Below are 57,671 nucleotides of genomic sequence, written 5' to 3' on the forward strand. Positions count from 1 at the left end.
TTCACCAATGATATGGCACTCTTAAAGCTGGTATACCTGACAACCCAAAGAATAGAAAAGAAATGGAACACTCCCCTGCAGAACTGGGGCTTGGTAGTTCAACAATTAGCCATTAAATTTGAAGGCCAACTGGAGTTGGATTTAGCAACCAATAAAACCAGCTAAAATTTTTCCTTCCGGGGGTACCCCCGGAAGGAAAGCCAGACAGAGTTGAGCTAACACTCCCGTTCTTTTATTTTAATACATCCAACTTGTTTATGAGAAATCAACCTAAAGTTTCCCTATTACCATATTATTTTAAAATTATCGCTTATGCGATCACGGGCTTGGCTATACTACTTACTTTGCTAAGCTTTAATGAACATTTAAACTTAGACCCGAACATATTCATTCCGCTTGGGAAATATATATTTCTCCTGGCCTTAGTATTCTTCTCCCTTTCAAAGGAGAAAAATGAAACAGCAGGTTATTTTCAGCTTAGGTTAAAATGCCTGCCATCAGCTATAATTTTCGCCAATGTATTCTTTCTTTTAGATTCAGTTTTGGAGTTATTCTACTCAGCGGAAAATCGTGAATTTATAACTGCCTTTGAAGTACTACTGATATTTCACATTTACTATCTGGCTTCTTTTTATTATTATAAAAACAAGTGAAGCAAGCTCAATTAGTGTAATAACCGCTTACCTTTTAAATCCTCACTGTTTAATTTAAGTAGCCTGTTTTCTAAATTTAGAAAACACTTTTTTAGATCGGTTTACGATAAACACCCCAATTAGAATAACAAAGGCTGAAAGCAATTGCCAGGCGCTAAAAACTTCCCCGTCTAAAATACCCCAACCTAAAGCCACCACTGGAATGGTATAGGTTACTGATGTAGTAAAAACCGGATCTGAGATTTGCACCAGTTTATTAAAGATGATCATCGCTACTCCGGTTCCTATCACTCCCAAAATAACAACATAACCTATAGATTGCTGAAGCACGATATTGGAAAGATCCTTTTCAAAAAATCCTGAAAAGAATAATATTACCAAGGTAGGAATTAATAAAACGGTGAAACTTCCGGCTGCAATCCCCAGCGGACTCATTCCACTCATGTGGGTCTTAAGTATATTCACATTCATGGCGTAACAGGAAGCCGCGATAATAACTAAAAACGAATAGAGATAATTCTGGTCTGGATTTATACTTGCCCCACTTAAAATAAGCCCTGCCGTACCCAATAAACCAATCACCACCCCAAGTATTTTATTCTGATTAAATGCCGCTTTAAAAAACATTGCGCCAAAAATAAGCGTCATTAAGGGTGTGGCTGCATTTAAAATGGAAGCTACAGCGCTGTCTATTTCGGTTTCAGCAAAAGAAAAGAGGTAAACAGGAAAGAAATTCCCCAAAAGCCCCACTAAAAGCATCCATTTCCAATGGCTTTTCTTAATCTTCATTATAGATTTAAACCCGATAAGAATTAGAAAAACCGCCGCAAAGATTATCCTGAAGGATCCAACTTCTACAGCCGTTAAACCTACAAGGCCTTTTTTAATAAGAATAAAGGAACTTCCCCAAACAATAGAAAGTATAACCAGGTAAACCCACTTTAATTTTTCTAAAGGCATATTTTCGCTTTTAAGCTGCAAAAATCGTTATTCCTTTAAAGCTGAAAAGAAAAGAAGGAATTATTTTTAAAATGATTTTTTCGATAAAATTTCCAATAGGTAAAATGGAACGAAATGCCATATTAAGCGCCGCCAAAAGTCGATAAAAGATGTGGTTTATTTAATTTTCCCAGCGGAAAGTTTCAATCATATGCTTCATATCTTTTTTGAGATAATCTGCAGCAGGAATAATAGAATCGTAATTCGGCCTTGTCCTAAAGTAAGCTGAAGCAGTCACAAAGTGCTTCACACTATCGGTAAGGTAAAATTGCGCCTGGGAAGCCGCATTTCCGGAAACTTCGTAAAACATGCCGTAAACGTCCTGAATATCATTGGTATAAACATCTCCTTCAATAGCATCAGCTTTTATGGTATGTTGCAAAGGGAGTTTCTGCGCATCAGCCAATAACGAATCCAGATTATTATCTATTTTCTGATAGGTGATAAAAATAGTCCCGTTTAGATCTTTATATTCCAGGTCCAGCCAACAGGGAATATTATTGCGTGAAGCTTTAACTTCGACCAGGGTATTCATTTCAAAATTATAAGCACAGTTGAAGTTGGTGGCTTCATATTTTGCTTCAGGATAATTAAGGGAAAGAAATGCACGAGGCTTGGGAGTTGTATCCTCTTCCCCACAGCTTATAAGCATTAAAACCATCAAAATCACCACGCATTTTTTCATACTAAATTTATCTTCATCTAAACCGGTGAGATATTCACTTTAATTTGTTTAAGACGTTTGTTGTCTAAAACTTCTACGGTAAAGCTATAATTCAAAAAATAGATCACATCGTTTTTCTTCGGGAAACCTCCTGAAATCTCCAAAAGAAATCCTGCCAGGGTATCGGCCTCGCCTTTCCGATCTTCAAAAGCAACCGGATCTTCAATTTTTACAATGCGATAGAAATCTTTTAGCGGGGTTTTTCCTTCAAAAACATAAGTACTATCATCCAATTTAGAGTAAACCAAATCTTCATCATCGAACTCGTCGCTAATATCACCTACAATTTCTTCAATTATATCTTCAAGTGAAATTAGCCCGCTAGTGCCACCATATTCATCTACCACAATTGCCAGATGATTCTTTTTGGTTTTGAAATCGTTCAGCAAATCGTCCAGCTTTTTATTTTCCGGAACAAAATAGGGCTCCCGCAATAAGCTGGTCCATTCAAAAGAATTTTCATCTATATATGGCAACAGATCTTTAACGTATAAAATACCTATTACATTATCTATGTTTTCCCGGTAAACCGGGATCCTGGAATAACCCCTGTCTATAATTTCAGGAATTATTTCTTTATATGTCTGACTTTCATTTAAGGCAAAAATATCCATTCTTGGGCGCATCACCTGCTTGGTATCGGTATTTCCAAAAGACACAATTCCCTGGAGAATTTTTTGCTCTTCCTGCGTGGTATCCTCCTCACTGGTAAGTTCCAAAGCTTGCGACAATTGATCTATGCTTATAAAAGATCGCTGCTTTCCAAGACGACTGTGCATAAAGATGGTCACCGCTCGCATTGGTCCGCTTAAAGGTGTAAAAATTGTATCGAGGAAATTTAAGGGCCGCGCCATAAAATTTGAAAACAACACGTTGTTCCGGCTGGCGTAAACTTTAGGCAGGATTTCACCAAAAAGCAGGATAATAAAAGTTATCACCCCAACCTCAATAAGGAATTTGAAATTAATGCCGTAAATAACCGTATTCATCTCGCCAAAAAGCCTATCGGCAAGGCTATCGAATAATAATACGATCGCTATGTTAATAAAATTATTCGCGACCAGAATAGTAGCTAGCAACTTTTTGGGCTTATCTAATAAATTGACCACAATTTGTTGCGCTTTACCGCGCTTCCCGTCTTCGGTAATAACATCGGCGGGAGTTAATGAAAAAAAAGCAACTTCAGCCCCAGAAATTAAAGCTGAACAAATTAAAAGCAGCAATAAAACTAAGTAGCTTAATAGCTGCGTAAAATCAAAAGCGGCCCAAAACAAAAATAAACTGGGAGGTTCTGAATCCAAATGAAGGTGTTTTAATTAAACTTAAAAAGGCAAATCGTCTTCCTCTTCTTCTTTTGCCATAGATTGATTGGCAAAATTATCATTTTTAGGCGTGTTATGCTGATTTTGAGCAGGGGAATTTTGCTGCTGCATATTTCCGCCGCCTTCACTCTCACCTTTTGGAGTTAAAAATGTAAACTCTGTACATTGAATTTCGGTAGTGTAACGGTCATTTCCCTGATCGTCCTGCCATTTACGGGTTTTAATCCTACCTTCTATAAAAACTTTATCGCCTTTCTTAAGGTACTTTTCGCAAATTTCGGCTGCTTTATTACGCACCACAATGTTGTGCCATTCAGTATTGGTAACACGCTCGTTGGTGGTGCGATTAGTATAAGATTCGTTGGTAGCCAACGGAAACCGCCCAATAGCGCCACCACCTTCAAAATAATGCATTTTCACGTCGTCTCCCGTATGCCCGATAAGCATTACTTTGTTTAATGTACCTGTCATCTCGATTAATTATTTTCCGCCAAAAAGGCTATTTATTTACACCCTAAAATACTGAAAAATTTATTGCTAAGTAAAGCTAAATTCCAGAAAACTTTAAACAATTTATAAGGAATAGGTTTCCAGTGCGGTTTCTTCAAGGAAATTAGCGATTAAAACCGGTACCGGATAATCTTTTACATTCTTTACGGGAATTCCCTCTTTCCCAATTTTTTCAGCTTTAACCCACCAAAAATGAGTGTAGATATGCTGATGAGAAAGTTTATGTACCACGGGTTTTTTATTGTGAAGTTGTAACGAAAGCTCCTGCTCGCCAAGAATTTCGTTTATTTTTTCTTCGGAAGGAAAAGCGCCTTCCCTTACCGGTTTTTTGGTTTCTATTAAAGGAAATTCATATAAACCATTCCAAATCCCCTTTCCCGTTCTTTGCTGAAGAAGGGTTTTATTTTCTTCAGAATAAACCACTAAATAATTAAAGTAGCGTTTCTTCACTTTCGCTTTCTTCATTTTTACAGGTAATCTCTGAATTTTATTCTTCTGTAAAGCCAAACAACCTGAACTTAAAGGACAACTTTCACAAAGCGGATTTCGCGGTTTGCATTGTAATGCTCCAAACTCCATTAAAGACTGGTTAAAACTGGAAGGATATTTTTCGTCTAACAATTCAGAAGCCAGGGCTTTAAATTCTTTGATCCCAGCCGTTGAATTTATAGGTGTTTCAACATCAAAAAAACGAGCCAAAACCCTGTAAACATTACCGTCTACCACCGCAACCGGTTCATCATAACAAATTGAAGCAATAGCAGCAGCGGTATAATCGCCTACACCTTTAAGTTTTTTAAGTTCTATATAAGATTTAGGAAAAACACCATTCAATTCTTCAGCCACGTATTTAGCGCTTTCATGCAGGTTTCTGGCACGAGAATAATAACCCAAACCCTGCCATAGTTTTAGCACTTTTTCCTGTGGTGCTTCAGCAAGATCAAAAACAGTAGGGAAAGCGGTTGTAAATCGTTGATAATAGGGCAAACCCTGCTCTATTCTGGTTTGCTGAAGCATAATTTCACTCAGCCAAATATGATAAGGATCACTGGTTTTACGCCAGGGTAATTCGCGCTTATTTTTTAAATACCAATCAATCAACACTTTAGAAAACACCATACACAAAATAGACTTGGTGCAATATTAAAAGTTTATTCCGTTATTATTTAATGAATTAGGCTTGAAATATTGTAGATTTAATTCTTATATTTGCGCCCTTGAAAAATATAGAAACCCCAATTTATAATATTAAATAGTACGAAAATGACGAAAGCAGATATTGTAGCAAACATTTCAGAAAAATTAGGAATGGAAAAAGGTGATGTCCAGGCTACTATTGAAACCTTCATGGATGAGGTTAAAACTTCATTAGAAAGTGGAGACAACGTATATTTAAGAGGGTTTGGAAGCTTTGTTGTAAAAACAAGAGCCGAAAAAACCGGAAGAAATATCTCTAAAAACACAACTATTAAAATTCCAGCACACAACATCCCGGCTTTTAAACCAGCCAAGATCTTTGTTGAAGGAGTTAAAACTAACGTAGAAGTTAAGTAATTAGAAACCGTAAAAAAGTTTCTTTAGAAAATAATTTATTAATTTAAAAGTAACACTATGCCAAGTGGTAAAAAAAGAAAAAGACATAAGGTAGCTACGCACAAGCGTAAAAAAAGAAACAGAGCTAACCGCCACAAGAAAAAGTAGTTTTCATACTACTTTTTTTATTTAAAACGTTCATTGAAATTGAAACCCTGCTTATTACCTAAAAGTATTAGGGTTTCTTCAGGATTAAAAAACCTGTGATAAAATAATGTTTAATCCATCCCGATGCAATCGGGACAAAAATCTAATAGAGTGGACAAAGAATTAATTATCCGGTCCGGAACCTCTGCTGTAGATTTTGCCTTACAAAAAGATGGAAAACTTATTGAACTCAACAAGGAAGAAGACAGTAACAAATTTAATGTTGGTGATATTTTTATCGCCAAAATTAGAAAAGCTGTACCCGGGTTAAATGCCGCATTTGTAAATGTTGGTTATGAGAAAGATGGTTTTTTACACTATCACGATCTCGGCCCCCAGGTTTCTTCAATGCTTAAGTTCATAAAACGTGTAAGCACAGGTAAATTAAAAGATTATTCTTTAAAGAATTTTACATTCGAAAAGGATATTGACAAAGACGGAGTTATTACAGATGTCTTAAAGTCAAATCAGTCGCTATTGGTTCAGGTTGTAAAAGAACCTATTTCTACCAAAGGCCCGAGAATAAGCTCAGAGCTTTCTATCGCGGGTCGTTATATTGTACTGGTACCTTTTTCCAATCGTATTTCAGTTTCACAAAAAATTGAAAGCAAAGAAGAAAAAGACCGGTTAAAAAGATTGGTAAAAAGCATTAAACCCAAAGGTTTTGGGATTATTGTAAGAACCGTAGCAGAAGGCAAAAAAGTAGCAGAACTGGATAGAGATCTTCAAAATTTGATGGATCGCTGGACAGGAATGTGCAAAAAAATGTATAAGCCACATCATCCCTCTAAAGTACTTGGAGAATTAAACAGGGCATCGTCCCTGTTAAGAGACATTTTTAATGACTCTTTCACTTCTATTACTGTAGACGACGAGACGCTTTATACACAAATTAAAGACTATGTGGGCGAAATCGCCCCGAGTAAAGAATCGATTGTTAAGTTATATCAATCTAATGTTCCAATTTTTGAAAAATACGGTATCGAAAGACAAATAAAAACTTCATTTGGGCGCACCGTCTCTATGAGCAAAGGCGCCTACCTAGTAATAGAACACACAGAAGCTATGCACGTTATAGATGTGAATAGTGGTAATCGTTCTAACAAATCCAGAAACCAGGAAGATACTGCATTAGAGGTGAATATGATTAGCGCCACAGAAATAGCCCGGCAATTAAGATTGCGTGATATGGGCGGCATAATCGTGGTAGACTTCATAGACATGGGTAAAGCCGAAAACCGGAAAACCCTGTTTGATCACCTTAGAAACGAAATGAGTGACGACCGCGCAAAACATAAGATTTTGCCACCGAGTAAATTCGGGTTGATACAAATTACAAGACAACGCGTAAGGCCGGAAATGAATATTAAAACCCGTGAGGACAACCCTAACGGAACTGGTGAGATTGAAGCACCAATACTTTTAATAAACAAAATGAAAACCGACCTGGAAAAGCTCATTAAGAAAGATCACAAAAAGATTACTTTGAGTGCGCACCCATTTATTGCAGCCTTTTTAACAAAAGGCTTTCCATCTCCCCGCTCACAATGGTTTTTAGACCATAAGCGCTGGGTTAAAATTTTACCAAGAGACGCTTACACGTACATGGAATATCATTTTCACGATAAAGAAGGAAATGAAATCCTTTAAAATCAACGCCTTTCGTTAATTCGGAAGGCGTTTTTTTATGCCTTTTACTCAAATCTCAATCTTGCTTACCCACCGATTAATCCCTACTTTTAAAGCTATTTTTGAACCCTGAAATCTTCAATGTTAAATTTTGAAAGAAACGCAAAAATCTTATACTGTTAAACAAGCCACCATCAAACTGATGCAGTTCTGCGCTTATCGCGACCGTTCCCATAAAGAAGTTGAAGAAAAATTAAGGGAGATGAATATGATCCCGGCCGCACAGGAGCAAATCATTATGCAGCTGATGCAGGAAGATTTTTTGAATGAAGAACGATTCGCAAGAAGTTTTGTTAGGGGGAAATTCAGAATAAAAAAATGGGGGAAAATAAAGATCAAACAGGAATTGAAGTTCAGGGAAATTTCTGCCCCAATAATTGAAATAGCACTTACCGAAATAGATCAGCAAAAATATATCGCCACCCTATACGAACTAGCCGAAAAGAAACTCAGGCTCCTCAAAGAACCCGATAATTTTAAAAAGAAGCGCAAATTAGCCGATTTCCTGCTTCGAAAGGGATACGAGAGTAGTTTGGTGTATGAGGTGACAAACGAGTTATTAGAGTAGGTCAGGTAGATTATTCGAACGCCTTTAGAGACGTCATCGCGAGCGAAGAAATGGAGCGCAGCGATTTATTCTATTAATGAAAGCTATTAAAATAAAATAATAAGAAAAGATTGCTGCGTCGGTTATCACCTCCTCAATGACGAAATCAGGAATTTTTTTGATTAAACCTTATTCCTTTTATGTGTTCGTCTAACAGCCTCTTCATTTTTATAATCTATCCACTTCTGGCCTTTTAGTTTCCGCATATAATTATCAAAATTACGCATCACCACCAGGTTATACACCGCTTTAGAAAAATTGGTGAGTGTTCTTGGTGTTGCCCTTAAACTCATAGAAAAACCGGGCGTTAGGTAAGTCATTTGATGCCAGTAACCTTCCGGCATATATAAAGCTTCGCCGTGGTTTAATTCAGCTACATAACCTTTGGCCTTTTTCAGCACAGGAAACTTTTCAAAGTCAGGATTATTAAAATCTATATCCTGCCGGGAAATCAATGCGTGAGGAACTTTATAAAGATATTTTGTTTCAGAAGGCGGGTAAATTATACAGCGTTTTTTTCCGTGGAAATGAAAATGCAGGATATTGGCAAAATCAATGTCGTAGTGCATAAACACTTTAGAATTCTCACCCCCAAAAAACAAAGTTGGCAGCTGCTTGAGAAAGCGAATTCCAAGATCCGGAAATTTAAAGTCTTTTTGTAAAACCGGCACTTCCTTTAATAAATGATAAAGAAAAATACGGTAATTGGTAGGTTTAGATTTCAGCAGATCTATATAATCTGCCATCTTCATCTCCGTGTGTGGTTCGTTAAATTTTAATTTTGAATTAATGGGGCGATCATCATAAAGCGGCACCACTTTATCTCCGGCAACCTCCTTAATATAATCTAAGTCCCATTTTTGAGTAGCTGGCCAATCATCTACCAGATGCTCCAGCACCACAGGTTTTTGCGGCCGTACATAATTTTCCAAAAATTCCTTTTTAGAAATATTCTTCAGCCTTGGTACAGGTTCTAAATGTAAGCTTTCTCCGTTCTCCATTATTCAATTCCAGCACTTCTGTGCGTGTTTTCAATCGCTTTTCTATTCTTGTAATCTATCCAATCCTGCCCCTTAATCTTACGCATTAAATTGTCATAATTTCGGGTAATAATCAAATTCTTAAGCACCTCGGCAATGCGTCCCGGTTTTTGAGGCAAAGATCTCAAGGTCATTGATAAACTGGCGGTCTCATATTTTATAAAATGCCACCATTTACTCGGAATATAAAGTGCCTCACCGTGTTTTAGCCGGGCTTGAAAACCCTTAGCTTTAGCTAGCACCGGATACTTTTCAAAATCTGGATCGTCCATATTTATTATCTCCATACTTACAATGGAATGTGGCACATGATACAAAAATTTTGTTTCTGAAGGAGGGTAAAGAATTACTCTTTTTTCGCCAACAAAATTAAAATGAAAATTATTGGCGAGATCCATATCATAATGCATTACAACACTACTCCCCTCACCACCTACAAACAACACAGGTAACTTTTTAAAGAATTTTACACCTAAATCGGGATACTGAAAATCATCAACTAATTCAGGGCAGTTCTGCAGTAGGTTAAAGAAAAACATTCTGAGATCTGTAGGGCCTTTTTCGAGGATATCTATGTATTCCCGCATAGGAATTTTCTTTGCGGGACCGTGGGAACTTTGCCTTCCTTTTGCCGGTTTCCCGTCATAAAGTGGCACTATAACATCCCCGGCTTTTTCCCTGAAATAATCGAAATCCCATTTTTTAGTCGCCGGCCAGTCGGCAGAAAGCTCTTCAAAAACAACCGGTTTTTCGGGAATAAAATAGTCTTTCAAAAAATCTTCCTTTGAAAGTGTTTTAACCCGCGGTATGTCTTGCAGATTCAGTCTCAATATTTTGATTTTTATGTCTTGGCTTTCGACTTCTGCTGAGCCTCTAAATTACGTTCAATCTTATGCCCTGGCCTGGACCATTTGGGTTTTTCGCCTAAGTTCTGGTATTTAGATTCCTCGGCTGAAACACTCTCAGGTTGCTCTTTTTTCTCAAAAGCTTTTTGAGGATTCAAGCCTAAAGATTTAAACAATTCCATATCCTCACTTACATCGGGATTAGGAGTCGTTAGTAATTTATCTCCGGCAAAGATTGAATTTGCTCCGGCAAAGAAGCACATTGCCTGTCCTTCCCTGCTCATTTGCGTTCTTCCGGCAGAAAGTCTTACCTGGGTTTCCGGCATTACAATTCTGGCAGTTGCCACCATTCTTACCATTTCCCAGATAGAAACAGGCTCCTGCTCTTCCATTGGTGTTCCTTCAACAGGAACTAAAGCGTTGATTGGCACAGATTCCGGCTGCGGACTTAAAGTAGACAAAGCAACCAGCATTCCTGCCCGGTCGTCTGTACTTTCTCCCATTCCTATAATTCCGCCGCTACAAACCGTTACATTAGTTTTTCTAACGTTCGCAATAGTATCTAATCTATCCTGGTAACCACGGGTAGAAATCACTTCTTTATAATATTCTTCTGAAGAATCTAGATTATGGTTATAGGCATACAAACCGGCTTCCGCAAGTCGTTGTGCCTGGTTTTCGGTAATCATCCCAAGGGTACAACAAACTTCCATATCCAGTTTATTTATGGTTCTCACCATTTCCAAAACCGAATCGAATTCTTGTCCGTCTTTTACATTTCTCCAGGCCGCACCCATACAAACACGTGAACTTCCCGATGCTTTTGCGCGCAAGGCCTGGGCTTTCACCTGGTTTACACTCATAAGATCGTTGCCTTCCACATCGGTATGATATCGTGCTGCCTGCGGGCAATACCCGCAATCTTCGGGGCAACCGCCGGTTTTTATAGAAAGTAAAGTTGAAACCTGTACCGTGTTAGGATCGTGATGTTCCCGGTGCACAGTGGCTGCTTCGTAAAGCAGTTCCATTAAAGGTTTGTTATATATTTCGAGGATTTCTTCTTTTGTCCAGTTATGTCTTGTAGCCATAAAAATAAATTTGAATTCAAAAATAAATAAAACTGCGCTTTAATAGGCCTTCAGCACAGAAAGTTTTCAAAGCTTTGTTAAAAGACTTATTTCTTGCTTATTAATATCGTGACAGCGTTGCCACCAAAGCCTACGGCATTCACTAAAATATTCTCCAGTCTTGCCGGAGCTTCACTAATCTCTGAAAAAGGAACTTCTATAAATTCCTGATGTTGCAGCATTAACACAGCCAGCTCTAAATTTAATATCCCTGAAGCAGCAAATGTATGCCCGAGCTTCCATTTGTTGCTCGTCATCGCCGGTGTGTTTTCACCAAAAACAGCTTTTATAGCATTAACTTCTGATAGGTCACCTTTTAAAGTTCCCGGTGCGTGCATAACGACAGCATCAATTTCTGACAGCTCTTTATCACCTATTGCCATTTTCATGGCTTTTTGTAGTGATTCCCCTTTTTCTGAAATGGAAACGCTGTGTTTTAAAGCTTCAGTAGCGTAGCCAATCCCCGAAATTCTAGCGATTGCTTCTTCTGAATTTTTATTCTGAAGTGCCAAAACCCCCGAAGCTTCTCCCAGGATCATAGAATTTTGCTTTTTTTCCATATCCAAAGCGCGACACGGAAAATCGAGATCTTCTGAAGCATAGATTTTCATCGCTTTCATTTGGGCAATAGTAAATGGGGTTAGTGCGGCTTCGCTTCCACCCGCCAGAAATTTTTCGGTAAAACCGGCCTGCATCCAGGCAATCGCGTTTACAACGGCGTGCAACCCGGTTGAACAGGTTACGCTGTGGGAGAATTCAGGACCTACAGTTTGAAGGTCTTGTGAAACCCAGGAAGAAATATTCCCTAAAGTGGTTGACGGAGAAGCCTGAGTTGCCGCTTTCCCGGTTTCTATAAATTCTTTGTAATACTTTTCAAATAAGCCTGTGGCGCCACGCGAACTACCAATATTGATTCCAATATTTTTCTCGTTTTTCCAACCCGCATCTTTAATAGCCTTTCTTGCTGAAAAAATTGCAAATAAAACCGAATCATCTAATTTTCTGTAATTAGAGTTCTCATTTCGAATGGCTTCAATAGGATTTCGCACTTCTTTTGGTAAAAAAGCCGCAAAAGTTTCCGTTTCACTAAATAGATGTTTGGTAATAAAGTGTCTCGGATTTTTATAATTGTTCCATATCTCTGTCGGGGATTGTCCCAGGGCAGAGATAGAACCAAGTGAACAAATAAAAACCGGTGATTTCAAAAGCGATTAATTTTTCAGCAAAAATACGGTCTGTAATATCAATCACTAAATATTCAGCTAAAAAATATTGATTGAAATTGAACAAGATTTCAGGAAGTTTAACGCTGATAGTATAGATTCAAAATAGAATCCATTTCTTTCTCTCCTAAAAGAATCTTTTGCAGTTCTAACTGAATTCCTTCTGAAACAAGTTCTATAAGTGGCTGATAGACTTTTTCGACTTTTCGAATAGAATTTTGCAAAATCCCGTCCCATTCCTGGTGATAATTAACTAAATCGTCGGGATAAACCTTTGTCCTGGAAGTGTTTTCCTTGTAAGGTTCAAAAGCTTCGTCGAGGTTAAGGTATCCATAATCATCAGTTAGCTCTTCGCCAACTTCAATATCCCTTACTGCAATCTCAAAACCATAGGCTGTAGAGAAGCAATTGGAATTAAAACTATGATTTACATATTTCGCCAAATCCCAGCAAAGCACCAAATCGCCAAAACGATTGCGAAAGGCATATTTTTCCAGCATTTGTAAACTTGTAGGATGAAGTTTTTCAATTTGGGAAGTATAAAAAACGTGATCTAAATCGTCCTGAACCCAGGTAATTGTGCCCTCAGGGATATTTTTGGTAGCCACCACGCCGTAACCCACTTGTTCACTTATAAAGCGCAACTCGGTATCTGGATGCATCATAATCGCAAAATTTTAATTCTAATGTAACCAATTAAAGCTTTGCTTTTAAGGCTCTTAAAAATTTTATTCCTAAAATTTATTCAGCAGGTCTTCAATAACAGTATAGATTTTATCCAATTCAGATTGGGATATAGTAAAAGGCGCGAGAATATAAATAGTATTACCAAGCGGTCTTAGAAAAATACCATTATCCATAAAATATTTAAAAAGCTGATTTCTAAGATTGCCGTAGCGCTCCATTCTTACGTTTAAGTCAAAAGCATAGATCACGCCCAGCTGTCTACGATTGGTGACTTTTGGATGATCTTTAATTTTTTCGTCAAAAGCCCGGTGCGATTTAATTACCGACTTTATTTTCTGCTGAATATCTTCGGAAACCAGTAATTCTATTCCGGCAATTGCCGCAACACAGGCCGGTGGGTTCGCAGAGTAAGTATGACCGTGAAACAATCCTTTTGAGATATCTTCGTCATAAAAAGCATCATAAATTTTTTGCGAACAGGTAGTCAATCCCATTGGCAGCAAGCCGGCAGTCAGGGCTTTGGAAAGACACATCACATCCGGTTTAATATCCATATAATCTGAAGCGAAATATTTCCCGGTTTTGCCGAAGCCGGTCATCACTTCATCGGCCACACATACAATATCATTTTCCTGGCAAATTTTAAGAATTTCGTTCAATCCGGCAGCATCGTGCATTTTCATTGCAGCAGCACCCTGCACTAATGGTTCGTAAATAAAACCGGCGATATTATTTTCTGAAATAAGGGTTTTTAAGTGCGAAATAACTTCTGAATTATTCTCCCCAAGTGGCACCGGAATTCTCACAACCTCTATAAAATGTTCTTCAAAAGCACCATTATAAACCGAAAGTCCGGAAACCGACATTGCGCCAAAGGTATCCCCGTGAAAACCTTCTTCAAAAGCCAGCATCACGTTCCGATTATTGCCCTGGTTATGGTGATACTGCAAAGCCATTTTTATTCCGATTTCGGTAGCCGTGGAACCATTGTCATTAAAAAACAATTTCTGCTGGTTTCCCGGCAGAATCTTTATCAGTTCTTCTGAGAGTTTTACCGCGGGTTCGTGGGTAAAACCGCTAAAAACCACCTGATCCAGGTTTTGCATTTGAGCGGCGACTTTCCCGGTAATAAACTCATTGCAATGACCGTACATAGCCGTGTACCAGGAGGCAATGCCGTCTATATATTCACTGCCATCTTCAGCGTAGAGAATGCTTCCTTTTGCTTTTACGATAGGTAAAGCTTCAGGGGACATTTTATGTTGGGTTAGCGGGTGCCAAAGGTGTTTTTGGTCGCGGGTGGTTAGATTCATTGTTTGTGTTATGAGGCTTTAAGCGTCATTGCGATCCCGATTAATATCGGGAGAAGCAATCTGCCAATTGGTGAAATTCGAGGTAGAGATTACTTCACTCCGTTCGTAATGACGTTAATATTTTATGCTTTAAAACCTCACAGGTTTTGAAAACCTGTGAGGTTTATTCTATTTCAATTTTTCTTTAAAAATTTCAGCGTATTCTTTGACAACGTTTTGATCAAAATAAGGCTCCTGTTCTATTCTTCCAAGAATGGGAACTCCGCTCATTTTTTCAATTATTGTTTCGGTAGATTTATTCTCTTCGCCGGAAAAAATTATTCCGAAACAATTCAATCCGCGGGCTTTTAATGCTTCAATAGTTAGCAATGTATGATTAATACTTCCTAAATAATGACGGGAAACCAGGATTATCCGGTCTTCCGGCTGTATTAAATCAGCTATGGTCTCTTTATCGCTAATGGGAACCAGTAAACCTCCGGCCCCTTCAATCACAAGATTGTTCTTCGTCTTAGGAGGTTTTATTTTTTTTGAAGTGATCTTTACACCATCAATTTCGGCAGCGGCGTGCGGGCTCATTGGTGTTTTAAGTGCAAAGCTGTTTTTATGAAAAACGGTTTTCTTATTGGAAACCAATCTTTCCACTTTATGGCTATCAGAATTATCCAGATCGCCAGCCTGAATAGGCTTCCAGTAATCGGCTTCCAGTGCTTCGGTTAGAATTGCTGAAACGATGGTTTTTCCAACTTCAGTTCCGATTCCGGTTACAAAATAAGTATGCTCCATTTTTTATAAATTCAACCCCATATTGGGAATTCTTCACAGGTTTAAAGTAATCTTCCTGGAATATTGCCATTTTTTTGCGTCAACATCCTGCTGGTCATTTTAAAATAAATTTCTCTTCACAATTTTCGCAATGATAATCGTATTTATAATGAATTGGCAGAGCGAAGGTGAGAAATGAAAATAGAAAAGCAAAGAAAGAACGCAAATCTTTAATATGAGTGTAAACTTTTACGCGACTACTACTGCAGCTGGGACACTCCACTCTATTCCCCTCATCATCCAGGGAATAATTATGAATTTCGTTTAAAATTGCCCGGGCCTGCTCTTCATCATCTGCACGAACATTAAGTTTTATACCGCCAATTGCCTGACTTACCAATGGATCTGTATCAATAAGTACCTGATCTGCCAGAAATACCTCGATACCCTCAGATTGTAATTTCCCTTTTACAATTTGAGCTTCAGAAGAATACTGAAACCTGGCAACATTTACAAAAGTGTTTTTCATGCCATTAATTTAGCGAGTTTTTTTAAAACCTCGCTGATTTCATTTTCTGAATTGAAAGAATGCAGGCAAAATCTTAATCGTTCGCTTCCTTTTGAAACAGTTGGAGAAAGAATTGGTTTCACCTCAAAACCCCCTTTTCTCAAACTTTCTGCTACGTTTTTAACCTTTTCGTTACCGGGAATAATACAACTTTGAATCGCTGAATTACTATCTATAAAATCTCTTTGCAACCTGTTTTTCGTAATCTCATTCTTAAAAATCTGGATGTTATTCTTTAATTGCTCAATTTCACGAATTCCGATTTTAAATTCCCGATAAACTGCTAAAATTGTAGCTACGGAATGTGGAGGTAAAGCGGTGGTATAAATAAGGCTCCGGGAAAAATTTACCAGGTAGTCTTTTAAACTTTTAGCTCCTAAAATTACCGCACCATGGCAGCCGGGCGCTTTTCCGAAGGTGTTTAGGCGGGCAAAAACTTTATTTTGCATCTCCAATTCCTGAACCAGGCCTTCTCCTTTTTCTCCGAAAATTCCGGTAGCGTGGGCTTCATCCACGATTAAAAAAGCGTCAAATTCTTCTGAAATTCCAGCCAACTCTTTTAACGGAGCCATATCGCCATCCATAGAAAAAACAGATTCGGTTACGATATAGACTTCGCTATTTTCAGGATTTAAAAGTTTTTTCAGTTTAATTTTAAGATCTTCAGCATTGTTATGATTAAACTTATAAGCTTTTGCGTTACTCATAGAAATCCCATCCCGTATTGAGGCGTGGACGAGTTCATCATAGAAAATGAGATCCCCGCGTTTAGGAACTGAAGCGAAAAAACCAATATTGGCATCGTAACCCGAATTAAAAATAAGAGCGGCTTCGGTTTGATGAAATTCAGCAAGAAAATTTTCGGCTAAATCATAAAGTTTATGATTTCCGGAAAGCAACCTGGAACCGGTGGAGCCATTCTGCAAAAGATTATTTTCTATTAGAATTTGATGGGTTTGCTGATAGATCTTTTTAGAAGAAGCCAACCCAAGGTAATCGTTGGACGAAAAATCTATAAGCGAAGAAGCTTTTTTTAAGCTTCGGAAAGCCTTCTCCTGCTTTCGCTTCTCTAAATTTTGGGCTAATTTTGAAGGTAGGCCTTGCATAAAATTACAACTTTAAGCAGCTAAAATTAAAGAAGAAAATAAAGGAAAAAGTATCAATAAAAATAATGAAGGGCAAGCTTACTTTACAATATCGTCTTCATCCTTTGAATGATCAGGGCTATCACCATCACCTGAATCACTTTTTAAAACATGCGTATTTTTCTGATATTTCCCTTCAAGATCATCTATTAGCGAACCTTTCCACATTTTAACACCCATAAAATACGCTGCTCTTCCAATTAAATGCGCACTTACCGGGGCGGTTAGAAAGACAAAAAGAATAATTACCAGCGACCTGGATGTGGTTGAAAGATCATTAAAAAAAACGGCTGTCCCAACTAAAATAAGACCTACTCCCAGCGTAGCAGCTTTGGTATTTACCGAAATTCTCAAGTAAGTATCGGGCATTCTTACAAGTCCGATTGCAGAAAGCAATACGAACAAGGTTCCTAAAGTGACTAAAATTACAATTATTATTGAACTCATTTCTTTCTATTTCGTTTTTCAAGGTAGTATGAAAAAGCTACCGTACTTAAAAAGGCAATTAAGGCAAGGATCATGGCTGTATCTAAAAAGGTAGACACTCCATTGATAATACTGTATACTCCAATAATACCAATTCCGGTAGTTATTAACACGTCTAGTGCAATGATCTTATCCGCAATACTGGGTCCCTTCAAAAAACGGTAAAAAATCAGCAATACCGACAAGGCCAAAATTGGCAAAATAATATAATATAAATAGTCTATTAGCGTCATGTCAAAATTTCCATAATACGTTTCTCAAATCCGTTTTTAATACCATCTATAAATTTCTCCCTATCGGTTACATACATGGAATGCACATATAGCACTTTTTTATCGTTAGAAACATCCAGGCTAAGTGTTCCCGGGGTAAGCGAGATCATATTTGCTAGGAAAGTAATCCCAAGGTCACTTTGTATGGTTAATGGTACTTTTATAATCCCAGGTTTCATCGTAAAATTTGGTGTGACCACTTCGTATGCTACCTGAAGATTGGCCTTAAAAAGTTCCCACAAAAAGAAAAATACAAATGCTATAATTTTTGGGATAATGGTAAAATACCGAGATTCACTATCGCCCCTGGTTATTATCCATAAAATGAAGAAATTCAGCACAAACCCAAAAATATAGTTTTGGACACTAAAATCTCCCGTAAGGGCTACCCATACGAAGGTGAGTAATAAGTTAGATACAAACCTGGTCTTCATTATTTGGTTATTTGTGGGTTAAGCACCGCATCTATATACTGCTGATTATCCATTAATTCTGATGCAATCCTTGTTGAAAGCGTTTGGATATGTTCTGCACCAAAACCTATGTACAGTGACACCAGACTTAAGAAAACGATAGGCACTATTATCTGAACCTTCTTTATGTTTTTGATCTTGTGATAATACCTAAACTTAGGCCTTTCCGGAATTTCGGTGGCATCTTTCCAGAAAACTTCGGCCCAAAGCTTTGCGATTACCACCAAGGTAATAAAACTTGCAAATATAATAGCGGCAAGGCTCCAATAACTTTCAGAATCAAAACTGGCGGTAATCAGTGATATTTTTGGCCAAAAACCTGATAAAGGCGGAATCCCAACTAATGAAAACAATGGGATAAACATCAACAAGCTTAACATAGGATAATTAGCATAAAAACCACCCAAAGCCCGCATACTGTTAGAACCTTTAATGCGGTATACAAGACCGCTAATCATAAATAAATTGGTTTTCACCACAATATCGTGCACCAAATAGAAAATAGTACCCGCAATAGCTACTTCGGTAAACATTCCCAAACCAATAATCATATAACCAATATGGCAAATAATTAAATATGAAAATACTTTTCTAATATTATTCTGAACCAGCGCCCCTAAAGCCCCACTAAAGAGCGTGAAAATGGCCAGCACCAGCAAAATTTGATCAAGGAAAACATCGCCAACAAAAATTAAAGTAAACACCCTAATTAAGGCGTAAACTCCAACCTTGGTAAGCAAACCACCAAAAATGGCTGATACAGCTGAAGGAGGAGTATGATAAGAAGCCGGTAACCAGAAATACAATGGAAAAATAGCCGATTTAATCCCGAAGCCAATTAGAAATAGAATAGCGGTGATTTCCACCAAAGCCCTGTTTTCTACTGCGGCAACTTTATTAGCAAGATCAGCCATATTCAGGCTTCCGGTTAAACCGTAAAGCACGGCAATTGCCGTTAGAAAGATCATAGACGCGAGGAAATTCAGCGTAAAATATTTTACAGCACCTTCTAATTGGGCCTTTTCCCCCCCAATGGTAATTAATACAAATGAGCTTATGATGATAATCTCAAACCAAACATAAAGGTTAAAGATATCCCCGGTTAAAAAGGCCCCTGTAAGTCCCAAAAGTAAAAAATGAAAAATGGGAAAATACCCAAACCTTAGTCTATCACCAATTACGGAACCTGAGGAAAATATAGAAACTGCCAAACCTGCTATAGAGGTTAACAAGACCATAGTCATCGCAAAAGTATCAGCAACAAAAGTTATCCCGAAAGGAGCTTCCCAACTCCCGGCCTGTACTGTTTGAGTTCCGTTATTCCATACATAAGCAAAAACACCAATACTCACCGCAAGGTGCACAATGCTTCCTAACATACTAATTACACGCTGTATATTGATCTTCCTCCAAAAGAACATGAGAAGGATAGCCAATAGCATTTGCAGCAGTAAAGGATAGAATATTAATTGTTGTGTCATGAATCTTCGTCTGTTGCGTTCATTTCGTCCAGATCATCGGTTTTTACAACTTTATGCGCCCTTTTTACAAGGATAATGGCAAAAGATTGTAAACCGAAACTAATAACGATAGCGGTTAGTATTAATGCCTGCGGAACAGGATCTGCATAAGCTTCTAAAAAAACCTTGGAGTCTTCAGGTATAATTGGTGGCGCCCCTTTGGTGATTCTTCCGAGAAGAAAGATTAAAAGATTGGCGCCATTACCTAATAGGATGATCCCAATAATGAGTTTTACTAAACTTCTACGCAGCATCATATAAATACCCGCGGCATACAGAACCCCTATAATTATCGCTAAAAGAATTTCCATAAATTAAGCTGATTCTGAAATTGTAAATATTATTGTTAAGGTAACACCAACTACCACCAGGTAAACCCCTATATCAAAAAATAAGGCCGAACCTACATTACCGATAACCGGAAAAGGATCTGGAAACCAAAGCCCGGTCATAAAAGGATCGTCTAAGCCAAGTACGGGTGCCAGACCGCTTAAAAAAGCCAGGCCTAAACCTATTGGCATCAAAAACCCGGGGTGAAATCTTAATAATCCTTTTGTATTATCCAGGCCGTTGGCAAAAGCATGCAATACAAATGCGATTGCAGCTATAAGTCCGCCCACAAAACCACCCCCGGGCAAATAATGCCCCCGCAATAGTATAAAAACAGAGAACACTAATAACACCGGTAATAGGTAATTAGAAGCTGTTTTTAAGATTAAGGTTTTCATCTATATATATTTTTTTAATGCCCCATTAATGGGCTTTTGTCATCTTTTTACTGAGATCTATCGGTACTTTTCAACCTCAGTTTTAATAATCCAAACACTCCAATAGCAGCGATAGTCAATACAGCAATCTCCATAAGTGTATCTGTACCCCTGAAATCTACCAGGATTACATTTACAACATTCTTTCCGTGAGCCAGGATGTAAGCATTTTTAGCATAGAAATCACCAACATCACTATTGGTTGGTTCGGCAAGTACTTGCAGTGCCAGCAAACATACTACTGTACCTAAAGCCAGGGATAATATTCCATCCCTAATCCTCATTTTATAATCTGACAGTGTAAGGTATTTTGGCAAACGATAAAGCACCAGTACAAACAGGATCACGGTTAAGGTATCTATAGAGAACTGCGTCATCGCCAAATCTGGAGCACTGTAAAAAACAAAAATCAAACAGATTGCTAAACCTACCACCCCCATTGCGGCTACAGCAGCGAGCCTGGATTTCGTGAAAACAGTGTAGAAAACCCCGGCAATTAATATTACTACCACCGCAACTTCGTAAGTTGTAACTTCAGAAAGTTGATTATGGTCTATAATCACTCCTGAATTGCCAGCCATAATATAACCTACCAGCGCCACCAGGAATAAAACAATAGTGGTTATGTAATTTCGTAAATATCCATTTTGAAAAACATTGGTCCAGAATGCGGAAAATACACCAAAATAATGCGTTCCCTTTTTCAGGATGTTTTCGGGAGAAATAAATTCCAGCTTCCCTACCCCTTTTTCAAGTTTTGCTGAAGGTTTCAGGAAGAAATATAACAGGATCCCAACTGCGATGGTAATTCCACTTAGTAATAAAACAGTATTAAAACCATGCCATAAAGCCAGGTGAATTTCTGCAGCATCTGCACCTAAAGCTGAAACCACCGGTTTTACCAGTGCCGATTCAATAAGCATTGGGAATATTCCGAATAGAATTCCTAAAACAGCAAGGATAACTGCGGGTGCCCACATTAAAAATCCGGGGGCTTTAGTGTCTTTATGAGCTTCAGGCAATTTACCAACGAATGGTTTTATTCCGGCTACAAAACCAGCCCAAAGCAATAGTATTTTAGTTAATACGATCGCAATCACGATAATTATCGTGAAATTTTTAGCGTGTGTACTGGCTTCGTAAGTAAGTTCTTTCCCGAGGAAACCTACAGATGGCGGGATACCACCACTGGAGATCGCTGCCAGAATACCGGCTATGGCTACCGGCATCATGATTTTTCGCAATCCGCCCAATTTTGTAACATCCCTGGATCCGGTTTGATGATCTATAATTCCTGTGACCAGGAATAAAGTTGCTTTATAAAGTGCGTGAACAATTATGAAAATCGCTGCCGCAAGAAAAGCAGCTTTAGTTCCCAGACCGATTAAGAACACTAAAATCCCAAGCGCTGAAATGGTAGAATAAGCCAAAATTCCTTTAAGATCGGTCCTAAAAAGAGCGTGTATCGCAGAGTAAACCATAGTGATTCCTCCCACAATTATTAATGTTGTATTCCAGAATTCCTGATCTCCCAAAACCGGCGTAAAACGCATTAGCAGATAAATCCCTGCTTTTACCATCGTGGCCGAGTGTAAATATGTTGAAACCGGAGTTGGCGCCTTCATCGCGCCAGGTAACCAGAAATGAAATGGAAATTGGGCCGATTTAGTGAATGCCGCTACAAAAATAAAGACTACTGCTAGAATGTAATATTCACTTCCGGCAATGGCTTCTTTCATAGAAAGCATTTCAGAAATGCTGTAAGTTCCGCTTATACTTCCCAACAATAAAGCTCCTGCTAAAAGGGAAAATCCACCAAACCCCGTAATCCCCAAGGCGGTTAAAGCCGATTTTCGCGAGGCAGGGTTAGTATTATTAAAACCGATTAAGAAAAATGAACTTATACTGGTTAATTCCCAAAAAACGAAGAGCGAGATAAGGTTATCTGAAAGGACTAAACCAAGCATCGCAGCCATAAAAAGACTAAGATATCCGTAGAAACGATCTAAATATTTGTGGCCTTTTAAATATGATGCAGTATATGCAAATACCAGAAATCCAATTCCGGTGATCATTAATGAAAAAAGTAAGGAGAGTCCGTCTAATTTAAAACTAAGATCCACTCCAAATGCCGGGACCCATTGGTAGGTTTTATGGATTATTTCCCCGGAACTTATCTGCGGAATAAAACTCGAAAAATAAGCAAAAAGTCCAGCTGGAATAAGTGCTGAGAGAATAGCCAATTTTCCCCTGAAGAACTTTCCTGTAAACACCAGGAATAATGCGAATAAAAAACCTAAAAGTATTGCTGCTAGCATATATTTTCTCTCAAAAAGTCCGTTCCCCGCAAATATAAGAGATATTATTTAAGTTTTACAGCCAAAGAGGTGTTTAACCTTTTGAAGGATTCTGTTTTAAAAGCTTCTTATTTTTAATCATTATAAAAAGCCTGTTTCTTAGCAAACTTCTTAAAATACTGCAAATAATTCTAAAAGAACGCGACAGGAAAAGAACCGAACTGGCTGATAAAACAGGAATTACACACGGCCAAGCTTTCCATATTAAAAACCGGGAAGGGCAAAAGCAATTAGGTTTTCTACTCTAGAGGCTATTTGCGAAGCTTTAGGCTGCCAGCCGGGAGATATTCTGGAATACACCAAATACTAAAAAATTGAATTTCCTGAAAATTAATCGGCCAGAATAATGGCTTTATTGTCTTTCATTTCTAGCACACCACCTTTTATGTGGTAAAACAAGACTTTGTCGCCTTCTTTTCTCAATTCAGCAGGAAGATCTCTTATAACATCTTTGCTTCCATGGGCACAATTGACCTTAACTTCCCCTTCGGTTAAATTAGAAACAATTGGTGCGTAATTGTTCAACCTCTGGATTTCACCATCGGTTTCCTGTACTTTTCACAAGTAGAATTAATAAGTTCCCTTCCAGATACTGCAAACCATAATAAATTGGGTATTCTTCTTAAACTGAATATAACGGGGGGTTTCCCCTAGTTATAATATTACACAACAACCTTAAATTTAAGCTGCATTTTAAGAAGGGTTAACACCCTTTAATTTATTAACCATTTAAAATTTAAATTATGAGAAGTTTCAAACTTAGCCTTGCGTATTTCGCAATGCTTGCTTTAATTTTTACATCCTGTAGTAAGGATGAAGTTTCAAAAGAAAGTTCCCCTGACCAGGACATGGCAATTTTAACATTCGGGGCTTTGCTCACTGACTTGGAGACCAATCGTTCTTCAAAAGCCCATTTAGACTTTTTAGGAGATGTTCCTGAGTGTTCAGAGTTAACAACCACAGCGGCCTACGTAGAAATTATATTATCGCAGGACGGCGAGAATGTAGTAGGTGATGACGGGGATGCCTATCGTATAGATTTGGTGGATGGTGAAATGTTTACAGAATACGATTCTCAGCTCGAATTAGTACCTGGTGAATATTCACTTGATTATTTTTCTGTATTTTCTTCCGATGGAACTAGAATATGGCTTGCTCCCATGACATCTGAAGATAATGGAAATGACAATCTTGCCGGTTTTGTAGAAAACCCGCTTCCTTTAAATATAAGTTTAGGTGCAGGAGTCAAAAAATATGTAGAGGTAGATGTATTGTGCTATGATGATCGTTTAGTTAACCTTTATGGGTATCTATTTTTCGAATTAGATGAAACAAGAGCTATAGAATTTTGCATTTTCGGTAACTATTGTGACGAAAGTGGTAGACACTATCCTGCAGAATATAGTGTTAGTGTATGGAATTATGAAAATGGGGAAATGGGAGAACAATGGTACTCCGACGTTTATAATGTGGTAGATATGAATAATGACGGAGATTATGCAGGAAGCCCCCTTTGCTTTGCTTTACCAGATACAGAGGGTGAAGATGAATATTATTTTGAGATCACCTTGCGTAATTCCGACGCTTATGGCGACGTGGAAGAAGAAGTAATTCGATCTGGAATAATTACCGATGGGGATGTAAGAGCATTAAATGATCAAGATGGAAATAATCAAACTACAGATTACTACCACTTTATGGAAGGTAACTGTGGTGACATAGGAGATTCTCCAGATTTATTTGACGATGATATGGAAACTGTTGATTACCGTGTTAACCTTTCAGAACTTAATGGTTCAGGCGTAAGCGGAACAGCTTACCTTAGTTTAAACGGTGATGATTTGACCATAAAAATTCAGGCAAGTGGTTTGGAACCTAATATGCTACATCCCCAGCACATTCATGGACTTGAGAGCAATGAAAATGGTACCTGCCCGCCTTCCGATCCCGGATCAGAAGCTTTTATGGCTGCCGATACAGATAACAACGGGTTTCTTAGTGTAGAAGAAGGGGCTCCTTTTTATGGACCTATACTACTTGAAATTTATGTTCCTATAGATGATTACCCAGTTGCCGATGAAAACGGGGATATTGATTTTGAACGCACCTTCACTTTAGGAGAGTTGGAGTTTGAGGAAGAAGGAGAAGTAATTTCTTTATCTAATCTTGAACCTCTTGAGAACAGGACAATAGTACTTCATGGATTGACAGTTGATGGAGAATACGACGCATCCCTGCCTGTTGCTTGTGGGCAAATAGAACATATGGATTAGTATATCTTTAAATCATTTAAATGAAAAAGCCGAAAGACACTTGTCTTTCGGCTTTTATTTATTTTTGAGGGTAAAACTTAATCAGCAAGTATTATGGCTTTATTATCTTTCATTTCCAACACACCACCTTGTATGGTATAATAAAGAACATTGCTATTTGCAGAGTCTTTTCTAAAATCTTTAGAAAGTTCATCGTCCAGTTCTTTATTAGAGGCAGCAAGCTGAATTTTAACTTCACCTTCAACCAATGTAGAAACTATAGGCGCGTGATTGTTCAGCATTTGAAATTCCCCATCGTGACCGGGAACTTTTACTGCATCTACATCAGCTTTAAAAACTACAGCTTCAGGAGTTACTATTTCTAAGTACATATATTTTAGTTTACAGTTTGCATTTCAGTTTGCAGTATTATCGAGTAATAGAATACTGCTACTGCCAACTCAGTACTGTTTGCTATGTTATTAATCTTCTTCAGCCAACATTTTCTCTCCGGCCTCGATCGCTTCTTCAATGGTTCCTTTAAGGTTAAAGGCAGATTCCGGAAGGTGATCTAATTCCCCGTCCATAATCATATTAAATCCTTTAATGGTATCCTTAATATCAACCAAAACTCCTTTTAAACCGGTAAATTGTTCGGCTACGTGGAAAGGTTGAGAAAGGAAACGCTGCACACGTCTTGCACGGGATACGGCAAGCTTATCTTCTTCAGAAAGCTCTTCCATACCAAGAATAGCAATAATATCCTGCAATTCTTTATAACGCTGTAAAAGCTCTTTTACACGTTGTGCACAATTATAATGATCGTCACCTAAAATATCGGCAGTAAGAATTCTTGAAGTAGATTCTAAAGGATCTACTGCAGGATAAATACCAAGCTCGGCAATTTTACGTGAAAGTACTGTTGTAGCATCCAGGTGGGCAAAAGTTGTTGCCGGCGCGGGATCTGTCAAGTCATCTGCAGGTACGTAAACCGCCTGTACAGATGTAATAGATCCGTTTTTAGTTGAAGTAATACGCTCCTGCATCGCACCCATCTCTGTTGCCAAAGTGGGTTGGTAACCTACCGCTGAAGGCATACGTCCAAGAAGTGCAGACACCTCTGAACCAGCCTGTGTAAAACGGAAAATATTATCTACGAAGAAAAGAACGTCTTTCCCCTGGCCTTCCCCGGCACCATCACGGAAATACTCAGCAATGGTTAATCCAGAAAGTGCCACACGAGCACGTGCTCCAGGTGGTTCGTTCATTTGTCCGAATACGAAAGTAGCTTTAGAATCCAGCATAGCAGTTTTATCTACTTTTTTAAGATCCCATCCGCCTTCTTCCATAGATTCAGAAAAAGCATCACCGTATTTTATAATACCAGATTCAAGCATTTCTCTAAGAAGGTCATTTCCTTCACGAGTACGCTCTCCTACCCCGGCAAATACTGAAAGACCACCGTGGCCTTTGGCAATATTGTTAATCAATTCCTGTATAAGTACTGTTTTACCAACACCGGCACCACCAAAAAGACCAATTTTACCACCTTTTGCATAAGGCTCAATCAGGTCAATTACTTTAATCCCGGTAAATAAAACCTCTGTAGAAACAGATAAGTCTTCAAATTTTGGCGCTTCCCTGTGAATGGACATACCAGCTTTTCCGGCCTTTGGCAGATCACCAAGTCCGTCAATAGCATCACCTACCACATTAAACAAACGGCCATAAACTTCTTTACCAACCGGCATTTGAATAGGCGCTCCTGTTGCTACTACTTCAACCCCGCGGCTTAAACCATCGGTAGAATCCATAGAAACTGTTCTCACTGTTTCTTCACCGATGTGTGATTGCACTTCTAAAATTAAAAGGGAACCATCTTTTCGGGTGATTTCCAAAGAATCATAGATTTTTGGCAATTCAGCATTCTCTGAGTCGAACACAACATCAACTACAGGGCCAATGATTTGGGCAACTTTACCTGTTACTTTAGACATTATTTAATTCTTTAATGTTTTCGTATTAAAAATTTCTAAAAAACCCAATGTAATAATTCACAATGTGTTAAAATCGAACAAGGGTATTTTCAGGCTGCAAAGATAGTTTTTTCTAAATAAAATCATACCCCTCTTAAAATAACTTTTTTGCTCATTCTTAAAGCTGGCAAAAATAAGTTTTAATGTATTATTTTAAATAAAAAAAATCCCTCCTGAAATTTTCAAAAGGGATTTAAGTAAAATTATATTTTATTTAATTCGGAAAGTTTACTCAACAGTTACCGATTTTGCCAAATTCCTTGGCTGATCTACATTTTTCCCTAGCATTACCGCAATATGATACGATAATAACTGAAGCGGAATTGTTGTAAGAAGTGGCGTTAGCGGCTCCAAAGTTTCAGGCACTTCAATCACGTGATCAGCAAGATCTCTTACTTCCTCATCACCTTCAGTAACAATCGCGATAATCTTACCTTTTCTCGATTTGATTTCCTGGATATTGCTTACTACCTTTTCGTAATGCCCTTTCTTGGTTGCAATAACCACAACCGGCATTTCTTCATCGATAAGTGCGATTGGGCCGTGTTTCATTTCGGCAGCAGGATAACCTTCAGCATGTATATAAGAAATCTCTTTTAACTTAAGAGCGCCTTCTAAAGCAACCGGGAAGTTAAATCCTCTACCTAAATAAAGACAGTTTCTTGCGTCTTTATAGATATCGGCGATCATTTTTATATGCTCATCAGCTTGCAATGCTTTTTCAATCTTACCCGGAATGCGTTCTAATTCCTGCAAATAAATTCTGAAATCTGTATTAGAGATCGTCCCGTTATGTTTTGCAAGTTTTAGCGCCATTAAAGTAAGCACCGTTATTTGCGTAGTAAAAGCTTTTGTTGAAGCTACCCCTATTTCAGGGCCAGCATGGGTATATGCTCCGGCATTAGTTTCCCTGGAAATAGAGGAACCAACTACGTTACAAACACCAAAAGCAAAAGCACCTTTTTCTTTAGCAAGTTTTATAGCCGCCATAGTATCAGCAGTTTCCCCACTTTGGGAAATAGCTATAATTACATCCTTTTCTGAAATAATAGGATTACGATACCTGAATTCTGAAGCATATTCTACTTCTACAGGAATCCTTGCAAGCTCTTCAAAAATATATTCGGCCACCAACCCGGCGTGCCAACTGGTACCACAGGCTACTATAAGGATACGTTTTGCATTGGCAATACGCTCCAGGTTATCATCTACCCCAGCCATTCTTATTAAACCTTCATCAGGCAACATTCTACCACGGTAGGTATCTTTAATTGCTGTAGGTTGTTCATGAATTTCTTTAAGCATAAAGTGCTCATAACCACCTTTTTCTATTTGCTCAAGATTAAGCTGCAATTCCTGAACATAAGGATCTACCAAAGTATCGTCTTTAATCTTCCTAACCTTAACCTCTTTACCTCTTCTCACCACAGCCATCTCCCCGTCTTCCAGGTAAATTGCATTGTTGGTATATTCTATAAACGGAGAGGCATCTGAAGCTATAAAAAATTCATCCTCTCCAACTCCAATCGCAAGCGGGCTTCCCAAACGGGCCACTACGATCTCATCGGGTTTGGTTTTATTATAAACCGCTATAGCATAAGCTCCAATAGTTTGGTTTAATGCAATTTGGACTGCCTTACCAAGCTTAACGTTTTCGTTAATAATCACATCTTCTATAAGGTTCACCAAAACCTCAGTATCGGTATCACTTTCAAATGTGTAACCACGGGTTTTTAATTCCTTCTTAAGAGCATCGTAATTCTCTATAATTCCGTTATGGACAATTACAATATCACCAGAATTTGAATAATGCGGATGAGAGTTAACATCGTTTGGCACCCCGTGGGTCGCCCAACGTGTATGGCCAATCGCCACATTTCCATTGGTGGTAATTGTTTTTTCAAGTTTTTCTTTTAGATCGGCAACTTTACCCTGTGTTTTACAAAGTTTCAGCTCCTCTCCATCATAAATGGCAATCCCGGCACTATCATATCCACGATATTCCAGTCGCTGGAGGCCTTTTAAGACAACGGGATATGCATCCCTATGCCCAATATATCCTACAATTCCGCACATAGTATATTGGTGTTATTTAATTATTAATTTCTGTATAGAATATTCTAAGTTTTAATCTCTTTTCTTCATCGGCAAGATTACCATGCAACACAGTTCCTTTTGGGCTTATAACCCCCATCACCGGGTAAAATTCAACATTTTCAGAATTTCTAACTGCTGAATTATTCGTGATATTTATGTTTTGTGTAATCGCCAGTCCTAATCTCACATTATCGGTTTCATTTGTAATAATATTGGTCACATGCTGAGTCACATTAAGCTTATAAAAAACTCCATTTTCATCTTCATCGATTTCCAGGGGTGTAGAAAATGAAGAAAGTGAGGTTCCCGGATTATTTTCATTACCATCCTGCACAAAATTCAAGGCAAAATTATAATCAGCTATAACTCTATTATCATCCAGATTATAGAGATATAAACGGGTTGGTTCATCAATTCCACGAACAAAATCCTGATCTACATAGAAAGTAAGGTTTGCTTCGTTTATTAACCACTCATTTTCCCTGAATGCAGCTATTTGCTCCTCATTTTCAAAAAGCTCGATCACTGCCATACTTCCTTCTCCTCCATTCAGGAAAAGTTTTTCAGCTCCAGAATCTTCATCGGACTCGCCAATTGCCTGTAATACATCTGCGGGATAATCTCCTAAAAATGTATTTATAATTGTACTCCCAAAATTCAATTTATAATTTCTGGGATTTCTTACCGTTTCAATGGTACCATCCTCTGCGGTATTCTCTACCTCTGTGGTATAAAAAAGTTCGATTCCGGCATCAGAACCCTGAAGATTAAACAAAATCATAGTGCCATCTTCGGCAGTTGCTTCAGCCTTAATAAACATTCCCCGCAGGTAATTTTTAAAATTATTGTTATTGCTAAGCACGCTTGAACCTTCCTTGTCTATTATTTTTTGCTGAAAGTAATCTACTGGAAGTTTTATCCTTAAGGCCGGACCTGAAGAAATAGTATCCTGCTCCCCTTCTGCATTTTCCTCGTAAGAAACAATAGCTTGCGTAGAGGGTATAAAATTATCATTTTCATAAATCACTTCCCCAATAAGGTTTTGTTCAAATAATTCCTGCTGATCAGAATAATAACGTTGCCTATCCTGAAAATCTGCTGAAGGATCCAAATCGCTTAGGAAGTAATTAGACTCCTGAACAGATATTTTTATTGGTGTATTTCCGTAAACGGAATCCAAAGCATATTGAATATTACCATCTTCGTCTGAATCCAATTCAGTATTAAAATAAGGGATAGTTAATACAACACTATCAAGTTCTGGAGCTACCCCAAAACTAGGGTTGTTCGTAGGTAAGGATACCTGGCTAAGTATACTTGCAGTAGATTGGCCATAAATTGGATGATTGTTTACTCCAAGTAAATGGTTACCCAAATTATTGGTTTGTACTGAATTGATCTTTTTACTGTAAGCCCTTACTTCAACTTCTTCCAGCTCAAGGTTACTCGGGTTTTCTATAATTTCACCGCCAACGGTACTATATTCATCGTCACAGGCCACAAAAGCAAAAACAACAACAAATAAAGTTGCTGTTCTATGCATCATTTTCATTAAATTCATTCGATAAAAATTTCTATTCAGATAAAACTTTGTTAGTGTAAAAATCCTGATAAGCCTGACTAAATTCTTCCCTGTTCTTGTAGGGAAGCACCGGCTTATTAAGCTTGCCTAAGTATTTTGAGAGATCTTCAGGAATGTTTTCACCTGCAGTAATTATCGCATCTGAATGATCTGCCGCAAGCTTCATTAAATTAATAAAGTTTGGAGTTTTTAAATGTTTTACATCTTGTTTTTCCATCCCGTCATACAATACTTTCTCCTGCATATTCTCATCTAACGTTCCTTCGAAGTCTTGATTGTATACAGAGGTAACAATTTTCGCGCCACTAAATAATGGCTCATTGCCGTAATAACGTCTAAGGTATAACGGAAGCAAAGATGCCAGCCAGCCATGAACGTGAATAATGTCAGGAGACCAGTTTAATTTCTTAACGGTTTCTATTACTCCTTTAGCAAAAAAGATGGCGCGTTCGTCGTTATCTTCAAACATATTGCCTTCTTCATCGGTAAGAGTAGCTTTTCTTTTAAAATAGTCTTCGTTGTCTATAAAGTAAACCTGCATTCTCTCTTTTGGGATCGAAGCCACTTTTATAATTAACGGCATATCCAGGTCATTAATCACCAAATTCATCCCCGACAGTCTGATCACTTCGTGCAACTGGTGGCGACGTTCATTGATGTTACCAAACCGGGGCATAAAAATTCTGATTTGCCCTCCAATATTATTTACCATTTTTGCGGCTTCAAAAGACGTGGATGATATTTCGGTTTCAGGCAGGTAAGGAATAACTTCAGATGATACGTACAATATCCTCTTATCTTTCATAAATAGATTGCTTTAATTGCGATTGCGAACAAAAAACACGCAAAATTACAAAAATTTATGCAGATTGCTGGTAATATATTAAGTTTGCACGCTGTTAATTTTATAATAAAATGCAGGTTTTCAAAGAAAAAACCCCTTTAAAAGCGGCTATTAAAGCCGAGAAATCCAAAGCTAAAACCATTGGTTTAGTACCTACTATGGGTGCCTTACACCACGGTCATTTATCTTTGGTGAAACAGGCTTTACAAACCTGTGATCAGGTGATTATCAGCATCTTTGTAAACCCAACGCAGTTTGACAATCCTGCCGATCTCGAGACATACCCACGCACCTTAGAAGAAGACATAAAACTACTGGAAGAAGCCGGTGAAACCCTTTGGGTTTTTACTCCCACAGCTAACGAGTTATACGGCGAAAATATAAGCTCTGAGCAATTTAATTTTGATGGTTTAGAGCAAGTAATGGAAGGAAAGTACCGAAGCGGACATTTTGACGGAGTAGGAACCATAGTAAAAAGATTATTTACCATCGTAGAGCCACATAAAGCTTTTTTTGGGGAAAAGGATTTTCAGCAATTACAAATTGTAAGAAAACTAACCGAAAAAGCAGAGCTTCCGGTAGAAATAATAGGTTGTCCCATCTTAAGAGAAGATAATGGTTTGGCAAGAAGTTCAAGAAACGAAAGATTAAATACAGATCAGCGTGAAAAAGCTTCTTTTATTTATCAAACCCTCCTAAAAACCAGGGAACTATTTGGCACAAAAAGTGCAGATTATATCCACAATTGGGTAAAAGAGCAATTTAAAAACCATCCCGTTTTAGAATTGGAATATTTTGAAATTGCCAACACCCAAACATTAAAAAAAATTAACCGAAAAAGAAAAGGTAATACCTACCGCGCTTTTATCGCTGCCTATGCCGGTGATATTAGGCTAATAGATAATATTGCTTTAAACAACGAACAATAATCTATGCAAGTTCACGTAGTAAAATCTAAAATACACAGAGTAAAAGTTACTGGTGCCGACCTAAATTATATTGGAAGTATTACCATTGATGAAGATCTTATGGAAGCCGCCAATATTATTGAAGGGGAAAAAGTTCAAATTGTGAATAACAACAATGGTGAACGTTTGGAAACTTATGTAATCCCCGGACCAAGAAATTCGGGCGAGATCACACTAAACGGTGCTGCCGCCAGAAAAGTAGCTAAAGGCGATATCCTAATCTTAATCGCTTATGCGATTATGGATTTTGAAGAAGCAAAAGCATTTAAACCTTCCCTGGTTTTTCCTAACGAAGAAACCAATCTTTTGAGCTAATCAGTTGAATAAAAAGACAGCCAACATACTTAAAATTATACTCCCATTATTATTGGGAGTTTTTTTAATCTGGTATTCACTAAAAAGCGCCACCCCGCAGGAACGAGAAGAGTTATGGCAAAATATTTTAAATGCCAATCCCTGGTTTCTATTTCTTTCTATGCTTTTTGGCGGACTTTCGCATCTTTCGCGGGCTTACCGCTGGAAATTTATGCTGGAACCTATGGGTTACAAACCCAAACTGGCCAACAGCTTTATGGCAGTTATGGCCGGTTACCTGGCAAATTTCGGGATCCCCAGATCGGGAGAAGTGTTGCGCGCAGCCAGTCTTTCTTCTTATGAGAAAATCCCTTTTGAAAAAGCTTTCGGAACCATTATTTCTGAAAGAATTGCCGATGTGGTGATTATGCTTAGCATCACAGCATTCACTTTATTGCTACAAACCGAATATTTATTGGCTTATTTTAAAAACAACGACATCAACCCTTTAACCAGTGTCGCCATACTTTCAGCACTTTTATTTGTTGGTATTTTAGTGCTTCAATTTATTAAAAAGTCTCAACTCTCTTTTTTGGTTCGCATCAAAAAAATGGCCCAGGGACTTTTAGAAGGAATGCGCAGCATACTCAGAATGAAACAAAAATGGGCGTTTATTTACCATACCTTGTTTATTTGGTTAATGTACATTTTGATGTTCTATGTAATTATTTTTGCAGTTCCGGGCATGGAGAAAACTGATTTTTCTGTGATTATGGCCGCTTTTGTAGTAGGATCTTTTGCGATTTCAGCCACAAATGGCGGAATTGGCGTTTACCCGGTGGCAATTGGTGCTATTTTAGTGGTTTTCGGGATCACTAAACAAAGTGGAGAGGCTTTTGGATGGATTACCTGGGGTACGCAAACCTTGCTGGTATTGATCCTCGGCGGACTTTCTTTCATATTCCTTCCTATTTTCAACCGTCAAAAATAATATATATCTTGTGTTGGTTAAACAAAACCTAACACCTATGGTAAAAAAATTACTCATTTTTGTGCTGCTAGTGGCGCCGCTTCTAAGTTCAGCACAAACTCTTTACGAAACGATTTCTTCCGAAAAACTCGGCGAAACAAGGGAAATCAAAATTCAACTCCCACGAAATTATGATGGAAATACCGAAAAAACTTATCCGGTAATTCTCGTACTCGATGGCGACTACCTGTTTGAACCTATGGCGGGTAATGTAGACTATTACTCCTATTGGGAAAATGCGCCCGAAATGATCGTGGTAGGCATTAACCAAAGCAAATCCAGAATGGATGATGCTTATTACGAAGAGCGAAATTTTCTCCCGGCAGATAAAGGCGCTGCCTTTTTTGAATTTCTGGGAATGGAACTTATGCAGCATTTAGATAATAAATATCAAACTTCAGATTTCAGGGTAATTGCAGGTCACGATTATACCGCAAATTTTATTAATTATTATTTGCTGAAATCAAACCCAATTTTTGATGGCTACATTAACCTAAGCCCTGATCTCGCACCGCCAATGGCCGATCGTATTAGTAGTGCTCTGGCAAAGTCCGAATCGAAGAAATGGATGTATTTAGCCACCGGAACCGATGATATTCCGCAGCTAAAGCAGGGAATTGAAGATTTAAACTCACAACTTGCGGCCGTAGAGAATGATTTAGTGACCTACGAATTCGATAATTTTGAAAACGCAACCCATTATTCCCTGGTTGGGAAAGCAATTCCGTCGGCGTTGGAGAGCATATTCAAGGTTTACAGACCAATAAGCAAAAAAGATTACAATGAGCTTTTGCTGCAAACTTCAGTTTCTTCAGTTAAATTTTTAACCGATAAATATGAAAGTATAAACGAGCTTTTCGGGATTCAGAAAAAGATTAGGCTGGAAGATTTTATGGCCGTTCATAATGCTATTGAAAAAACAAGACGTTGGGACGATTATAAAGATTTAAGCCAATTAGCCTATGATAATTATCCGGGTACTATGCTTGGGACATATTTTGAGGCCCGTTATGAGGAAGAAAACGGAAATCCAAAGAAAGCGATGCGCACCTACCAAAATGCTTACGGACAAAAGAAAATCGCCTTTCTTGACACCGATTTTATGCTTGCTAAAGCCGATGCAATTAAAAAAGATTTCGGTTATTAGCGGGAAAAATCAAAGCTAAATGGCCAGGGTCAAATCAACGTTTTACTGCCAGAATTGTGGCAGCCAGTATGCAAAATGGCAGGGCAAATGCAGTGCCTGTGGTGAGTGGAATACCATTGCCGAGGAAATTGTAGAAAAGCCCGATGCAAAAGACTGGAAATCTCCCAGCGAGCGGGAAGCAAAACGTACTGCCAAACCTTTAAAAATAGCTGAAATTGAGAACAGCCCTCAAAACCGATGGCATACCGGCAATAACGAGCTGGACCGGGTTCTGGGCGGCGGACTTGTTCCGGGATCGCTCACCCTACTGGGCGGTGAACCGGGCATTGGAAAAAGTACATTGCTACTGCAAATTTCACTTCAGTTAAATTATAAGGTGTTATATGTTTCCGGGGAAGAAAGCCAGCAGCAAATTAAGATGCGGGCAGAACGTATAAATCCCGTTGCCGCCAATTGCTATATCCTTACCGAAACCAAAACCCAGAATATCTTCAGGCAAATTGAAGCTATCCAACCTGAAGTAATCATTATAGATTCTATACAAACCCTGCACAGCGATTATATTGAAAGCGCACCGGGTAGTATTTCCCAAATCAGGGAATGCACCGCTGAACTTATTAAATTCGCCAAAGAAACCAATACGCCTGTTATTTTAATTGGCCATATCACCAAAGAAGGCAGCATTGCCGGGCCAAAAGTACTGGAACACATGGTAGACACCGTCTTGCAGTTTGAAGGCGACAGAAACCACGTGTACCGAATTCTACGCGCGCACAAAAATCGTTTCGGCTCTACCCACGAACTCGGTATTTACGAAATGCAGGGCAGCGGATTACGGGAAGTTTCCAATCCCTCGGAAATTCTAATCTCCAAAAACGACGAAGATCTAAGCGGAACAGCAATTTCAGCCACTTTAGAAGGAATGCGGCCACTTATGATTGAAATTCAGGCCCTGGTTAGTACTGCGGTTTATGGAACTCCGCAACGTTCGGCAACGGGCTATAATGTAAAAAGACTGAATATGTTACTGGCGGTTTTAGAAAAACGTGCCGGTTTTAGATTGGGCGCGAAAGATGTTTTCCTGAATATTACCGGCGGAATTAGCGTTGACGATCCCGCGATAGACCTTGCCGTGATCGCTGCGATTTTATCCTCAAATGAAGATATTTTTATTCAAAAGGATATCTGTTTTGCCGCTGAAGTTGGACTAGCAGGAGAAATCAGGCCCGTTACCCGCATAGAACAACGAATTATGGAAGCCGAAAAACTCGGCTTTGCCGGAATTATGGTTTCTAAGCAAAGTAAGATACCAAAATCAAACTTCAGTATCAATATTATAAAAGTGGCCAAAATTGAAGATGTGGTAAGCCATTTGTTTGAGTAGACTCTTTCTTCCATTCTTTAATTAACGAAAATATCGTAATTTAATTTGACTCAGAATTTTCGTTATGAAAGCTGATGAATTGAAAAAGAAGATAATAGCCTATATTGATAATGCCGAGCCGGAATTGTTGAATAAGCTTAGTGATGTGATAGAGAATTACCAGAAAACTAAGGCTGTTGCTTATACCATAGAAGGCAAACCTTTGACAAAAGGAGAGTATGAACAGGAATTGAAGATTGCCAAAAATGAAATTAAAAAGGGGAAATTTACAAGTCAGGAAGACTTAGAAAAAGAAGCTGAAACCTGATAATGGCTATGCTCAGGATAATTTGGTCTTCAACTGCAAAATTAAAACTTCAAAAAATACACGATTATTTCAAGTTTGAGAAAAAAAAGCCTCAGGGAGCAAAAGCTGTAATTCGGGACATTTTAAAAGCAAGTAGAGAAACCACCTTTCCGGAACAATATCAAATAGACGAAATAAACCCGAAATACCGCAGAATTATAATTCGGCATTATAAAATAATTTACGAAGAGGAAGATGCTAGTATTTAAATCTTAAGAATTTTTGATACCCGATAGAATCCGGAGAAGCTAAAAGATTGAAAAATCAACGCTTCTAATCTGGCACAATTACTGCTCCATATTGTCCGGAAACGAAAGACAATGAAGCAGATAAAGATTTTAAGCCTATTTTTAATTTTAATTATTTCCGGTTGCTCGCAAGTGAATAAAGCATCCGATTTTATTACCAATCCAACCTCAAAAGAACAGTATAAACGTGATTATAAAGTTTCAGATGAATTGTTCACCATTTGGGAAAATTCCGCTGAAACCGCATTTCAGGATAGTGTAGTAATTAGTCTTCCCTATGCTGAAACCGGTAAATTTTTTCCTAAAAGTTTTTCGGTATATTCTTATGAAATTGAACTCCAACCCGGGGAAGTTTTCAATTTAAAAGTAGAAACCGATTCTACCAAACACCTCGTTTTTGTTGAACTTTTTGAAAAAACCGGAGATACCATTCCAAATTTCGAAAAGGTAAAATCCACCGAATTTCAGAAGAAAAATTTAAGTTTTGAAGCTGAAAAAGCTGCGACCTACAAAGTGGTAATCCAACCCGAAATTGAAGCAAATAGCCCGTTCACATTTAAAATGGAGAAAAATCCAGCTTATCTTTTTCCGGTAAGCGCAGGGGTTAATGCGAATGTACAAAGTTACTGGGGCGCAAATCGTGATGGTGGCGCGAGGAGCCACGAAGGGATTGATATTTTTGCAAAAAGGGGAACGCCCGTGGTAGCCGCAACAAACGGAAGTATTGGTTATAAAGGCGAAAAGGGGCTTGGCGGCAAACAAGTTTGGCTGCGTGACCGCAAGCGTAAACAGTCGCTTTATTATGCGCATTTAGATAGCATTGCGGATGTTTCCGGAAATGTAAAAAGGGGCGATACCATAGGTTTTGTAGGTAATACCGGAAATGCCAGGACCACGCCACCACACCTTCATTTTGGAATTTACAAAGGTTACCGCGGCGCGATAAATCCCTTGCATTTTGTGTATCAAACCAGTTTGATTGAAACCGATGCTGAAAGAATGGATAGTATTCCGCGCAACCTGATTGTTAATAGCATTACAGCCAATCTTAGAAATAAACCAACAACATCAAATTCCAGGATTTTAAGAACCTTAAAAGCCCTGGACACGATCCAATTTCTAGGGAAAACAAACGAATGGTTTCATATTAGGACCTTTGCAAATAAAGCTTCTTATATCCACCAAAGTTTGGTGAGACCAATTTAATTTTTGCGTCATCCTGAATTTATTTCAGGATCTAATTCTCTAGAATTATAATTTTATGGCGCAGGATTAGGATATGTTTCGTGAACTTCGTTTATAGCTTCCAAAACTTCTGCCGAAAGTTCTACATCTATACTTCCAATATTTTCTTCCAATTGTTTTATTGAAGTCGCGCCAATAATATTACTGGTTACAAAAGGACGAGTATTCACAAAAGCCAGGGACATTTGCGCGAAACTCAAATTATGCTTTTTAGCGATTTCGCTATAAGCACGGGTGGCTTTTACTGCCTGCTCTCCAGAGTATCTTTTATATTGCAGAAATAACCCCAACCTTGAATTTGGTTGAATTCCTTCTAAATGTTTCCCGCTTAAAGTCCCCATTCCCAATGGCGAATAAGGGAATAATCCAACATTCTCTCGATGAAGCACTTCAGTTAGCCCAATTTCGTCTTTTCGGTTAAGTAAATTATACGGATTTTGTACCGTGATCATTTTTGGCAGATCGTGCTTTCTGCTTTCTTCCAGGAAACGCATAACTCCGTATGGAGTTTCATTAGACAAACCGACCTGGCGGATTTTTCCTTCTTTTATAAAGCCATCCAAAGTTTCCAATACTTCTTTGAAATTTTCTTCCCAGGCTTCATCTTTATCGTACTCATACCCCCTTTGTCCGAAAAAATTTGTGTTACGTTCGGGCCAATGTAACTGGTAAAGATCTATATAATCTGTTTGTAATCTTTTTAGACTCTTATGCAACGCATCGGTTATCGCTCCTTTAGAAAACCCTAGATTCTCTCGAATATGTTTCATAGGATCTCCCGGCCCAACCACTTTTGAAGCCAGTATTACATCTTCTCTTCTTCCCGATTTCTTAAACCAGGAACCAATGATTTCTTCGGTACTGCCCTGGGTTTCTGCTTTTCCCGGTATGGAATACATTTCAGCCGTATCAAGGAAATTCACTCCTTTTTCTAATGCAAATTCTATTTGATTGTGACCTTCAGCTTCAGTGTTTTGTTGACCCCAGGTCATCGTGCCCAGGCAAATTTTACTAACTTTTATATCCGTGTTTGGGAGCTTGGTATATCTCATATTTTTTTTCAAAAATTGTATTTATTCTTCGCTAAGCAATTTAGTAACCTCATCTAATTTTGGTGTTAAAATCACTTCGATTCTTCGGTTTTTTGCTTTGCCTTCAGCAGTTTCATTAGTAGCTATGGGCGCATATTCCCCACGGCCGGCCGCGGTTAAATTCTGTGGATCAATATTATCATTTTCCTTTAAAATCTGTACAATAGAAGTTGCTCTCTTGGTAGAAAGATCCCAGTTATCATTTAATGGGCCGCTCCCGCCGTAAGGTACATTATCGGTATGGCCTTCAATTAAAACGGCGATATCCGGATTTTGAGCCAAAACCTGGCCTAATTGTTTCACGGCCAGTCTACCTTCATTATTTACAGCCCAACTTCCGGAGCTAAACAATAACTTATTTTCCATAGAGACATAAACTTTACCATCGCGTTGCTCTACGGTTAAACCTTTGCCTTCAAAATTGGTCAGGGCCTTTGAGATCGCATCTTTTAAAGCGTTCATTTTAGCATCTTTAGCGGCGATTAATTCTTCTAATTCATCCACCCTTCTGGAGCGTGCATCAAGGTCACGTTGCAATTTATTTAACCTCGCCTGCTCTGCTACAAGTGCCTGCTCCTTTTCTTCTAATTCGGCAAGTAGTTGACGGTTTTGTCGGGAATTTTCGGCAATAGCGGCAGAGCTATTATCTTCTAAAGCATCATAAGAATTTTTAAGCGTGGCGTAATTCTTTCGAGAGCTTTCCAACTCATCTTTTAAACGATCTCTTTCAGCCGTGGCTTCAGCGTAATCTTTTTTTAATGTTGAATATTCTTCATCTAAATTTCGATATTTCTCTAGTTCAGATTGTGTAGTTCGGTTTTCACGTTTTAAATCGGCGTGCCTGCCTTCAAGTTCCTTGTATTTTTTCGAGGACACACAGGAAGTTAACATAAAAACTGCTGAAACAGCTAAAACAATTATTTTTTTCATAAGGGTAGTTTTTAATTCAATCGTATCTTTCAACAATGTTTTTTATTTCTAGTTTCCTGCGAGGTTTTTTATACCTCGTAGATATACCTACAAAACTTTAAAAGCCTTGCAGGATCGTATCTCTTAAAAATCTGATTCCAGTTCTACCAAAACAGGACAGTGATCGCTGTGTTTGGCTTCAGGTAATATAACGGCGCGTTTTAGTTTTTCTTGCAAAGGCTTGGCCACCAAATTATAATCTATACGCCAGCCTTTATTGTTGGCGCGCGCATTAGCCCGGTAACTCCACCACGAATAATTGTCGCCCTCCTCATTAAAATGCCTGAAAGAGTCTATAAATCCGCTTTTCATAAAACTGTCTATCCACTCTCGTTCTACCGGCAAAAACCCGGAAACATTTCTAAGCCGGACAGGATCGTGAATATCTATGGCTTCATGACAAATATTATAATCTCCGCAAATTATTAAATTGGGAAAATCCTTTTTTACTTCATCAACATATTGCTGAAAATCGTCCATAAACTGGAGTTTGTGCTCTAAACGAGCAATATTAGTCCCTGAAGGCAAATACAAACTTATGATGGAAAAATCCTCAAAATCAGCACGAATCGTCCTGCCTTCAAAATCCATATAATCTATGCCGGTACCGTATTCAATATGTAAAGGTTTGTGTTTACTTAAAATCGCAACACCGCTGTAGCCCTTCTTCTGCGCCGGGTACCAGTAATGATAAGGATAACCGGCCTCTTTAAAATCATCGAGGTTTAATTGCTCTGGATTCGCTTTTATCTCCTGAAGACAAACCACATCTGGATTTGCCTGTTGTACCCAATCTAAAAAGCCTTTTCTTACGGCAGCTCTAATTCCGTTTACGTTATAGGAAATGATCTTCATTAAAGTCAATTTTCCTCAAAAATAAGGCTAAATGCAAGATTTACAAGTTGGATTGCTGAATTTCCAACAGCTTTTTAGCTTGCTGAAAGTGCCGCTGTTCGTGAGCCAGAATAATTTTAAAGGCGGCATCGAGCTTATATACAATTTTAGGATTTGCGGGCGAAGAAATAACCACGTTTTGCTTCAGCAAATCTTCAGACGCTAAAATCTTTTCTTTTAGTTTTTCCTGATGCTCCATAAACCTGCTCAAAATATCTTCTGAAAGCCTACTTTCGGAAGGTTTCCAGATAGAAAATGTTTTGGTTTTTTTGGTAGTATCAGGCTGCACCGATTTTAAAATTGCATTTCCAAAGAAATTTACCAAAAAACCGAATTTCGCCGTGAATGGCTTTTTATAATCTTTATTCCGAAGCTTATCAATTATTGGAAAATACGACTCATTTATCAAAATAAGGTGCTCCAAATTTTGAGCAATACTCCAGGTATCGGCATCCGGTTTCCAGTGAATTTCACGTTCACTGAGTTTGCCAAATGTCTTGTTGAATTTTAGCGTAAGTTCATCTAATCTATTTATAAAACCTTGCGTTTTCACCTGGTAAAAGTTATAAGTTAAATATAACTATTTTACAATAAACCGCTTAACTTTTCCTACTTCCCTCGTTCCCATTCTTACCAGGTAAACGCCCCGGGCTGCATAAGACATATCCAATTCATAAACGTAACCTGTGCCATTATTTTCTACCTGATTTTCTAACATTTTCTGTCCTAAAACATTATGAATAGTAATTCTTAAGGTTTCTTCATAATCGGTTTCCATGATGATTCTAAACTGTTTATTTTCTTCGGAAACCACTACCAGTTCAGCTTCGTTTAAGATAAAATCCTCAATATCTAAAGTAGAATCGGTGATATTTACCGAATAATCGTGGGTGGTACCATATTCCATTACTTCACAGGGGTTGTTGAGATCACCATCAAAACTGGTATCTCCAGCCCTAATACGCATAAGATGTTGCCCCAATGGTGCATCTACCGGAATACTAAAATCATAAGAATGCCAGGAATTTTCAGTAGGGATAACTTCAGAAGTGATTACGCGTTCGTTATCATCAAAAACAGCATCGTCATTGAAATCTATCCACATTGAAAATTGTTCGTTATCCTCTTCAGCGAAATGAGATTGCACCGAAACCGTAAAATCGCTTTGTGAACGATCTAAAGTAGCTGCTAAACCTATAAAATCGGCATAACCATTTCCGCAGGGGATACGTTCATTAAGGACATCTTCCAATTCAAAAGATGAAATTCCATCGCCAAAACTACAATCAGATCCTTCAGGAATACAATCTAAATTAGCTACAGATTTTACGCTTGTATCGTTGCTGGGATCAAAATCGTTTTCCAACCTGGTGCCGCCGGTAATTCTATAACTTCCGGAAGGCGAAATATCTGCAGTTTCATTGAACGTATATACTTCAAGACCTCCTACTTCTAAAGTGCCATTAAAGACTTCTCTTACCGGAGTGTTATTTCCTATTTGATAAAAAACGGGTATATCTTGTTGTGGTTCGCCCCCAAAATTTTCTATACTCACAGTTACTTCTTCTGAAGTTCCCAAACTCTCCCCTGTTTGCGGTGCATCAATTGAAGTTACCCCAACATCCTTAGGTGGTAAATTACGAACTGAAGTGAGCAATGTATCATTTTCAACATTTTCATCGCCTTCTAAATTGGTACTAAAGAGGAAGTCATAGGTTTGCCCAACCTCAGAAAGATCGGCGGTTTCAGAAAAAGTGAATTCAGCAGAACTTGTTGCACCAATGCTTTCTTCAAAAGTCTGGGTCACTTCAGGACCACCATCAATACTATAGCTTACTTCAAAATTAGACTGCGCATTGCGGCCATAATTTCTAATTCTTATAGTAATTTCCTCATTTGCACCTAAACTTGAGTCTTGCGGACTAATTAATGAGACCACACCAAGATCATTATCAAAATCTGGGGCAATTTTAAACACCCCTACATGATTTTTTCTTTCCTGTCCTACAAAATACTCGCCATTGTGCCAGAAGGTGAGTCCATCAGCTGCATCTACGCTTAAATGTGCATAGTCACCATATCTTGAATTAGGATTAGGACTTTCTCCTTCAACAATACTTTGCTCCTCTATAGTCATAATTCCCGGCTCATCATTATGATATCTACCGGTATAACGGATTGAAGGAAAAACCGGGTTTTGCGGATTATCATTTAAAACTGTATAGCCCAGAGCTATATTCCCTGCCTCATCCATACCAATACTCCCACTAAATCGATCACTATTATCTGGCGCGTAAGTTCCTTCCTGGTAAACACTCCAGGGACCACCATCGTTTTGCTGGCGTAGCTCATACCAGCGTATACCTGCGTGCTCTGCTGCACTAGGATCTATATCTACTACAAAGTTCATCACCACGGCATTATAATTTGGAAATCGCCTGTAGGTGGTCATATACATCATTGTAGCCTGCAGTGCATCAACATCTGGAGTATCATTACCCGGCTGTGAAAGATTAGAAAAAGAGCCTCCATCAAAGGTGGCTATAAATGGCGAAACACCATCGCCGGCCCCTAATTCCTGGGATTCTGAAATCGTTGAGTTTGAAGGATTACTCCAATCTACATTAATGAGCCAAAGCTTTAAATGATCTTCATTAACTCCTGCCCATGAATCGTCCTGAAGATAGATTATTGGCGAATTTCCTCGCGGCGGCAATTCCTCTCCAATTGCTGAAAAGCCAGCCGGACTGTAAAATCCGTTGGTTCTGATTCCCGGCAATGGAAATGACATAATTTGTGCCGTTCCCCCGTTAAGCATTTGGTCTCTTTCTAATGCATAAACTACCTGACTGGTAGCCGCTGATCTGGAATTTTTATTGGTTGTAATATAATACCCATCTCCCCAAACCGAAATCTTTGGATAATCTGGCAATACTCCGTTCGTGGTAAAGCGGTAAGTATACCAGCCATCGTTTATCGGGTCTGGACCCTGGGATACGGCAATTAAAAAACTTTGTGGAGTATCGCTAAACTGAGAAATTATAAATCGGTCGGCAAATTCATCATATAATACTATTGGATCTCCAAGGGTTTCATTGGTGAACTCTCCTCCAATACTAGCCAGGGAAGCTGGCTCCATAATTTGATTCCCGGATTTATCAAAAACTGAAAAAGCAGAATTCCATCCATTTACGTAGTGGTTAGGACCTGCAGATCCAGTAGGATCTGTAGGTGTAGCTTGTGTAGAAGCGGCTTCAAAAGTAAAATATGGCGCTTTCACAGAAATTTCTCCCATTTTTTCTTGAAGCGCATCATCCTTGGTTTTTGGCAAACCTTTTCCCGGCACTATTTTATTAATTCCCCGGTTCCTGGGATTATAGATCTTAAATTCCGTAGCAGGAGGAATTAATTTTCTCTTAGCCATTGCAGAAGAAGGTACCGCTTTGGCAGAGTCTATATAAACCGGGCCGGAGGTTTCCCTCTCCTGCCCCACAAATATGGAGTGGAAACCAAAAATTAGAACTAAAAGGAATATAATTTTTTTCATTTTTACGTGACTTCTTCTTTTACTTTCTAAAAATAATGATTCTATGCTTATCAAAAACAAAAGGAGCGATTAAGTTGATTAATCGCCCCTTTTTCAAATTAAAAAATCCTTCTATTTATTTCTTCATCCAGGCTTTAAAATCTATTTCTTGCTGAACAAGTTCCTTAAGCTCTGTAATATCCACACGCTTTTGCTCCATAGTATCACGGTAACGTACGGTTACTTTTTTGTCGTCAAGCGAATCGTGATCTACGGTAATACAAAGCGGGGTCCCGGATGCATCCTGCCTTCGGTACCTGCGGCCTATCGCATCCTTCTCATCATATTGCACTCTGAAATCCCATTTTAATTCTTCTATAATTTCGTGGGCAAGCTCGGGTAAACCATCTTTCTTTACTAGCGGAAGTACTGCTGCTTTGGTTGGTGCTAAAATTGCCGGTAATTTCAATACCGTCCTGCTGGTGCCACCTTCCAGTTCCTCTTCTTTTAGGGAAGCTGAAAAAACCGCTAAAAACATACGGTCCAGACCAATTGAAGTTTCAATTACATAAGGCACGTAATTTTCTTTCATTTCAGGATCGTAAAAACGCAATTTCTTACCTGAATGTTCTTCGTGTGCTTTAAGATCGAAATCTGTTCGAGAATGAATTCCTTCCAATTCTTTAAATCCGAAGGGGAAATTAAATTCTATATCAGTAGCCGCATTCGCATAATGCGCCATTTTTTCGTGATCGTGGAAACGATAATTTTCTTCGCCTAAACCTAAAGAAGCGTGCCATTTTTGACGGGTTTCTTTCCAGTGTTCAAACCATTTTAATTCTTCACCGGGACGAACAAAAAATTGCATTTCCATTTGCTCAAATTCCCGCTGACGAAAAATAAACTGTCTAGCTACAATTTCATTTCTAAAAGCTTTACCAATTTGGGCAATTCCAAAAGGAATTTTCATCCTCCCGGTTTTTTGCACATTTGAAAAGTTTACAAAAATTCCCTGTGCAGTTTCAGGTCGCAAATATAGATCTGTAGCAGATTCGGCTGAAGCTCCCAGTTTGGTGCCAAACATAAGGTTAAACTGTTTAACATTAGTCCAGTTTTTAGAGCCGGTTTCAGGGCAGGCGATTTCCAACTCTTCAATTAGCGCTTTTACATCGGCCAAATTTTCGTCAGTAAGAGATTTTGCAAGGCGTTCAAGAATTTCCTTTTCTTCCTTTTTATATCGAATTACCCTTGGGTTAGTCGTTACAAATTCTTCTTCATCAAACTTATCACCAAAACGTTTCCTTGCTTTTGCAATTTCCTTTTGTGCTTTTTGATTGATTTTTTCAGCATAATCTTCAACCAAAACATCGGCACGATAACGTTTTTTAGAATCTTTATTATCAATTAAAGGATCGTTAAATGCATCTACGTGACCTGAAGCTTTCCAGGTGGTTGGGTGCATTAAAATTGCTGCATCCAAACCTACGATGTTTTGGTGCAGCTGCACCATACTTTTCCACCAGTATTCTTTGATGTTTTTCTTTAATTCGGCTCCATTTTGCCCGTAATCGTAAACAGCGCTAAGGCCGTCGTATATTTCACTTGATGCAAAAATATACCCATACTCTTTAGCATGGGATATTACATTTTTAAAAAAGTCTTCTTGTTTTGCCATAGCGCAAAAATAAAAAAACCGCCCTGATAAACAGCAGGGCGGCCTTTGAATTTTAGGTTTTAATTATCTTAGGTTAAATGAGGCGGTTCCCAATAAAGTTGCATCAGCATAAACATACACTTTATAGGTGCCTTCCAGTAATTTATCTTCGTTGGTGTTGGCCAGCAAACACACATCTAATTCATTATTTTCATAGTACACTTTTGAAGCTGCACTATAAACCATAGCACCACCTTCATGTTCCACCACAATTTCGTCACCTACCAATTCATTTTCAGGATTATAAACCTGCACATACATATCCCTTTCACCGGGACCGGCAAGATCGTTGGCAGTAATTGTGAAGCATGTCCTTACCTGGTCTATTCTTCTGGTTCGGTCGTTTTCAACCAGCTTTCCACTATTTCTTACAATTACGCCTTCCCCACGAAGGTTTGTGACCTTAAGTTGCGCAGCACGATCCACTTTATTAGAAAGATCCTGGTTTGTAGTTTTCAAAGAATCTGAAACTCTTGTTCTTTGTTCCAGAATTACATTAGTACTATCTAAAGTTTGAGACATCATTTGATTTTGGCGATTCAAACTATCTACCACTCTAAATAAACGATCCTTCTCAGATTTTAGATTGCTAATTTCCCGGCGATATCGAGAAATTAATACCAAATTGGCTTCATTGTCTTCAACTGAATCCAGCAAACGCTCAATTCTGTTTCTTGCATCCACCAGATTTTGATCCATCACCTGGTTTTCTTCAATAGCTTCATCATATTTGATGATCAAATCATTAAGTTCATCCTCTATCACCTCTTTTTCTTTGGTGAGGATGGCCTTATTTTCTTTCTCTTCGTTATAGAATTTAATTGTATAGATACCCAAGGCCAGGAGGGCCACAGCTAGAACACCCGTTAGGATTTTAAGCGCGTTGTTGTTTTTCTTTTCGGTCATCATATTATTAATTTGTTTTGTAAATTTAGAAGTTTCTTAAGATAAAGCGCAAGGACTTAACATATGTTTCACGATTTAACAAATCTGTTCTATCCTAAAATATGCAATTGTTGCGACAGCTCGCTATTAAAGGCTGAAAAAGTGATTTGCACTTCCTGTTTACATAAACTTCCAACGACTAATTATCATCTTGATAACGAAAATGCGACTAAAAAAGTATTCGATGCCCGATTACGCCTAGAAAATGCTACTTCCTTACTCTACTTTAAAAAGAAAGGAATGGCTCAAAACCTTATCCATAACCTAAAATATAGGAAACAGCAAGAAATTGGGGTTTTTCTGGGAAAATGGCTAGGTGAAGAACTGGCTACCCACCCCGCATTCAGAAAAATTGAATGCGTAATTCCAGTACCTCTTCATCGCAGAAAATTAAAACAAAGAGGTTTTAACCAGGTAACCGAATTTGGAAAAGAACTCGCAAAAAAATTAAACGCCCCATTTATTGAAGATGTACTGGTAAAAAAGTCGGCCTCACGCACTCAAACTTTTAAAAAACGTCTGGGGCGTTGGGGCAGTATAGACGAAAGTTTTATGGTAGAAAATCCCACAAAACTGGAAAACAAACATATCCTCCTGGTAGACGACCTTGTAACAACTGGTGCAACCCTGGAAGCTTGCGGCAATAAACTCCTGAAAATTAAAAACACCAAATTAAGTATTGCCACGATGGCAATTACAGATTGATACCCGCGTTAAAACCTAAAATAATTGTTTCTTTGTGTTTAGATTACATTATTTAATTATGCTGAAACGAATTCCTGGAATTTTACTTGTCGCTGCCCTACTTCTACTTTGCGTGCAATGCGCGAAAAAAGGAATGCCACAAGGTGGCCCTGAAGATGAAGAGCCTCCAAAATTTATTAGGGCAAATCCTGAAAACTATAATACTAATTTCACTGCAGAAGAGATCAGGATATTTTTCGATGAATACGTAAAGTTAGAAGACGCCCGCCAGCAAATCGTGATTTCTCCACCCATAGATCCGCGACCTAATATTATCCCAATGGGTACCGCCCGTAAAGATGTGCGTATACAAAACCTGGATTCCCTTCAGGAAAACACTACCTACACCATTAATTTCGGAAAAAGTATTGTAGACAACAACGAAGGTAACGCCCTACCTTATTTTAAATATGTATTTTCTACCGGCGATTACCTGGACTCCCTGAAAGTTCAAGGAACTATTAAGGATGCCAATCTAAAAGCTCCGGCCGAATTCATTTCTATATTTTTATATGAAGTAGATTCTACTTTTTCAGATTCCCTGGTTTATAAAGAAATTCCCAGATACATCACCTATACTTTAGACAGCAGCGTAAATTTTGAACTGGAAAACCTCAAAGAAGGCACCTACCAGATCCTTGCTATTGAAGACAAAAACGACAATTACCGTTTTGATCCTAAAAAAGAAAAAATAGGTTTTGTTGAAAATCATATCACCCTACCAACAGATTCTACTTACAACATCACTATTTTTAAGGAAGAGCTGGAGTTTGAAGCTAAAAGACCAAAATTGCTAAAAGGAAACCAGATCCTGTTTGGATATGAAGGCAAAAAAGGAGTGGATAGTGTGGAAATTGAATTATTGACCCCAAAACCGGAAGGCTTCCAATCCAGAATAGTTAAAGACCGCAAAACCGACACCCTTTACTATTGGTATAACATTCGCCCCGAAAATGACAGTCTTTCTTTTGAAGTAATAAGCCCGAAAAGACGCGATACTTTATTCACTAAAATAGCCGAAGCTGCGCGGGATTCGCTTAAAATTACCTCAGATCCTTCAGGTTCTATAGAGTTTGCCCAAAATTACAGGCTGCAAGCCAATACCCCAATTGTAGATTTTGACCAGGATTTAATCAGTGTCCGGGATGGAGACTCTGTTTTGGTTCCGTTTAATTCAGAAGTAAGAAGATTGGAAAACGAAATTGTGATCTCTTTTGATAAAGAGGAAAGTACAAAGTACCAGGTGATCACCTTACCCGGCGCGATAACAGACCTTTTTGGAAAGACCAACGATACGATTAGACACACCCTTAATACAAAATCTTACGCAGATTATGGGAGTATTATTTTAACGCTTCAAAATGTTAGTCGTTTTCCTGTTTTGGTACAACTTACTAATGAAAAAGGCGAAGTTCAACACGAACAATATTCAACCAGTGATAATAATTTTCATTTTAGATTTCTAAAACCGGGAAAATTCCTAGTTAGGGTAATTTTTGATGATAATGAAAATCGAAAATGGGATACCGGGAATTATCTAAAAAGAATTCAGCCCGAAGAGATTCAGTATTATCGAGACACCATAGACGTAAGATCCAACTGGGATATGCCAGAGACTTTTACTTTAGAGTAAATTGATCTCTATCCTGAAGAAATTTTAAATCACTTCGGGTTTCTTCCAAATGTTTTTTATCGAGCGCTATTTCTTCTGCAAAAGGTTCTTCGCGATCCAGTTCGGTTATATTTTCACCCAAACAATCATAGGCCGCGGTGTGGCCATTATATTTGTAGCCATCACCATCGTTTCCGGTTCGGTTTACGCCAATGCAGTAACTCATATTTTCTATGGCTCGGGCTTTTAAAAGCGCATCCCAGGCAGCAACCCTTTTGCTTGGCCAGTTGGCTACATAAATTAAAAGATCATATTCTACCGTATTCCTGGCAAAAACCGGAAAGCGAAGATCATAACAAATTAAGGGACATATCTTCCAGCCTTTGAATTCAACAATTAAGCGGTCTCTTCCGGCAGAATAAGTTTGATCTTCTTTAGCAAGAGTGAAAGTGTGTCGCTTATCATATGTTTTAAAACTTCCGTCAGGAAAGACAAAGAAAAGCCTGTTATAAAATTTATCATTTTCAGTGATAATCACACTCCCGGTTACTGCGGCATCTTTCAATTTTGCCATTTCCCGCATCCATTGCAGCGTTAAACCATCGGTTTTTTCGGCTAATTTACTAGCGTTCATGCTAAAGCCGGTAGTGAACATTTCAGGGAGAATAATTAGATCTATATCTTCGGAAAGCGCCTTAATTTCTTTTGAAAAAAAACTGCGATTAGCCTGCGGATCTTCCCATTTTAAATTTGCCTGAAGCAATGCGGTGTTTAGTTTTTGTGCCATACCCAAATTTACCAAATTTTAAATTCCTGCTGCTAAATCCTTGTTAAACAATTGTAGATAATTCTTATAATAGATAGTTTTAATCTGTAAACTAAACTATTATGAACGTACAGACTTTGCTTAAAAGAGATTCTTATTCTAAAGCCACCGGGCGCGGTCTTTTAGCCGGAGTAATTGGTGGACTTGCCGGTACAGCGGTAAAAAGTCTTGTAGAACATTTTTTGACAGTGCGTAAAGTTGAGCAACGTTCTGCCCAAATTAAAATAGTAGACGATCTTTCAACTAAAATCACCGGTTCGCCGATAAGTGTTGATAATGAAGAATTGGCCGAACAATTAGTGAATTTTCCTATTGGAGCCAGTGTGGGCGCCGCTTACGGGTTTGGGAAAAAGGATAATGACGAATTAAATATTAAAGACGGAATTATTCTGGGAGGTTCTACCTGGATCACCACTCACGAAACTTCCCTACCAATGATGGGCTTGGAGCCCAAACCCACAGATGTTCCCATAAGAATGCAAATGAATGAGCTTTTTGCTCACGTACTTTTCGGAATTACTACTGAAGTGGTTCGTAGTACGGTGCTCAAAAGACTGAACGAAAGAAATTAATTCTCCAGGCTTTTCAGCATTTTTCTAATCCTGTCTTCCAGTTTTTCTGAAGACAGTTTTTCCCGCAACCTGTCAGTAATAATTGGGAATGAAAATGGAGTGGGTTTTTCGCAGTTTTTCCAAACGATTTTTTGATGGGAAATTCGCTCTAAGGCCAATCTTAAACGACCTTCTTCCAATTGATGTTCAAAGGTTTCCCGAAAGGCCTGCAAGTACAATAAATTATCATCTTCATAATCTTTAAAAACGCTGAATAACAATTGTGAACTGCTTTGTAAATGCTTGCTTTTAATCAGTTTATTTGGATAACCGGTAAAAACCAACCCTGCAATCACCGCGATATCTCTAAATTTTCTCCGGGCCATTTCGGTAGCATTTAAACTTTTATAAAGATCGTCCATCAAAAATTCTGCGGAAAATAAGTTGTTGTCCAACACCTGTTGCATATTGATCTTCTGGTCTGAAAGCAATTCGAACCCATAATCATTGAAGGCAATACTGAAAGAAATAGGCGAAAGCAAACTAATGCGATAGGCCAGCAAACTTCCTAAAGCTTCGTGTACAAAGCGCCCTTCAAAAGGATAGAAAATCGCGTGATAACCTTCGCGGGTTTTAAAAGTTTCAATCAAAAATTCATCTTTAGTCGGAATAATAGATTCTTTTTGCTGTCTTTGCAGAATTGGCCGTAAAGCTTTTAATTCCGGCGACTTCTCGGCTGTGCCGAAAGAAACCGAAGCTGAAGCCGCATACATTTCTTCCCTAAGCAGCTCACTCATTTGCGCCGAAAAAGACATTCTGCCGCCCATCCAGCTGGGAACTTTCGAGGTTTTTTTCTTTGATTTTCGCACTAAAACCTGCATACTTTTAATCCTGACCAGTTCCAGGTTTCTTCCCGCAAAAGTAAAAACATCGCCCGGAGTAAGTTTAGAAATAAACCATTCTTCGATCGTGCCTATGTACCCGCCTTTTAAATATTTTACGCCTAAAACAGCATCGCTCACAATAGTCCCAATTTGCAGTCGGTGGCGCATTGCAATCCCGCGATTATTCACTTTAAAACGCCCGTCTTCTTCAATTTCGATTTTCTTGTATTCGTCGTAAGCCTGCAAACTCTGGCTACCTTTCGTGACGAAATTCAAAATCCAAAGCCATTCATCTTCGGTCATTGCATTAAAACAAAATGTAGATTTAATTTCCGGCCAGATTTCCTTCGGAAAAAACCCGTTAGAAACCGCCAGGGTTGTGAGATATTGCACCAAAACATCAAAACTCAATAAATACGGAATTCGGTCTTCAACCGCAGTTTTTTTAACTGCTTTTTGCAAAGCCGAAGCTTCAATAAGTTCTATGGCGTGGGTAGGTAAAAAATGGATTACACTTTCCTTCCCAGGCTGGTGACCACTTCTTCCCGCCCGCTGTAAAAATCGCGCCACTCCTTTTGGCCCACCGATTTGAATAATAGTTTCCACAGGTGCAAAATCTACTCCCAAATCAAGGCTGGAAGTACAAACCACGGCTTTTAAGGTTTCATTTCTAATAGCCTGCTCTACCCAAAGCCGGGTTTCTTTGTTGATGCTGCCGTGGTGCATCGCCACTTCCCCTGCGAATTCCGGATATTTATTCATCAGTTTTTGAAACCAAATTTCGCATTGCGAACGGGTATTTGTAAAAAGAAGTGTGGTCCTGGAATTGTTGATGATCGGCACCACCTCATCAATTAGATGTAAACCCAAATGCCCGCGCCAGGGAAACTTTTCCATTTTCTTCGGAATAATAGATTTAACGCTGATCTTTTTCTTCAAATTTGCCCTTATCAAAACTGAATTCTGAAAGGCTTGAGATCCTGGACCGAGCAAAACCTCTCGTGCCTGCTCTAAATTCCCAATCGTTGCGGAGATCCCCCAAATCCTTAAATCTTTTGAAACGGTTTTTAAACGTGACAAAGCCAGTTCCATTTGCACACCGCGCTTTGTCCCCAGCAATTCGTGCCATTCATCAACCACCACGGCACTTAGATTTTTAAAGGTTTGATCGTAATTCTTTGAAGAAAGCAACAATTGTAGACTCTCGGGCGTAGTGATCAGCAAATCGGGCATCGATTTTTTTTGAGCAGCACGTACTTTTTGTGGAGTATCCCCCGTGCGGATTCCCACAGTTAATCCGCTATCAATTTCATCGACAAATCGTTGCGCGGCCTGTTCAATTTCTACAGAAAGTGCACGAAGTGGCGTAATCCAAATCGCTTTTAAGCCTTTTTTATGGGAAGTTTTATAATTGGGATTTTTCTTTAAATAATCCAAAACAATCGGGACCCAAAGCGCGTAGGTTTTCCCACTTCCCGTGGGCGCATTTAAAAGACCATTTTTCCCTTGCAAAAAAGCCGTCCAGGTTTGCTTCTGAAAAGCAAAAGGCTTCCAGCCCTGGTTGGAGAACCAGGTTTCGGCGATCTGGGTGAGTTGTTTTTTGTTCATTCTTCAAAAGATCTCACAGGTTTGCAAAACCTGTGAGATTTGTTTTTAATTAGTTCAATCCGGTATCAAATCCCTTAACTCACCAAGCGTATTTGCTTCGTGGATATTCTTATCGGTTCGCCAGCGGACCATCCTGGGAAATCTTGTTGCTACCCCACTCTTATGACGTTTTGACTCTGCTATACCTTCAAAAGCGATTTCAAACACGTGGTGTGGTGTAACACTTCGTACGGGACCAAAACGCTCTATAGTATTTTTCTTGATCCAGGCGTCCAGTTTTCTAAATTCGGCATCGGTTAGGCCAGAATATGCTTTCGCGAAAGTGACCAATTCTTTCCTTTCATCGTCCCATAAGCCAAAAGTATAATCGGTGAATAAATTGCTTCGACGCCCGTGACCGCGCATGGCGTAGGTAAGTACTGCATCTACTGTAAGCGGATCTACTTTCCATTTCCACCAGTCGCCTTTTTTTCTTCCCACCAAATATGGGGAATCCAACCTTTTGAGCATCAGCCCTTCCGATTTCTCCTCGCGAGCCCGTTCGCGTTCTTCAGCAACTTCAGCCCAGTTTTTAAAGGAAATTCTCTCTGATAAATGCAAGGGAGTTTCTTCCGAAGAAACTTCTGCATAAAGTTTTTCAAGGATTTTTCTTCGTTCTTCAAAAGGTTTGGTTCGAATATCTTCACCTTCCCATTCTAAAACATCGTAAGCTTTTAGAATTACCGGGGTTTTTTCAAGCAATTTTTTACTTATACTTTTTCTTCCAATTCGGGTTTGCAGATCTTTAAAAGTGCCTATTTTTCCTTTTGGAAATGGTAAAATCTCTCCATCGATTACCGTTCCGTTTAGAATTTTCCCCACAAATTCTTCAAATTCGGGATATTTATCGGTTACCAATTCTTCCCCGCGGCTCCATACAAAAAGTTCGTCGTTTCTTACTATTACCTGCGAGCGAATACCATCCCATTTATGTTCCGCGCTCCACTCGGCCACATCACCAAGCTCTTCCACTTTGCCATCTATTGCGTAAGCCAGGTAAAACGGGTAAGGTTTAGACAAATAATCCTCCTCATTTTCTTCTAAAATCAGTTTATTGAAAGTGGTTTTTTCCGGTTTCCAGTTCCCCATCATTTTATAGGCGAGAATATCTTCATCGATATCGGTTGCTTTTGAAAGTGCGCGGGTCATTAATTTTTGACTCACCCCTATACGAAAACTACCGGTAATGAGTTTGGTAAAAACAAAGCGTTCATAATAATTCAGCGAAAGCCAGTTTTGGTGTAAATATTCCTTTTTATCGGCTTCGCTCTTAGCTTTTAAATCGATAATTTCTTGAAGAAACTGGTTCAGGCTTTTTTCTGTAGGTTCTTCAGCGGGCGGAATCACCAAAGCAATGGTTTCGGCTAAATCGCCAACGATATGATAAGATTCCTCAAACAACCACAAGGGAATATTTGCCAACTCTGAAGCCCATTCCCGCATCAAAGTCGTATTCACCGGTCGCGGGGGCCGGCGATGCGATAAAATAGCAATGGTCCAAACCTTGTCTTTATCTTCGGCATTTTTAAAATAATGGGTTAAGGCAGCTACTTTTAAAGTGGTTTTATTGGTACTGTCTAAGGTTTTTATGAGCTCTGCGAAATCCCGCATACCCTGAAGGGAAAGTTCTCTATCCTGATTTTCTTCTCTCATAATTTCCTTTTCTAAAACTGCTTATTCCTCGAATGTGTCCTAAATGTCAAAGCCTTTTAATTTTCTTTCTCTACTTCACTTTTTGATTCTTCTTCTCCCATTTCCCCTTCATATTGGGTTTCTTCGGTTCGGGCGTCATAGCCAATTTCCCTTAAATACCGGGAGAAAATATCGGTGTAACCGTGAGTGCAAATCACCCTCTCGGCGCCGGTTGCTTTTATAGATTTTAGCAATCCCTGCCAGTCACAATGATCGGAAAGTACAAAACCACGGTCTATAGCCCTTCTTCGGCGTGCCCCTCTAAATGTCATCCAGCCGCTGGCTGAAGCAGTAACATACGGCACCATTTTTTTAATCCACGGGCTGCCGTGCGCACTTGGTGGTGCCACCACAATATTTCCTTTGAATTCATCTTTTTTGGTGTCGCGGGTAATCCTGGTGGTTTCAGGCATTTCGGATAAAGGTCGAACTACTTCAGTCATATTCTCTATGGCGCCGTGGGTGTAAATTTCGCCGATGGAGGTATCGAGATATTTCAGCAGGCGTTGCGCTTTTCCGAGGGAATAACCAAAGATCACCGAAGTCCTGCCATCTTCCTTATTTTGTTGCCACCAATTATTGATTTCAGTAAAAACTTCCGCCTGCGGTTGCCATTTAAAAGCGGGCAGCCCAAAAGTACATTCGGTAATGAAGGTGTTGCATTTTACGGGTTCATAAGGAACCGCCACACCATCATTTTCATCTTTATAATCGCCGGTAAACACCCATACCTCACCTTTATATTCCACCCGAATTTGAGAAGAACCAATGATATGCCCGGCCGGATGCAAGGAAAATTTAACCCCGTTAATCGTAAAGGTTTCGTTCCATTCTTTGCCTGAAACTTCAATTTCTCCAAGCCGGTGTTTTATAATAGGGACATTGCTGTGATGGGTGATGTATTTTTTATTACCCCAGCGGGAATGATCGGCGTGGCCGTGTGTAATAATAGCTTTATCTACCGGTTTCCAGGGATCCAGATAAACATCTGCCGCCTCGCAGTAAATTCCTTTTTTATTAAAAGCGAGTAAAGGTGGTTTCATTTTTTGGGTACTTAAAATGAAATTACCTAAAATGAAACGCCTAAAAAAGGGATTAAGAAAAGATTAGCGATTGATGAAAGTCTTAATTTTTAGAAGGTTTTTGATGAATTTTATTTTCAGCTTTAAGTATATTTGTGGCATAAAATTCAATAAAATGTCATTTTCAGATTTATTTGATTCGGGGGAACACCTTCGCAACATCAACCACTTTGCTTCTATTGTTAACCTTGCGAGTGTAGATGGTGAGATTAACGAAAGGGAGAGTGTTCTTTTAGAACGTTTTGCTCGTAAACTTGATATTAGCCAGCAGGAATATAAAATGGTTATTAAAAACCCGTCAGAGTTTCCTATTAGCGCTTATAATAGTGTGGAAAAACGTTTAGAACGTCTGCACGACCTTTTTAAGATCATTTTTGCCGATAACGAAATTGATCGTGAAGAGGAAATCCTAATTAAGCGATATGCTATAGGTCTAGGTTTTTCAAACGAACATGCCGACAAAATTATTAAAAGATCTATACAAATTTTTACCGGGCAACTAAATTTTGAAGATTACCACTATCTTTTGAATAAGGAAAATTAAAAGGTTTGAAATAATAAAAAGCGTCACCCTGAGACCCGTGATAAAAAAATTACCTAGCGTAGGAAAATGACGTTTTCAAGCATAGCGAGTTTTAAACTCCGTGTGTGAGTGTAGAAAATCAGCAGCGTTAATAATTTTTGAAAGCTTGTCCAGAGTGGAGTCGAGGGGCCCTGAAAAAAATTTAGCTGCTGATTTGCGATTTTTTCTGCCTCCGACGACCAGAAGGGAGAGGAAGGCAGTTGCCAAAAAAACACCTCCACATAGGGCGCCCTTCCTGCCCGTCCGTTCAGGCGGGTTTTGTTTCGTTTTAATTGTATCCGACGAACGGAGTGAGAGGAATACACACAAAAAATGAAAAAAGAAACTTCCATACCAGTTAAGTTTCATTTTGAATTATAAAAACAAGCCTGAATAACAGGATTTTAAAAATACGTCAATGGCAACTAGTTTCAGAGCTTGCTCCGGAATTTATTCGGAGATCTAATTGCAGAGAACTAACCTCAAATTAGAAGCTGAAATGAATTCAGCTTAACGTTAATAAGATTTTCATATAAGAACTCTTTCTTTCCTTTTATCCATATTTTTGCATAAATTCTTCGGCCTTATCTACCATATTTTTACTTCCGCAGAAAAAAGGCGCGCGTT

Annotated in this window: 55 protein-coding genes and 1 pseudogene (1 of these 56 running past the window's edge); 17 read left to right on the forward strand and 39 right to left on the reverse strand. The window is 38.7% G+C overall.

Annotated elements, in window-relative coordinates; translation table 11 throughout:
- Window positions 1-707: 707 nt before the first annotated feature.
- The 5 genes from LB467_RS08965 to mutY all read right to left on the reverse strand — a co-directional run bounded on the left by LB467_RS08965 (window position 708) and on the right by mutY (window position 5,327).
- Entirely contained in the window at window positions 708-1,613 is a 906-nt protein-coding gene (locus LB467_RS08965) for a DMT family transporter (RefSeq protein ID WP_224473695.1), read from the reverse strand.
- Between the two features lie 160 nt (window positions 1,614-1,773).
- Complete coding sequence (gldD, locus tag LB467_RS08970) at window positions 1,774-2,337, reverse strand: gliding motility lipoprotein GldD (RefSeq protein ID WP_224473696.1); 564 nt, start codon at window positions 2,335-2,337, stop codon at window positions 1,774-1,776.
- A gap of 17 nt (window positions 2,338-2,354) precedes the next feature.
- Entirely contained in the window at window positions 2,355-3,677 is a 1,323-nt protein-coding gene (locus tag LB467_RS08975) for a gliding motility-associated protein GldE (protein WP_224473697.1), read from the reverse strand.
- A gap of 21 nt (window positions 3,678-3,698) precedes the next feature.
- Complete coding sequence (locus tag LB467_RS08980; RefSeq protein ID WP_224473698.1) at window positions 3,699-4,169, reverse strand: single-stranded DNA-binding protein; 471 nt, start codon at window positions 4,167-4,169, stop codon at window positions 3,699-3,701.
- Window positions 4,170-4,271: 102 nt separating this feature from the next.
- Window positions 4,272-5,327, reverse strand: a complete 1,056-nt coding sequence (gene mutY / locus LB467_RS08985; RefSeq protein ID WP_224473699.1) for an A/G-specific adenine glycosylase — start codon at window positions 5,325-5,327, stop codon at window positions 4,272-4,274.
- Between the two features lie 126 nt (window positions 5,328-5,453).
- Here mutY and LB467_RS08990 point away from each other — a divergent pair, with 126 nt between their 5' ends.
- From LB467_RS08990 to LB467_RS09000, 3 genes are all read left to right on the forward strand, one after another.
- The gene (locus LB467_RS08990; RefSeq protein WP_255351554.1) at window positions 5,454-5,762 is read left to right on the forward strand and encodes an HU family DNA-binding protein; all 309 of its coding nucleotides are present in this window, start codon (window positions 5,454-5,456) and stop codon (window positions 5,760-5,762) included.
- Window positions 5,763-6,059: 297 nt separating this feature from the next.
- Window positions 6,060-7,598: an Rne/Rng family ribonuclease gene (locus tag LB467_RS08995; RefSeq protein ID WP_224473700.1), complete on the forward strand. Its 1,539-nt coding sequence runs from the start codon at window positions 6,060-6,062 to the stop codon at window positions 7,596-7,598.
- 127 nt (window positions 7,599-7,725) lie between these two features.
- Window positions 7,726-8,205, forward strand: a complete 480-nt coding sequence (locus tag LB467_RS09000; protein ID WP_394371777.1) for a regulatory protein RecX — start codon at window positions 7,726-7,728, stop codon at window positions 8,203-8,205.
- 161 nt (window positions 8,206-8,366) lie between these two features.
- On the opposite strand, the gene LB467_RS09005 is transcribed toward LB467_RS09000, so the two are convergent.
- The 16 genes from LB467_RS09005 to LB467_RS09080 form a co-directional block, all read right to left on the reverse strand.
- Window positions 8,367-9,245: a cupin-like domain-containing protein gene (locus LB467_RS09005; RefSeq protein ID WP_224473702.1), complete on the reverse strand. Its 879-nt coding sequence runs from the start codon at window positions 9,243-9,245 to the stop codon at window positions 8,367-8,369.
- A complete protein-coding gene (locus LB467_RS09010; RefSeq protein ID WP_224473703.1) occupies window positions 9,245-10,114 on the reverse strand; it encodes a cupin-like domain-containing protein in 870 nt (289 codons plus the stop codon). The genes LB467_RS09005 and LB467_RS09010 overlap by 1 nt, the downstream gene beginning before the upstream one ends.
- Window positions 10,115-10,125: 11 nt before the next feature.
- Entirely contained in the window at window positions 10,126-11,217 is a 1,092-nt protein-coding gene (gene bioB / locus LB467_RS09015) for a biotin synthase BioB (RefSeq protein ID WP_224473704.1), read from the reverse strand.
- An 86-nt stretch (window positions 11,218-11,303) separates the two neighbouring features.
- The gene (locus tag LB467_RS09020) at window positions 11,304-12,461 is read right to left on the reverse strand and encodes a beta-ketoacyl synthase N-terminal-like domain-containing protein (protein ID WP_224473705.1); all 1,158 of its coding nucleotides are present in this window, start codon (window positions 12,459-12,461) and stop codon (window positions 11,304-11,306) included.
- A 98-nt stretch (window positions 12,462-12,559) separates the two neighbouring features.
- Entirely contained in the window at window positions 12,560-13,144 is a 585-nt protein-coding gene (locus tag LB467_RS09025; RefSeq protein WP_224473706.1) for an SET domain-containing protein, read from the reverse strand.
- A 69-nt stretch (window positions 13,145-13,213) separates the two neighbouring features.
- Window positions 13,214-14,479, reverse strand: coding sequence for an adenosylmethionine--8-amino-7-oxononanoate transaminase (gene bioA, locus LB467_RS09030; protein WP_224473707.1), 1,266 nt, complete (start codon window positions 14,477-14,479; stop codon window positions 13,214-13,216).
- Between the two features lie 168 nt (window positions 14,480-14,647).
- Window positions 14,648-15,265: a dethiobiotin synthase gene (gene bioD / locus LB467_RS09035; protein WP_224473708.1), complete on the reverse strand. Its 618-nt coding sequence runs from the start codon at window positions 15,263-15,265 to the stop codon at window positions 14,648-14,650.
- A 94-nt stretch (window positions 15,266-15,359) separates the two neighbouring features.
- Window positions 15,360-15,773: a putative signal transducing protein gene (locus tag LB467_RS09040; RefSeq protein WP_224473709.1), complete on the reverse strand. Its 414-nt coding sequence runs from the start codon at window positions 15,771-15,773 to the stop codon at window positions 15,360-15,362.
- The gene (locus LB467_RS09045; protein ID WP_224473710.1) at window positions 15,770-16,918 is read right to left on the reverse strand and encodes an aminotransferase class I/II-fold pyridoxal phosphate-dependent enzyme; all 1,149 of its coding nucleotides are present in this window, start codon (window positions 16,916-16,918) and stop codon (window positions 15,770-15,772) included. The genes LB467_RS09040 and LB467_RS09045 overlap by 4 nt, the downstream gene beginning before the upstream one ends.
- Before the next feature lie 78 nt (window positions 16,919-16,996).
- A complete protein-coding gene (gene mnhG, locus LB467_RS09050) occupies window positions 16,997-17,404 on the reverse strand; it encodes a monovalent cation/H(+) antiporter subunit G (RefSeq protein ID WP_224473711.1) in 408 nt (135 codons plus the stop codon).
- Window positions 17,401-17,676, reverse strand: coding sequence for a cation:proton antiporter (locus LB467_RS09055; protein ID WP_224473712.1), 276 nt, complete (start codon window positions 17,674-17,676; stop codon window positions 17,401-17,403). Before LB467_RS09055 ends, mnhG begins: the two co-directional genes overlap by 4 nt.
- Window positions 17,673-18,149, reverse strand: a complete 477-nt coding sequence (locus LB467_RS09060; RefSeq protein ID WP_224473713.1) for a Na+/H+ antiporter subunit E — start codon at window positions 18,147-18,149, stop codon at window positions 17,673-17,675. Before LB467_RS09060 ends, LB467_RS09055 begins: the two co-directional genes overlap by 4 nt.
- The gene (locus tag LB467_RS09065) at window positions 18,149-19,669 is read right to left on the reverse strand and encodes a proton-conducting transporter transmembrane domain-containing protein (RefSeq protein ID WP_224473714.1); all 1,521 of its coding nucleotides are present in this window, start codon (window positions 19,667-19,669) and stop codon (window positions 18,149-18,151) included. Before LB467_RS09065 ends, LB467_RS09060 begins: the two co-directional genes overlap by 1 nt.
- Window positions 19,666-20,019, reverse strand: a complete 354-nt coding sequence (locus LB467_RS09070; RefSeq protein WP_224473715.1) for a Na+/H+ antiporter subunit C — start codon at window positions 20,017-20,019, stop codon at window positions 19,666-19,668. The genes LB467_RS09065 and LB467_RS09070 overlap by 4 nt, the downstream gene beginning before the upstream one ends.
- A 3-nt stretch (window positions 20,020-20,022) precedes the next feature.
- A complete protein-coding gene (locus LB467_RS09075; RefSeq protein ID WP_224473716.1) occupies window positions 20,023-20,436 on the reverse strand; it encodes a Na+/H+ antiporter subunit B in 414 nt (137 codons plus the stop codon).
- Window positions 20,437-20,483: 47 nt separating this feature from the next.
- Window positions 20,484-22,793: a putative monovalent cation/H+ antiporter subunit A gene (locus LB467_RS09080; protein ID WP_224473717.1), complete on the reverse strand. Its 2,310-nt coding sequence runs from the start codon at window positions 22,791-22,793 to the stop codon at window positions 20,484-20,486.
- Between the two features lie 200 nt (window positions 22,794-22,993).
- On the opposite strand from LB467_RS09080, the pseudogene LB467_RS09085 reads away from it, so the two are divergent.
- Window positions 22,994-23,142: pseudogene (locus tag LB467_RS09085) on the forward strand (helix-turn-helix domain-containing protein).
- A 20-nt stretch (window positions 23,143-23,162) separates the two neighbouring features.
- Here the strand turns inward: LB467_RS09085 and LB467_RS09090 are convergent.
- Window positions 23,163-23,357 (reverse strand): hypothetical protein, encoded by a 195-nt coding sequence (locus LB467_RS09090; RefSeq protein ID WP_237690427.1) that lies wholly within the window; start codon window positions 23,355-23,357, stop codon window positions 23,163-23,165.
- Window positions 23,358-23,575: 218 nt separating this feature from the next.
- Between LB467_RS09090 and LB467_RS09095 the strand changes: the two genes are divergently transcribed.
- Window positions 23,576-25,105, forward strand: a complete 1,530-nt coding sequence (locus LB467_RS09095) for a superoxide dismutase family protein (RefSeq protein WP_224473718.1) — start codon at window positions 23,576-23,578, stop codon at window positions 25,103-25,105.
- A gap of 77 nt (window positions 25,106-25,182) precedes the next feature.
- On the opposite strand, the gene LB467_RS09100 is transcribed toward LB467_RS09095, so the two are convergent.
- From LB467_RS09100 to LB467_RS09120, 5 genes are all read right to left on the reverse strand, one after another.
- Window positions 25,183-25,476: a F0F1 ATP synthase subunit epsilon gene (locus LB467_RS09100; protein WP_224473719.1), complete on the reverse strand. Its 294-nt coding sequence runs from the start codon at window positions 25,474-25,476 to the stop codon at window positions 25,183-25,185.
- Window positions 25,477-25,566: 90 nt separating this feature from the next.
- Window positions 25,567-27,081, reverse strand: coding sequence for a F0F1 ATP synthase subunit beta (gene atpD, locus LB467_RS09105; protein WP_224473720.1), 1,515 nt, complete (start codon window positions 27,079-27,081; stop codon window positions 25,567-25,569).
- Between the two features lie 267 nt (window positions 27,082-27,348).
- Window positions 27,349-29,196 carry a glutamine--fructose-6-phosphate transaminase (isomerizing) gene (glmS, locus tag LB467_RS09110; RefSeq protein ID WP_224473721.1) on the reverse strand — a complete coding sequence of 616 codons (1,848 nt, stop codon included), beginning with the start codon at window positions 29,194-29,196 and terminating at the stop codon, window positions 27,349-27,351.
- Between the two features lie 16 nt (window positions 29,197-29,212).
- A complete protein-coding gene (locus LB467_RS09115) occupies window positions 29,213-30,778 on the reverse strand; it encodes a DUF4270 domain-containing protein (protein WP_224473722.1) in 1,566 nt (521 codons plus the stop codon).
- Between the two features lie 13 nt (window positions 30,779-30,791).
- Window positions 30,792-31,604, reverse strand: coding sequence for a glycogen/starch synthase (locus LB467_RS09120; protein ID WP_224473723.1), 813 nt, complete (start codon window positions 31,602-31,604; stop codon window positions 30,792-30,794).
- A 110-nt stretch (window positions 31,605-31,714) separates the two neighbouring features.
- Here LB467_RS09120 and panC point away from each other — a divergent pair, with 110 nt between their 5' ends.
- From panC to LB467_RS09160, 8 genes are all read left to right on the forward strand, one after another.
- Window positions 31,715-32,572: a pantoate--beta-alanine ligase gene (gene panC / locus LB467_RS09125; protein WP_224473724.1), complete on the forward strand. Its 858-nt coding sequence runs from the start codon at window positions 31,715-31,717 to the stop codon at window positions 32,570-32,572.
- A 3-nt stretch (window positions 32,573-32,575) separates the two neighbouring features.
- The gene (gene panD / locus LB467_RS09130) at window positions 32,576-32,926 is read left to right on the forward strand and encodes an aspartate 1-decarboxylase (RefSeq protein ID WP_075325574.1); all 351 of its coding nucleotides are present in this window, start codon (window positions 32,576-32,578) and stop codon (window positions 32,924-32,926) included.
- A gap of 4 nt (window positions 32,927-32,930) precedes the next feature.
- The gene (locus LB467_RS09135; RefSeq protein WP_224473725.1) at window positions 32,931-33,896 is read left to right on the forward strand and encodes a lysylphosphatidylglycerol synthase transmembrane domain-containing protein; all 966 of its coding nucleotides are present in this window, start codon (window positions 32,931-32,933) and stop codon (window positions 33,894-33,896) included.
- A gap of 37 nt (window positions 33,897-33,933) precedes the next feature.
- The gene (locus tag LB467_RS09140; RefSeq protein ID WP_224473726.1) at window positions 33,934-35,082 is read left to right on the forward strand and encodes an alpha/beta hydrolase; all 1,149 of its coding nucleotides are present in this window, start codon (window positions 33,934-33,936) and stop codon (window positions 35,080-35,082) included.
- Window positions 35,083-35,101: 19 nt separating this feature from the next.
- Window positions 35,102-36,466 (forward strand): DNA repair protein RadA, encoded by a 1,365-nt coding sequence (radA, locus tag LB467_RS09145; protein ID WP_224473727.1) that lies wholly within the window; start codon window positions 35,102-35,104, stop codon window positions 36,464-36,466.
- A gap of 64 nt (window positions 36,467-36,530) precedes the next feature.
- The gene (locus tag LB467_RS09150) at window positions 36,531-36,773 is read left to right on the forward strand and encodes a hypothetical protein (protein ID WP_224473728.1); all 243 of its coding nucleotides are present in this window, start codon (window positions 36,531-36,533) and stop codon (window positions 36,771-36,773) included.
- Between the two features lie 8 nt (window positions 36,774-36,781).
- The gene (locus LB467_RS09155) at window positions 36,782-37,021 is read left to right on the forward strand and encodes a type II toxin-antitoxin system RelE/ParE family toxin (RefSeq protein WP_224473729.1); all 240 of its coding nucleotides are present in this window, start codon (window positions 36,782-36,784) and stop codon (window positions 37,019-37,021) included.
- Between the two features lie 111 nt (window positions 37,022-37,132).
- Window positions 37,133-38,266, forward strand: coding sequence for a M23 family metallopeptidase (locus LB467_RS09160; protein ID WP_224473730.1), 1,134 nt, complete (start codon window positions 37,133-37,135; stop codon window positions 38,264-38,266).
- A 53-nt stretch (window positions 38,267-38,319) separates the two neighbouring features.
- Here the strand turns inward: LB467_RS09160 and LB467_RS09165 are convergent, their stop codons facing one another.
- The 7 genes from LB467_RS09165 to LB467_RS09195 form a co-directional block, all read right to left on the reverse strand.
- Window positions 38,320-39,357: an NADP(H)-dependent aldo-keto reductase gene (locus tag LB467_RS09165; protein WP_224473731.1), complete on the reverse strand. Its 1,038-nt coding sequence runs from the start codon at window positions 39,355-39,357 to the stop codon at window positions 38,320-38,322.
- A gap of 21 nt (window positions 39,358-39,378) precedes the next feature.
- Entirely contained in the window at window positions 39,379-40,326 is a 948-nt protein-coding gene (locus LB467_RS09170; protein ID WP_224473732.1) for an OmpA family protein, read from the reverse strand.
- Window positions 40,327-40,449: 123 nt separating this feature from the next.
- Entirely contained in the window at window positions 40,450-41,220 is a 771-nt protein-coding gene (locus tag LB467_RS09175; RefSeq protein ID WP_224473733.1) for an exodeoxyribonuclease III, read from the reverse strand.
- Between the two features lie 40 nt (window positions 41,221-41,260).
- Window positions 41,261-41,812, reverse strand: a complete 552-nt coding sequence (locus LB467_RS09180; RefSeq protein ID WP_224473734.1) for a DinB family protein — start codon at window positions 41,810-41,812, stop codon at window positions 41,261-41,263.
- A gap of 27 nt (window positions 41,813-41,839) precedes the next feature.
- Entirely contained in the window at window positions 41,840-44,806 is a 2,967-nt protein-coding gene (locus LB467_RS09185) for a T9SS type A sorting domain-containing protein (RefSeq protein WP_224473735.1), read from the reverse strand.
- A 115-nt stretch (window positions 44,807-44,921) separates the two neighbouring features.
- The gene (locus LB467_RS09190) at window positions 44,922-46,460 is read right to left on the reverse strand and encodes a glycine--tRNA ligase (protein WP_224473736.1); all 1,539 of its coding nucleotides are present in this window, start codon (window positions 46,458-46,460) and stop codon (window positions 44,922-44,924) included.
- Between the two features lie 63 nt (window positions 46,461-46,523).
- Window positions 46,524-47,408 (reverse strand): hypothetical protein, encoded by an 885-nt coding sequence (locus tag LB467_RS09195; RefSeq protein ID WP_224473737.1) that lies wholly within the window; start codon window positions 47,406-47,408, stop codon window positions 46,524-46,526.
- A 60-nt stretch (window positions 47,409-47,468) separates the two neighbouring features.
- Between LB467_RS09195 and LB467_RS09200 the strand changes: the two genes are divergently transcribed.
- A complete protein-coding gene (locus tag LB467_RS09200; RefSeq protein WP_224473738.1) occupies window positions 47,469-48,149 on the forward strand; it encodes a ComF family protein in 681 nt (226 codons plus the stop codon).
- 58 nt (window positions 48,150-48,207) lie between these two features.
- Complete coding sequence (locus tag LB467_RS09205; protein WP_224473739.1) at window positions 48,208-49,821, forward strand: Ig-like domain-containing protein; 1,614 nt, start codon at window positions 48,208-48,210, stop codon at window positions 49,819-49,821.
- Here LB467_RS09205 and LB467_RS09210 read toward each other — a convergent pair.
- Window positions 49,808-50,587 (reverse strand): amidohydrolase, encoded by a 780-nt coding sequence (locus LB467_RS09210; RefSeq protein WP_224473740.1) that lies wholly within the window; start codon window positions 50,585-50,587, stop codon window positions 49,808-49,810. The genes LB467_RS09205 and LB467_RS09210 overlap by 14 nt on opposite strands.
- Window positions 50,588-50,688: 101 nt before the next feature.
- Here LB467_RS09210 and LB467_RS09215 point away from each other — a divergent pair, with 101 nt between their 5' ends.
- Entirely contained in the window at window positions 50,689-51,198 is a 510-nt protein-coding gene (locus LB467_RS09215; protein ID WP_224473741.1) for a DUF1440 domain-containing protein, read from the forward strand.
- On the opposite strand, the gene LB467_RS09220 is transcribed toward LB467_RS09215, so the two are convergent.
- The 3 genes from LB467_RS09220 to LB467_RS09230 form a co-directional block, all read right to left on the reverse strand.
- The gene (locus tag LB467_RS09220; protein ID WP_224473742.1) at window positions 51,195-53,669 is read right to left on the reverse strand and encodes a ligase-associated DNA damage response DEXH box helicase; all 2,475 of its coding nucleotides are present in this window, start codon (window positions 53,667-53,669) and stop codon (window positions 51,195-51,197) included. The genes LB467_RS09215 and LB467_RS09220 overlap by 4 nt on opposite strands.
- A 54-nt stretch (window positions 53,670-53,723) precedes the next feature.
- A complete protein-coding gene (locus tag LB467_RS09225; protein ID WP_224473787.1) occupies window positions 53,724-55,319 on the reverse strand; it encodes an ATP-dependent DNA ligase in 1,596 nt (531 codons plus the stop codon).
- Between the two features lie 98 nt (window positions 55,320-55,417).
- A complete protein-coding gene (locus tag LB467_RS09230; protein ID WP_224473743.1) occupies window positions 55,418-56,443 on the reverse strand; it encodes a ligase-associated DNA damage response exonuclease in 1,026 nt (341 codons plus the stop codon).
- A 154-nt stretch (window positions 56,444-56,597) separates the two neighbouring features.
- Here LB467_RS09230 and LB467_RS09235 point away from each other — a divergent pair, with 154 nt between their 5' ends.
- On the forward strand, window positions 56,598-57,026 hold the full coding sequence (locus tag LB467_RS09235) for a tellurite resistance TerB family protein (RefSeq protein WP_224473744.1): 429 nt from the start codon (window positions 56,598-56,600) through the stop codon (window positions 57,024-57,026).
- A gap of 571 nt (window positions 57,027-57,597) precedes the next feature.
- On the opposite strand, the gene fbp is transcribed toward LB467_RS09235, so the two are convergent.
- Window positions 57,598-57,671 carry the 3' portion of a class 1 fructose-bisphosphatase gene (fbp, locus tag LB467_RS09240; RefSeq protein ID WP_224473745.1) on the reverse strand. 934 nt of this gene lie beyond the right edge of the window, so the window shows 74 of its 1,008 coding nt (coding positions 935-1,008); the start codon falls outside the window, past its right edge; the stop codon is at window positions 57,598-57,600.

It is taken from the genome of Salegentibacter tibetensis, from assembly GCF_020164485.1.
Lineage (GTDB): Bacteria > Bacteroidota > Bacteroidia > Flavobacteriales > Flavobacteriaceae > Salegentibacter > Salegentibacter tibetensis.

What these genes read in the sequence shown, in the direction of transcription:
- LB467_RS08965 (WP_224473695.1), bottom strand. Translation starts at nt 1,613, where the DNA reads ATGCCTTTAGAAAAATTAAAGTGGGTTTACCTGGTTATACTTTCTATT.
- gldD (WP_224473696.1), bottom strand. Translation starts at nt 2,337, where the DNA reads ATGAAAAAATGCGTGGTGATTTTGATGGTTTTAATGCTTATAAGCTGT.
- LB467_RS08980 (WP_224473698.1), bottom strand. Translation starts at nt 4,169, where the DNA reads ATGACAGGTACATTAAACAAAGTAATGCTTATCGGGCATACGGGAGAC.
- mutY (WP_224473699.1), bottom strand. Translation starts at nt 5,327, where the DNA reads ATGGTGTTTTCTAAAGTGTTGATTGATTGGTATTTAAAAAATAAGCGC.
- LB467_RS09005 (WP_224473702.1), bottom strand. Translation starts at nt 9,245, where the DNA reads ATGGAGAACGGAGAAAGCTTACATTTAGAACCTGTACCAAGGCTGAAG.
- bioB (WP_224473704.1), bottom strand. Translation starts at nt 11,217, where the DNA reads ATGGCTACAAGACATAACTGGACAAAAGAAGAAATCCTCGAAATATAT.
- LB467_RS09025 (WP_224473706.1), bottom strand. Translation starts at nt 13,144, where the DNA reads ATGATGCATCCAGATACCGAGTTGCGCTTTATAAGTGAACAAGTGGGT.
- bioA (WP_224473707.1), bottom strand. Translation starts at nt 14,479, where the DNA reads ATGAATCTAACCACCCGCGACCAAAAACACCTTTGGCACCCGCTAACC.
- bioD (WP_224473708.1), bottom strand. Translation starts at nt 15,265, where the DNA reads ATGGAGCATACTTATTTTGTAACCGGAATCGGAACTGAAGTTGGAAAA.
- LB467_RS09040 (WP_224473709.1), bottom strand. Translation starts at nt 15,773, where the DNA reads ATGAAAAACACTTTTGTAAATGTTGCCAGGTTTCAGTATTCTTCTGAA.
- LB467_RS09045 (WP_224473710.1), bottom strand. Translation starts at nt 16,918, where the DNA reads ATGCAAGGCCTACCTTCAAAATTAGCCCAAAATTTAGAGAAGCGAAAG.
- mnhG (WP_224473711.1), bottom strand. Translation starts at nt 17,404, where the DNA reads ATGAGTTCAATAATAATTGTAATTTTAGTCACTTTAGGAACCTTGTTC.
- LB467_RS09055 (WP_224473712.1), bottom strand. Translation starts at nt 17,676, where the DNA reads ATGACGCTAATAGACTATTTATATTATATTATTTTGCCAATTTTGGCC.
- LB467_RS09060 (WP_224473713.1), bottom strand. Translation starts at nt 18,149, where the DNA reads ATGAAGACCAGGTTTGTATCTAACTTATTACTCACCTTCGTATGGGTA.
- LB467_RS09065 (WP_224473714.1), bottom strand. Translation starts at nt 19,669, where the DNA reads ATGACACAACAATTAATATTCTATCCTTTACTGCTGCAAATGCTATTG.
- LB467_RS09070 (WP_224473715.1), bottom strand. Translation starts at nt 20,019, where the DNA reads ATGGAAATTCTTTTAGCGATAATTATAGGGGTTCTGTATGCCGCGGGT.
- LB467_RS09075 (WP_224473716.1), bottom strand. Translation starts at nt 20,436, where the DNA reads ATGAAAACCTTAATCTTAAAAACAGCTTCTAATTACCTATTACCGGTG.
- LB467_RS09080 (WP_224473717.1), bottom strand. Translation starts at nt 22,793, where the DNA reads ATGCTAGCAGCAATACTTTTAGGTTTTTTATTCGCATTATTCCTGGTG.
- LB467_RS09095 (WP_224473718.1), top strand. Translation starts at nt 23,576, where the DNA reads ATGAGAAGTTTCAAACTTAGCCTTGCGTATTTCGCAATGCTTGCTTTA.
- LB467_RS09100 (WP_224473719.1), bottom strand. Translation starts at nt 25,476, where the DNA reads ATGTACTTAGAAATAGTAACTCCTGAAGCTGTAGTTTTTAAAGCTGAT.
- atpD (WP_224473720.1), bottom strand. Translation starts at nt 27,081, where the DNA reads ATGTCTAAAGTAACAGGTAAAGTTGCCCAAATCATTGGCCCTGTAGTT.
- glmS (WP_224473721.1), bottom strand. Translation starts at nt 29,196, where the DNA reads ATGTGCGGAATTGTAGGATATATTGGGCATAGGGATGCATATCCCGTT.
- LB467_RS09115 (WP_224473722.1), bottom strand. Translation starts at nt 30,778, where the DNA reads ATGAATTTAATGAAAATGATGCATAGAACAGCAACTTTATTTGTTGTT.
- LB467_RS09120 (WP_224473723.1), bottom strand. Translation starts at nt 31,604, where the DNA reads ATGAAAGATAAGAGGATATTGTACGTATCATCTGAAGTTATTCCTTAC.
- panC (WP_224473724.1), top strand. Translation starts at nt 31,715, where the DNA reads ATGCAGGTTTTCAAAGAAAAAACCCCTTTAAAAGCGGCTATTAAAGCC.
- panD (WP_075325574.1), top strand. Translation starts at nt 32,576, where the DNA reads ATGCAAGTTCACGTAGTAAAATCTAAAATACACAGAGTAAAAGTTACT.
- LB467_RS09140 (WP_224473726.1), top strand. Translation starts at nt 33,934, where the DNA reads ATGGTAAAAAAATTACTCATTTTTGTGCTGCTAGTGGCGCCGCTTCTA.
- radA (WP_224473727.1), top strand. Translation starts at nt 35,102, where the DNA reads ATGGCCAGGGTCAAATCAACGTTTTACTGCCAGAATTGTGGCAGCCAG.
- LB467_RS09150 (WP_224473728.1), top strand. Translation starts at nt 36,531, where the DNA reads ATGAAAGCTGATGAATTGAAAAAGAAGATAATAGCCTATATTGATAAT.
- LB467_RS09155 (WP_224473729.1), top strand. Translation starts at nt 36,782, where the DNA reads ATGCTCAGGATAATTTGGTCTTCAACTGCAAAATTAAAACTTCAAAAA.
- LB467_RS09160 (WP_224473730.1), top strand. Translation starts at nt 37,133, where the DNA reads ATGAAGCAGATAAAGATTTTAAGCCTATTTTTAATTTTAATTATTTCC.
- LB467_RS09165 (WP_224473731.1), bottom strand. Translation starts at nt 39,357, where the DNA reads ATGAGATATACCAAGCTCCCAAACACGGATATAAAAGTTAGTAAAATT.
- LB467_RS09170 (WP_224473732.1), bottom strand. Translation starts at nt 40,326, where the DNA reads ATGAAAAAAATAATTGTTTTAGCTGTTTCAGCAGTTTTTATGTTAACT.
- LB467_RS09175 (WP_224473733.1), bottom strand. Translation starts at nt 41,220, where the DNA reads ATGAAGATCATTTCCTATAACGTAAACGGAATTAGAGCTGCCGTAAGA.
- LB467_RS09185 (WP_224473735.1), bottom strand. Translation starts at nt 44,806, where the DNA reads ATGAAAAAAATTATATTCCTTTTAGTTCTAATTTTTGGTTTCCACTCC.
- LB467_RS09190 (WP_224473736.1), bottom strand. Translation starts at nt 46,460, where the DNA reads ATGGCAAAACAAGAAGACTTTTTTAAAAATGTAATATCCCATGCTAAA.
- LB467_RS09195 (WP_224473737.1), bottom strand. Translation starts at nt 47,408, where the DNA reads ATGATGACCGAAAAGAAAAACAACAACGCGCTTAAAATCCTAACGGGT.
- LB467_RS09200 (WP_224473738.1), top strand. Translation starts at nt 47,469, where the DNA reads ATGTTTCACGATTTAACAAATCTGTTCTATCCTAAAATATGCAATTGT.
- LB467_RS09205 (WP_224473739.1), top strand. Translation starts at nt 48,208, where the DNA reads ATGCTGAAACGAATTCCTGGAATTTTACTTGTCGCTGCCCTACTTCTA.
- LB467_RS09210 (WP_224473740.1), bottom strand. Translation starts at nt 50,587, where the DNA reads ATGGCACAAAAACTAAACACCGCATTGCTTCAGGCAAATTTAAAATGG.
- LB467_RS09215 (WP_224473741.1), top strand. Translation starts at nt 50,689, where the DNA reads ATGAACGTACAGACTTTGCTTAAAAGAGATTCTTATTCTAAAGCCACC.
- LB467_RS09220 (WP_224473742.1), bottom strand. Translation starts at nt 53,669, where the DNA reads ATGAACAAAAAACAACTCACCCAGATCGCCGAAACCTGGTTCTCCAAC.
- LB467_RS09225 (WP_224473787.1), bottom strand. Translation starts at nt 55,319, where the DNA reads ATGCGGGATTTCGCAGAGCTCATAAAAACCTTAGACAGTACCAATAAA.
- LB467_RS09230 (WP_224473743.1), bottom strand. Translation starts at nt 56,443, where the DNA reads ATGAAACCACCTTTACTCGCTTTTAATAAAAAAGGAATTTACTGCGAG.
- LB467_RS09235 (WP_224473744.1), top strand. Translation starts at nt 56,598, where the DNA reads ATGTCATTTTCAGATTTATTTGATTCGGGGGAACACCTTCGCAACATC.